We start from the raw sequence: 57,671 nt of genomic DNA, 5'->3' as shown, positions 1-57,671 counted from the left end.
TGCATGATGCTAGAGAGTGAAAATAGTTCTATGCCAGAAGTTGTTTTAGTTAATGCTACGCCAACAACTGATTCAGTTATAAATTCTTCTCTTGCTGATGCACAAGATACTGATATTCATGCTGAGGAATCAGATGATACGGTAAATCTTCTTAAAGATGTAACAAATGCTGATTCAAATACTGACATAATTGAGACACCTCCTGCTCCTACTGCTTTAAATCGATTGCTTGATTTTGCAAAACACAAAAACGATCATTATTCTCACCTTGTGAGTCAAGGTGGTGTTATTAGCGATGTAGCACGAGGGACATTAGTTGCACGTGGTTTATCACAGTCTGTCTTATTAGGTGATACAGTATCCGTTGAGTGTGAGTCACAGTTTCTACGAGGTGAAATTATTCGTGTTAATGAAGAAAGCGTTTTAATTAAACCTTATGATGAAACTGTTGTTCCTATGCTTTCTGCTTCTGTTTTTCCAAAAGGTCCTCTTTTTGTTGCTCCAGATCGTTCTTGGTGTGGACGGATTGTTAATGCTTTTGGAGAGGCTATTGATGGCAAGGGAGGATTATCTTCTGGGCCACGAAATATGGCAATTGAGACCTATGCACCTCCAGCACTGAAACGTGCGCGTGTGGGTGCAGGATTACGCACGGGCATTAAGGTTATTGATATTTTCACGCCCCTTTGCTTTGGGCAGCGCATTGGGGTTTTTTCTGGTTCTGGGGTAGGGAAATCGACTCTTTTGTCTATGATGATGCAAGCTGATCATTTTGATACGGTTGTTTTAGCGCTTACAGGAGAGCGTGGCCGTGAAGTGCGTGATATGCTTGATGATGTATTACACGATAAATTACACAAATTGATTGGAGTGATCGCAACGGGTGATGAAAGTCCGATGATGCGCCGTTTAGCCCCAATTATGGCGACAACAATTGCTGAATATTTTTCTTCTTTAGGAGATAATGTTTTGCTTGTTGTCGATTCTGTTACGCGCTATGCGTTAGCAACTCGAGAAATTGCTATTACTGCTCATGAGCCACCTGTTTCACGTGGATTTCCTCCACGCGTTTTTAGTGAATTGCCCCGTTTATTGGAACGTGCAGGTCCCGGCAGGGAAGGAAAAGGATCTATTACGGGTGTTTATGCAGTATTGGTTGATGGTGATGACCATAATGATCCCATTGCTGATACTATTCGTGGGATTTTGGATGGTCATATTGTTCTTGATCGTGCCATTGCTGCACAGGGAAGATTTCCTGCTGTTGATATTCTTTCTTCTATTTCACGTTTGGCATCTCATAACTGGACACCTGAACAATGTACATTGGTTAAAAATTTGAAAGAGATGATTTTTCGCTACGAAGAAACACGTGATTTACGCGCTATGGGTGCTTATCGTCCTGGGACAGACCATGTTCTTGATCAAGCAGTTTTTTTAGTTCCATCTATTTATGCTGCAATGAAGCAAAGTCCCGATATGGGACTTATCAGTGATCCCTATGAAGAATTAGCTAAGTTATTAAAAAGTCAGTAATGGCTGCTAGCGGTAAAAGGTAGAATTATTTTTCAAGAGATTACATTTTGTTGTGTACAGGCTTGTGTTTGGTTAGTATTTTTTCTTTTCATGGTTTATGATGTATTTAGAGAAGTTTGAAAGAGGCAACATAGGGTGTTTAGAAAGCTTGATCAGTTTTCTATAAATCTAATAAATTAAGAGTATGTTTGCAAAGTTCTATGTGAATCTATTGATAGAAAAAGGAATACTGTTTGAAAAGATTTCTCTCCCATGATTATAAACCGTATAAATTAATTTTGAGTTAAGCCTTAACAAACAAGATAAGTTTTTTCTTGGTTAAGTTGTGAAAATTTCTTCTTCTCAAATAAATGAAGGGTAGCATCGCGATGGTTAAGTGTGATGCGTATATTGTTTATCAAGTCAGGAAGTTAATTCACTCATGGCAGTTAATGTTTTGTTATTATGACTAATAAAAGTAAGGTGTTGTAAAGACATCTATAGTGCGGGGGCAGGGTATGATTTCATTTTCTTGTAGATTTTAAAATGCGAAAGCAAGTCTCGCACAAGTTTTCTTTATTATGATGGTTTGAAGTAAAAAGGGTAAGAATTATGGATTCGGTTAATTTTTTTGAGATGGCAAATAAACAAGCAAATTGGTTATCTGTTCGCCAAAAGGCAATTGCGAGTAATGTCGCGAATGCAAATACACCAGGGTATAAAGCTCGTGATGTAGAGGACTTTACAGCTGTTTTACAAAATAAAATGATTTCTATGGCTGTGACGAATATCCATCATATGGATATAACCGAAAATGGTATGGAAACGCATATTATCCGCCCTGAAAATGTTATGGAAGTTACGCATTCAGGTAATGATGTCAATTTAGAAGAAGAAATGCGTAAAGGAGGAGACGTTAGTCGCGAAATATCTCTTAACACTGCTATTGTAAAAGCTTTTCATCGAATGACAATGGCAACAGTTAGAGGAGGAGCTTAAGGATGTCTGATCGTCTTATTGCAGCAGAACAGATTGCTACAACCGGTTTGAGTGCTCAGTCAACACGTTTGCGTGTTATTGCTGAAAATTTAGCCAATGCGAATTCAACGGGAAAATCTCCAGGTGCTCGACCTTATCAGCGCAAAACAGTGAGCTTTGAAGCGACGCTTAATCCTTACATTGATGCACAAGGTGTACATGTAACACGGATTAGCACTGATAAAGCGCCTTTTATTATGCGTTATGAACCAGGTCATTTGGCTGCTGATAGTAATGGTTATGTGAAATATCCTAATGTGAATTCGATTATAGAAATGGCAGATATGCGTGAAGCAAATCGCTCATATGAAGCAAATTTACAAGTAATTCGCCAAGCGCGCGATTTAATCTCACAAACGATTGATTTATTAAAAGGATAAGCTGTTTATCACCTTAATTAATAGGTTTTATTTTGAATTTTGTAGGAGCATATAAAATGATTGAAGCATTTACTTCTGTTGTGTCACACAATACCCTTGATTCTTTGGGGCAAGCCAGCAAACAAATGAGTAGTCTTAATGGGCAGCAAATCTTGCCTAGTGTAGTAGGAAACAATGTCAGTTTTGATCAGGTTTTATCTGAGGTTGTAGAAGTTGTTGGTACAAAATTACAAACAGCAGAAAGTCTTTCCATAGATAGAATCTCTGGAAGTGATGTTGGTGTGCGCGAAGTTGTAAATTCGGTAATGGAAGCTGAACGGTCTTTAAGTACAGCTATTGCTCTCCGTGACAAGCTTGTACAAGCATATCTTGAAGTAAGTCGGATGCAAATTTAGCATGAGCACGATAGTGTTTAGAAAAGTATAGGAAAAAATTATGGTCATGAAATCACTGTCAATTGCGGCAACAGGTATGGCTGCCCAGCAAACTAATCTTGATGTTATTGCTAATAATATGGCGAATATTAATACGACGGGTTTCAAGCGTGGGCGTGCAGAATTTGCAGATTTGATGTATGTTGCAGATCGTGCAGTTGGTGTTCCTAATATGCTTAATCAAGCTGTTATACCTGAAGGAGCAATGATTGGGATGGGTGTGCGTACTGCTGCTGTTCGTACGATTAATACCCAAGGGGCTTTTGTGCAAACTGGTAATGCCTTAGATCTCGCTATTAATGGAAATGGTTGGTTTGAAATACAAGATCCCAATGGCAATGTTTTTTATACTCGTTCAGGTGCTTTTAATTTAAGTGAAACAGGGCAGATAGTAACATTGGAGGGCAATTTAGTGCAGCCTGTTATTACTATTCCTATAGGGAGCAAAAATGTCACAGTCAGCCCTGATGGGACAGTTTATTATCAAACGGATACAGATCCTAATGCTGTGGAAGCGGGACGGTTTCGTTTAGTTAATTTTGTCAATGAGGTTGGTCTAGAGCCGATAGGGGATAATCTGTTTCGCGAGACACAAGCTTCTGGTGCACCGGTTCCAGGAGATCCAAAAGAGGATGGATATGGCAGCATTATGCAAGCAATGCTTGAAGCTTCTAATGTTGATCCAGTCAAAGAAATGACAGAACTTATTGCAGCGCAGCGTTCTTATGAAATGAATTCTAAAGTTATTCAAGCGTCAGATGAAATGGCAGCAGTTGTTTCTAAAAATCTGAGGTAAATGGTATGAAAAATCTTTCGCTTTTGCTTATAAGTTTTTTTCTTTCGTTTTTTTTATTCACAGCAGCTTATGCTGATCGGATTGGTTTTCTTGTGCCTGATAAGTCTATTTATGCTGGTCAACGTATCAGTGATATAGGTTTAAGCGAAAAGCATTTTTTTATTAAATCTGATGCAGTTTCCTTGTATGTGACGGATATGAAACAAATTCTTCACAAAGTGGCAAAACGTACTTTAACAGCAGGCCGACCTATTTCTCTTTCTTCTTTAGGAGATCCAGTTTTGGTCGAGCGTGGTCAGGCAACAAAGTTGATTTTCCAAACACATAATTTGCAGATTACAGCTCTAGGAGTTGTTTTACAGTCGGGATCTTCTGGTGATGTTATTCGTGTTCGCAATTCCGATTCAGGGCGTGTGGTTACAGGAACTGTTTTGCAAAATGGTGATGTAAGAGTAGGTTTTTAATGATTATGCGTTTTTTTGCTTGTTTCTTATCTTTTTGGGTTTTCTTTATTCCTGCATTTGCAGATGAAGGCGGGAAAAATGTTGAAGAATATAACTCTACAGTGGAAGCTGATGCTGCTTGGTTAGGGGCGGGGGGGAATCCTGCACAAATGCATTATTCAGATTTAGCACGTTCAAGTGCAGTAGCTCGTTTAAAAGATATTGCGATTGTTCAAGGTGTTCGTTCTAATCAATTAGTAGGTTATGGTTTGGTGATTGGTTTAAATGGTACGGGTGATTCTTTACGAAATGCACCTTTTACAGAGCAATCTATGCGAGCTATGCTGGATAATTTAGGCATCAATCCTCCTGCTGGTGCATCGCGTGTTAATAATATCGCTGCTGTTATTGTAACTGCTGAAATGATGCCCTTTGCAACTCCAGGATCACGGATTGATGTAACGGTTTCTTCTTTGGGGGATGCAACATCTTTGCAAGGGGGAACATTAGTCATGACACCGCTTCTTGGAGCAGATGGTAAAACTTATGCGGTGGCACAAGGCAATATGGTTATTTCCGGTTTTGGTGCTAAGGGAACTGCAGAAAGTGTAACTCAAGGTGTGCCTACATCGGGTCGTATTCCAAATGGTGCACTTGTAGAACGCAAAGTTGATGGAAATTTCAACCATAGTAACGAGATTATTATAGAATTACGGAATTCGGATTTTTCGACAGCAGTGCGTATGTCTGATCTCATTAATATTTTTGCTAATAAGCGTTATAAACAAAGTGTTGCTAGAGAGCGTGATGCGAAAACTATTGTTTTAAACAAACCGCGCAATATTTCAGTCTCACGCTTTATTGCTGACATTGAAGGATTACCTATTCCTACCGATGAGGTGGCGCGTGTAGTTGTTGATGAACGTACGGGAACTGTTGTTATTGGTGAAAAAGTACGTGTTTCACGTGTCGCTATTTCACATGGTAGCTTAACAGTACGTGTGACGGAAGAACCAAGTGTTTCACAGCCTAATCCTTTTAGTGAAACAGGTGATACAATTGTGGTTCCGAGAACATCAATTGATGTTGATCAGTCACTCTCTAATATTGGTATTTTGAGTGGCGTTGATTTAGATAGTCTTGTTAAAGGGTTAAATCAAATTGGTGTCAAACCAACAGCAATTATAGCAGTTCTGCAGGCAATTAAAACCTCAGGCGCTCTTCATGCGGAGCTTGTTGTCCAATGATAAAATTACGTTTTTATGTTTTTTCTTTATTTATAGCAATATTTATGGCTTTTCCGATTGGGAGAGGATATGTGAAAAATGCATCTGTGCCAATTCCTGCACCAAATAAGATTGCTTCATCTATAGAAAATGTAGAACAGTCACCAGTTTCTACTGAAGTGCTTGAACAAAAAATTGAAACTGTATCCCATCAGTCAGTTCAGCCGAAGGAGTCAACAGAGACTAAGGTAGATACTAAAGCTCCTATTGTTTCATTGATACAAGAGAAGTCTGGAGGAAGATCTGAGGAGATATCTGGAGTAAGTAAAGAAGAAATAGAGCGTTTTTGTAGCAATATTGGGAGTCAGGCTGCAGATGCGCGTTTTCAACTACAACGCCAACAATTACAAGAATTACGTGATCAAATTAGTGAACGTGTGAAAATTTTAGAAGAAAAGCAAAACGAATATCAAGTTTGGCTTAATAAACGCAATGAGTTTTTATCAATGGCAGAGAGTTCTTTAGTTGAAATTATTACGAAAATGCGTCCTGACGCTGCAGCTGCTCAATTGGCTTTGATGAATGATCTTGTTGCAGCTTCGCTTGTACTTAAGCTAAGCCCTAAAGTGTCAAGTGCTATTATGAATGAGTTACCGCCTGAAAAATCAGCGGAATTAACTCAAATATTAGTGAGCGCACAACAAGTATCAACAAAAAAGAAATAAACGCTATATGCGATAGAAGTAAAGATAATATGATTATGCAAGTGAAACAGATAAAAAGTACAAATAAATACTCGTCTTTCTTGTGTGTAGCAATTGGGTTGACTACCATGTCTATAATATTAGCCAGTTGTTCTTATAATGTAAAAGATTTTAATTCGGCACCAAATTTTTCACCGGTTCGTGCTGATTTAGGATATGCTTCTTCGCATGCAGCAAGTATTTATCCACCAGCACCAAGTGAAAGCCGATATTCGCTTTATCGTTCAAGCGCTAGTAGCTTTTATCGGGATCCGCGTGCAATGAAGCCAGGTGATGTATTAACCGTGCAAATTTTCATTAATGATCGTGCTAGTTTAAACAATAAAAGTGATTTAAAGCGTGATTCTAATTCCAAATATACAATTGGAGCGGGATATTCATTTATGGATAAGTTGGCTGGTAGTATTGAAGGTGGCTCATCGAGTCAGTCTAAAGGGGATACTAAGGTAGAACGACAAGAAAATATTCGTTTGTCTATTGCAGCTATTGTAACAGATGTTTTGCCAAATGGTAATTTGGTCATTAATGGTTCGCAGGAAGTTCGGGTTAATAATGAATTGCGTATTCTCAATATTGCAGGATTGGTTCGTCCACGTGATATTTCAGGCAATAATATGATTGATTATGACAAAATTGCTGAAGCGCGCATTTCATATGGAGGCCGTGGACGTATGAGTGAAATACAACAACCTCCTTATGGTCAGCAATTGCTCAATCAGATTGCGCCTTTTTAGAGAATGAATATATAATTTAATTTTATTGTTCATTATCAAAAAATAGAAACCTATCAAAAGTAACTTTATAATTACATTATTTATGTGACAGGGAATTTTTATGGCAGAAGAGTCGAAAAAAGAAGAAAACATTGTGCAACGGGAAAGTAGCATAAAAGTTTTTCTGATTGTTGGATTTGTTTTGACATTGGTTGCTGCTGTTTCTGGGTGGTTTTTAGGAGCATGGGTGAGTCGGGAGATGGCGCCAACTTCTAGTAATTTAAAAGAGTTACCAATGACCAAAACTCCAGAGAATCTTATTGCTGCTGATTCTCATATTGTTACTTTGCCTCCTATTTTAACTAATATTGCAGTACCAGAAAATGCTTGGATTCGAATGGAAGTCTCTTTAGTTATTAAGCCTGATGAGAATATTGAATCTACACTGACAGCTGATATATCAAATGATTTTTTAGCATTTTTGCGACAAGTTACAATCGATCAGGTTAAAGGGCCGTCAGGGTTAATGAATTTGCGTGCTGATCTTTTAGATCGTGCTAGAGTTCGTTCCGATAATAAAGTAAGTAATATTTTGATTTCAAGTTTGGTAGTAGAATCATGAAGCGGTTTGGTGGTTTTGTATTGATGATATTTTTGTTAGCAACAACAGTTGCTTTTGCACAAAAAACAGGTGCTGAGAATGCTAGTGGTCTTGCTGGATTATTTTCTTATCCTCAAGGTTCAATTAGTGGACGGATCGTCCAACTTTTCGGCCTATTGACTATTTTATCAGTGGCTCCTGGTTTATTGATCATGGTCACCAGTTTTACTCGTTTTGCCATTGCTTTTTCATTGTTGCGGACAGGTTTAGGATTACAAACAACGCCTTCTAATCTTGTGATGATCTCATTAGCTTTGTTTATGTCCTTTTATGTAATGGCTCCGACATTTAACACAGCATGGGAGGATGGGGTCCACCCTTTAGTAAATAATAAAATCAGTGAACAACAAGCGATAGAAAAAATTAGTCAGCCTTTTCGAGAATTTATGATCTCGCAGGTTCGTGAGAAAGATCTTGACTTGTTTGTTAATCTTTCTGATTCTTCTCTTCAAGTTAAAACAGGTTCTGATGTTGATTTTCGAGTTTTAGTTCCTGCTTTTATGATTTCTGAATTACGTCGTGGGTTTGAAATAGGTTTCCTTATTGTTCTTCCTTTTTTAGTGATAGATCTTGTCGTGGCTACGTTGACAATGTCAATGGGAATGATGATGTTGCCACCAACGGTTATCTCTCTACCATTTAAAATTCTTTTTTTTGTATTAGTTGATGGATGGAATTTATTAGTTGGAAGCTTAATAAGATCTTTTTAAAGTTATATTTAAGCTTATAAATTAGTTTTATTTTATTAATTATTTTAAACAAAATTACAATTTATTCCTACTAAGTATGATATTATTTTATGAGATACTGTATATATTTTAATAGGATATATTTGGAAAAAATATTATAATTTATAAATTCTTATTGAACATTTAGCGTTTGAAATTATAAGAATAGTTAGGAATACATTGTAAGATACTAAACAGGTCGTACTCGTTATTATTTAACTTTATAATATATCGTTAACAGTATAAACTTTGTTTAAGTTTTCCATTTATTATAATAATTATAAATAGAGACTATATTCATCTTATAATAATTTTGCTTGTAAATATTATATTCAAATAAAATAGTTGGGATAGAATCAAGCGCACCTGATATTATTTTCAGTGGAAGATTAACAGCATTGTTCTCTGTGAATTCAGGCCCAGAAAAAATCTGATGTAAATGAACAACAGTTCTGGTTAATTAAAATTCATTGTGATGCTAACAATCAAAATAAATCAATAGTCAATAATGATGTAAATACTTGAATTTATTTTGATTTACTAAGAATATTATCAATTTAATGAAAATGATAACCAAAATTGATAACTTTACATATAACATTTTTTGTTACATATAAAAATATAAAATCCATTTTAAATTTTATAAGTTGTTAATAGGGTCTATTATGCAAAGAGCATTGTATACAGTTTTTACATCATTGAGTTTACTTTTGTCGAATCTATTGTATGTCTTAGCTGAGGTTAATAACAGTTCCAGTGTAGCAAATAAATATCCAGGGGTGCCTAGTATTGCAATCGAAAAAAGTGGTGAACCTGTTGTTATTAATGGTGGGACGTTTAAAGCAGTTTCTGTGGGGATTTTGGCTAATGGTACTAGAGCATTTAGTGCTACAGGAATTGATGTACAAGCAGGTCTTGCAGGTATAATGCCTGCAGGTGCAACTAGAATGTATTTAAAAGATTCAGTTATAAGGATTAAGAGTCCTGATGGTCAAATAAGTAATGGTTATGGTGTTGTTTTTGGATATGATAACTTTAAGAATTCTAAATCCACTAGCACAGATGCTAGTAGCAGAGCTAATATAAGTGTTGTTGCTCCAAGTTTTGTAGAGCTTACCAATACAAAAATTTTATCTAGCAACTTAGGTATTGTAGCATTTGAATCAGGTATTGTGTCACTTAAGAATTCAGAAATTCATTCTAATATTTTATTAGGAAGTTACGGTGTTGAGAGCGTAAGAAGTTTGCCTGTAGTTAATATGTTGAGAGTTTCTGCAAGTCATTCTATTCTAGAAGGTTCAGCACAAGCTACAGGAATGCAATATTCATTTTTAACTCTTAAAGATGATTCAAAATGGATCATACCAGTTAATCTTGGTGTTGGGGAAGAACAACTACGTGCAAAGCAGCGACAAGAATCTGTTCTGCATATGCTTACACTTAATAATAGTGCTGTTGTATTTGATCAAAAAGATAGTGGTATTTACCAAACTTTACGCGTAAGACCTCTCAAATCAAGTGATACGGGACATTATTTAGCAGTTGGTAATGCTAATATTCATTTTAATATGGGTGTGAATGGTTCTGATAAACTTATAATCGAAACTGATGTAGGCGGTATTACTAAAGTTCATATTAATTACGTTGAAGATCACAATGTAGAGGAAAGCCGTAATGCAACGCGTGTTACTAGAAATGCAGTTGTTTTGCCACGGGGAGGAGTTACGGTTATTGAGGTTCATAATAGATCTGTAAGTGAAAAGTCCTTCCAATTAGCTCATGGTTATACTGTATTTAATAGCTTGCCTTATAGGTATGTTCTTAATAGTAAAAGAGAAACTTCTGGTATTTGGAAATTCAATTTGTCAAATGGATATGTTGATGCCCAATCACAAGTGAAAGCCCTTGTACCACAAATGGCTAGTTATGTGGTTATGCCGAATGCTTTATTTTCTGCTGGTTTCTCTGATATCAGTAATCAGAATGGTATATTAGCTGATGTGCAGGAAACGTTAAATGTTGCAGGTAAAAAGACGAGTTCTGTCTTTTTATCTTCTTATGGTAATGCAAAAACTTTTTCATCTATTCGTAATCCGTTGCAATATGGTTATGGTGCGGATATACGTTATGCGGCTCTACAAACTGGTGCTGTGTTAGGTTCTTTTGAAAATGCAAATACAGTTACACGTGTCGGTATGTTAGGAACTTATGGTCAATTATCTTTTACGCCAAAAGATATGGAAGATTCTGCTAAAAGTACTCTTGATAAGTGGTCCATTTCAGTTTTCGGTAATATGCAGCATGATAACAATTCGTATATGAATGCGCTCTTTTCTTATGGTATCTTGAAAGGGCATATTAAGACTGCTGTTGTCGATAATGTAGCAAAACTTGATGATAAAAAGATGTTAAGTGTATCTGCAACTGTCGGTCACAAATTAGCAACTGGTAATAAAAGTGTATCTTTTGAACCGCAGGCGCAAATTGTTTATCAACGTTTGATGTTTGATACTATTTTAGATAGCGATAATCTTGAAGTTAATATGAAGGATCCTCATCAATGGTTAATGCGTGTAGGTGGTCGTTTAACCAAAATGCTTCCTGTTGTTGAAAAGAATAGTTTCATTGCTTTCTATGGAAAAATGAATGTTATAAAGACTCTTAGTTTTAGCGATACCATAGAAGTTGGTGATACTTTTTATCTTGATTCTATGGGTTCTGCTATTGAGGGTGGCTTAGGTGTTAATGTGCAGTTAACTAACAATATTTTTGTGCATGGTGACGCTAGTTATCAGCAAAGGTTATCAAAAACTGGTATGTCTGGAGCATCTTTTTCCGGAAAGCTGCAGTATCGTTTTTGATAGGTTAATACGACTTTAGTAAAGAGGTAATGTACTTTATTTTCTTCTTTATGCGTAAATCTTTATTCTTCTTAGAGCTTTGTGGTCTTCAAAAGCATTTCAAAAAGTGTCCTTTGATAATAAAGATCATTTGTGATTTCATACTCTTTCTTTTCGCATTCATTTAATAGTGCTTTTATCTCTTGATAAAAAAGCGGATAGAAAGAGAGCTTTGGAGGGGAAGGGAATATAGGTTTCGTGAATAGAATTATTATAAAAAAAGGGCAGTATTTATACTGCCCTTTTTGTTGAAGTTAATATCAGTATTGTTTTAGAAACGGTAACGTATTCCACCTGAGAAAGAGGTTGCTGATAGACCTGCTTTTTGAAGTTTGTGTTGGTGGCTGACATCACCATGTAATCCCAATTTTTTATTTAATTGCGCATTAATTCCTACACCACCTTCAACAGAAGCTCCCATAGGATCAAGGTGGAAATTATCGGTAACCTGTATTGTATCACCATCACCAAAAGTGTTAATCATGTTCAGTTTTCCATAAAGGGAAATGATATGACCGTTTTCTGCTGCAGTGACAGTTTTGGTTAAACGTCCACCAATACGAACTAACCATTGGTTAGGATTATTCATATCGATTTCAAGATCATTAGCATCTGAAATATTATCAAACATCAAGCGCTGATAAGCAAGTTGTGCTTGTGGTTCAAAGACCAACCCTTCAACACCAGTTGCAAATTGTTGGCCAATGGTTGCAGAAGCACTCAATGTGTTGACGTCATCCAATTTTGCAATGTTACCAATATCAGCAACTTTAATATTTCCTTTCACAAGGCCATAGGAAAAGAGTGTATCAAGGTACAAGCCATTCCGATGATGTATACTACCGAAAGCTGAAATTGACCACTTATCAAGTGTGCTCTTGGCAGCACCTTCCATATCTTTTGGAGTGAAAGATACTTGTCCATAAGAGCCTAACAAGCCGAAATTTGTTGTGGTATTTTGATTTTCCAGAACACCTAATGAGACTCCTAATTGTAGAGCACTGTAGCGAAGATCCGCTCCGTAACCATATTCGAGAGCAGTATGATTGGATGATAAAGTTGCTGTATTGCCATAAGAAGATAAGAAGAAAGCATTTTTCTTATTGTTATCATTTTCCAATGACATTATCCGCAGATTGGATAAGGATGCATTTTGCTGATTGATATCAGAGAAACCAGCAGAGAATAAAGCATTTGGCATCACCAAATAACTTGCCATTTGTGGGACCAGAGCTTTCACCTTTGATTGAGGGTCAAGATAGGCATTTTGCAAACGGAAATCCCAATATGATTGGCCATCACCAAACAAACTTTGATTTTCATTTTTACTAGAATCCTCAGGACCGTACGCATTAAGAGTGTATTTATAAGGAGAATTATTTATTGTAGTATAGCCATTTGCCAATTTAAAGGAGTCTTTGTTTGCTTCTCCAGAAACTTGGACGAGTGAGAGACCACTTTCATTTGCAGGAGCAGAAGCATTTTCTTCTGGTTTCTTCTTTCCCTTGATACTGTTAACGTAGATTGTTGTTGTGCCTGAAGCATCACCATTAATTACAAGTCGATCTGTTTTTTGATCTTTTGTTTTAAGCCCACTACTCCATTCAGTGTTGAAGTAAACTTTTGCATCGCCTTTTGCATTATAGACTTTTGATGCATCGTTCGGGACTGCTGGGTCGTTTCCATTATATAGAGCAGGTTGTCCTGGATTAACTTCTGGTATTGCTGGTCCTACATGTAATATCTGATATTGACCATCTGTTGGTTTGTCAAAAACAATGGTACTGTTATCGAGATTAAGCGTAGAAACAGTAGAGTGTGATCTCTTAGAAATATCAAGCAGTGCTCCATCTTCATTTGCACCTGCTTCTTTTTCTTCTTTACTGATTTTAAGCGTCCATACTGTACCATTGGTCAGATTAAAGGCTGTTTTAGCCTTGTCTTCAGTTCTAACACCACCTTCTAAGATTGAATGGTCTGCATTGAGTGTAAGAGCTGCTTCTTTGTCATCTTTAGAAGTGTACTTTAATAAAAGATCAGCACGTATTTCTGAATTTTTGAGGCTGATAGCATCTTTTCCAGATTTGTCTCCAAGAATACCTACACCTTTTTCAACGGTAAGTTTTGTATTCGTGAATTTAACATTATTTTGTTGATCATCTTGATCATTTTTAAGCTCTAGGCCATTTTCAGCAGCTGTTGCAGAAACATTGGAAATATCAATTGTTGCACCGTTTTCTACAACGAATGCAGCCTTGTGGGCATCAATTGTACCACCTGTCATTTTAACAACTGTTTCCTTCTCAGAAACAGAAAGACCAGTGCCTTCTTTAGATTGAATGGAAACATTTTCTAAAGAAACTGTGCTGCTTCTGGCGTTAAATCCATCCCCGTTGACAACAGTAATTTTTGTATCTTTTAGTTTGTTTTTATTACTTTTACTGTCTGCAAAAGTAACACCGTCTTGTTCTGCTTTAATAGAACCGCCGGTCATATTTAATATTGTTTCTGGCCCTATTTCAATACCAATTTTATCTGAAGAAATTTCTACATCATTTAATGTAATGCTAGTATCTTTTCCAGAAGCAACAACTGCTTTCCCAGTAGCATTCTCACCAGCACCGTCACTTTTTACTGTAATAGAACCACCATTTGCTACAATTGTGGCGCCGTCTTCTATTTTAAGGCCTTCTTTTTCTGAAGTAATGTCCACATCGCTTAATGTAATGGTTGTGCCTATATTCTTAGCCTGTACAGCAGTTTCTTTGGTCTTAATAGAGCCACCTTCCATCTTGAATTTAGCACCATCTGATAAATTAATACCTGTCTTTTCTGAAGTAATGTCGACAGCGCCTAGTGTAATAGTTGTATTTTTATCCTTAGCTTGTACAGCAGTATCAGTGACATCAATCGTACCACTTTCCATTGTGATATTACCACCCTCAACCCCACTAAGACCAAATCGGAGATCTTTAATAATTGTTTTGCCTTTTAGAATAATTTTGCTATTCGACCCAGACGCTGCTGCACCATTTCCTTGTTTATCCTTAGTGCCAATTAGTGTTAAATTTTCACCTATGATTGTACCACCTGTGCCTTTGTTTTCTCTAGCTTTATTGTCAGCCCCACCTTCAGGATTCCCACCTTCAGGATTCCCACCTTCAGGATTCCCACCTTCAGGATTCCCGCCTTCAGGATTCCCACCTTCAGGATTCCCGCCTTCAGGATTACCTTCTTTTTTATCGCCTACATAAAGGGCACTTGTTCTATCAGATGCAGCTTGAAAAGTTTTGTCTTTGACATTTTTAATTTCGCCATTCGTTATAGAGAGGTCTTCAGCAGCAGCAACATTAAAATGAGCACCAAACAAAATTATAGCAGCCGCAGCTGTACACGATAGAAGATAATTTTTACACATAAAGATTGTCCTAACTTATAAAACCCTAAATATCCCCCCCGCTTATAAGAAGGATATTGAATCGATAATTTCCATTGGTTGAAGTAAATTATTTTTCTTTATATGTAAAGATAAAAATTATTTTATATAAAGATAAATAATATTTATTACTTATATACATAATGTATTATATATTATTATTAACAATACATAATGTATTAAATTATTCTTTTAATAAAGAGCTAATTTTTCATATTTATATTTAAAATAAAGGCTAAAATAATAGCATAATATTATCTTTTATATAGGCTTATTATAAGATCAATTTAAAATACTGATAAATTTTCTATTTTTATAAAAATGATGGATATAGTTAAGAATAACTAATCAAAGAAATAAAATATAATGGAGACTTAATATTTTGGTCTCTTTTAAAAAGAGGAAAGCGAAATAAAACAAAAAGGGCAGTATTTTATACTGCCCTTTTTGTTGAAGTTAATATCAGTATTGTTTTAAAAACGGTAACGTATGCCACCTGAGAAAGAGGTTGCTGATATACCTGCTTTTTGAAGTTTGTGTTGGTGGCTGACATCACCATACAGTCCAATTTTTTTACTCAATTGCGCATTAATTCCTACACCACCTTCAACAGAAGCTCCCATAGGATCAAGATGGAAATTATCGATAACTTGTATTGTATTTCTATCAGCAAAAGTTTTGATCACATTTAGTTTTCCATAAAGAGAAATAATACGAGCATTTTCTTCTGCGGTGACAGTTTTATTTAAACGTCCACCAATACGAACTAACCATCGATTAGGATTATTCATATCGATTTCAAGATCATTACCATCTAAAATATTATCAAACATCAAGCGCTGATAAACAAGTTGTGTTTGTGATTCAAAGACCAACCCTTCAACACCAGTTGCAAATTGTTGACCAATAGTTGCAGAGGCGTTTAATATGTTGACGTCATCCAATTTTGCAATGTTACCAATATCAACAACTTTAATATTTCCTTTCACACGGCCATAGGAAAAAAGTGTATCAAGGTACAAGCTGTTCTGATGATGTGTACTACTAAAAGCTGAAATTGACCACTTATCAAGTGTGCTCTTGGCAGCACCTTCCATATCTTTTGGAGTGAAAGATACTTGTCCATAAGAGCCTAACAAGCCGAAATTTGTTGTGGTATTTTGATTTTCCAGAACACCTAATGAGACTCCTAATTGTAGAGCACTGTAGCGAAGATCCGCTCCGTAACCATATTCGAGAGCAGTATGCTTGGGTGATAAAGTTGCTGTATTGCCATAAGAAGATAAGAAGAAAGCATTTTTCTTATTGTTATTATTTTCCAATGACATAGTCCGTAGATTGGATAAGGATGCATTTTGCTGATTGATATCAGAGAAACCAGCAGAGAATAAAGCATTTGGCATCACCAAATAACTTGCCATTTGTGGGACCAGAGCTTTCACCTTTGATTGAGGGTCAAGATAGGCATTTTGCAAACGGAAATCCCAATATGGCGGATATAGAGCAAACATATTTTGATTATGATTATGACGAGAATGCTCAGGAGCATAGGCAATAAGAATATATTTATAAGGAGAATTATTTATTGTAGTATAGCCATTTGCCAATTTAAAGGAGTCTTTATTTGCTTCTCCAGAAACTTGGATGAGTGAGATACCACTTTTATTATAGATAAGTGGGGTGCCACTTCTATCAGGAATAGGAGCATTGGGGGGGGATTCTTTCCCTTGATACTGTTAACGTAGATTGTCGTTGTTCCTGAAACATTACCATTAATTACAAGTTGGTCTGTTTTTTGATCTCTTATCGCAAGCGCACTACTATATTCAGTATTGAAGTAAACTTTTGCATTGCCTGTTGCATTATAGACTTTTGATAAGGTGAGCCTATTTTGTTGAGGTACATTTTGGGTGTTGGGCTCTGCACTTTGCTCTGTAGCTGGTAAAGGCCCTACATATAATATCTGATATTGATCATCTGTTGGTTTGTCAAAAGTAATGGTACTGTTATTGAGATTAATGGTAGAAAAAGTAGAGCGTAATTCAGTAGTAACAGGCAAATTTTGATTCTCTTCTTCCTCTGCGTTCCTTTTACTAGCTTTGAGTGTCCATACTACACCATTACTCAGATTAAGAGCTGTGTTCTTATCTTCTATAAGTATGGTACCATTATTAGAAGCGGCGTATAAAGAATTACTATGAAAAAAACAGAATACAGTGCTTATAAGTGCGTACTGCAATAGGTGATTTTTATACATTAATGAAGAACCTCATGATTCACAAGATTTGTACTTGTTAGCGATTACTATGGTCAAAATATGTCTACATGATGGCACAATGCATTATGCACAATCTATTATTGTGTGTAATTTAAAATAAATAAAATAAATAAAGATGGCATGATAGCTAAATATTATCTTTAAATAAGTTTATGATATAGGCATATCATGGTCTTTTCTAGCAAAACTAGGCATCATTTTCACACAAGTTTTATTTTTTATGATTTAAGCAGTAAGAGTGGGAAAACAGTTGTTTAACAGCTGTTTTCTTTGTTTTACGCGAGATTGTCTTTTCAATAATAATGGTGCAAATCTATGCTTGATAAATTTTGGGTTTTTCTTTCTTCTTCTGGAAATGCGCTTCATAAACTAGGAGTAAAGCGCCTTATTGCGCTTGGTATGGTTGGATTAACTTTGTTTGGAACAATTTTGTTTTCTAGCTTTTATTTAACGCGTCCTATTTATGAAACACTTTATGTTGGTCTTTCACGTGATGATGTGAATCGAATGGGAATGGCGTTAAGTGAAGCAGGGATTGCTTTTGATGTTTCTTCTGATGGTGGTACTGTTCAGGTTCCTGTGGGACAAGCAGAGCAAGCACGAATGTTCCTTGCCGAAAAAGGACTGCCAACATCAAACAATGCCGGATATGAATTGTTTGATAATATGGGGTCTTTAGGGCTTACATCTTTTATGCAAGAAATTACACGCCAACGTGCTTTAGAAGGTGAAATCGCAAGGACGATTCAAGTTGTACAAGGCGTAAAGGCAGCACGTGTCCATATTGTTTTACCAGATAAAGGATCATTTCGTAAGGCTAATCAGAAGCCTACTGCTTCTGTTGTAATTCGCACTAATAGTAGTTTTTCAGTCGAATTTGCTCAGTCTATTCGTCAATTAGTAGCGGCAGCTGTTCCTTCACTTGAAGCAAGCTCAGTGACAGTGATGGACACACGTGGACAGTTGCTTGCCTCTGGAGTAGATGCAATGAATGGAGCTTCGATGATGATGGCATCTCTTGAGCAACAGGTTGCTTCGCAAATTGACGCGAATATTCGTAAACAATTGGTTCCGTATCTTGGTCTTGATCATTTTCAAACTAGTGTGCAAGTTGTATTAGATACAGATCGTCGTCAAACAAATGAGACCGTTTTCGATCCAGAATCACAGGTTGTGCGTTCTGTGCGTTCTGTGCGTGATCAAGCTGATAGCCAAAATAATCGTAATAGTGATGCTGTCGGTGTAGAACAAAATATTCCACAGGAAGAAATTGCTAATGGTGGTGGGGAAAGATCAACGGATAAAAAAGATCGCCGAGAAGAGATTACTAATTATGAAATTAACTCTAAGACTATCTCTACAGTTAGTGATGGTTATAGTGTGAAGAAATTAGCTGTTGCTATTGTGGTAGATCGTGCGCGTTTGGTTCTTCCAGATGGTACAAAACCAACCTCTGAAAATGCTCTTAATGATGAAGTAAACCGTATCCAGCAGATGGTGGCAACCGCAGCAGGGCTTGATCCAAAACGCGGGGATATCATTAATGTTACAGCCGTCGATTTCGTTGGTAATTCTGAGGCTGATATGGCACCTATTCAAGAGCCTCTTTGGAAATCATTATCACGTTATACATCTGGTTTGATCAATGGAGTTGCTTTAGTAATTGCCGTTTTCTTGATTTTATTCTTAGGGGTGCGTCCTTTGATGCGGGAAATGCGGGAAGGAAAAAAGGCGCTTGAAAATAGTGCAAATGCTGTAGCTGGTCTTGGAAATATACCTGCTTTAGAACACCAATATCAAGATAATGCAGAATTTGGTGGCGTTACAGGCACAAATAATGATACACTTAGCAATTTACGCAATCGTATGCGTGTTCCACCACAGAATCGTCTTGAGCAAATGATCGCAATGGATGAAGAACGTTTTGCTGGGGTTTTGCGTGAATGGGTCCATGATACTGACACAACTGTGGCTGTATAGATTTGTAAAGTGAAACGTTAAATGGAAGTGATAAATAGAATGGAACAAACAGGTGGAAAATTTGAAAAACAGGTAAGTCTTCCCTTATCTTCTTTTCTGAGTGATTTTTCATCCCGCTATATTTCTGCTGAAGACATAGAGGTTTTGCCTTCTGATGATGAAAGCGAACTCATATATGATAACGAGAAGCAGAAAGACTGTTCATTATCTGATACTAAACCTTCAGAAGAATATATGGAAGAAATATTATCTTTCCCTTCTGAAGGGGTTGTTGATGTTGAAGTAGCTCGAAAGGAAGCTTTTGATCAAGCTGTGCAAGAGGTAACAGAAAAATTGCAAAAACAGTTTGAAGCAGAAAAGAAATGTTTGGAAGAAGAGCATGCAAAAGCTATTGAAGCGGCTAAACAAAGTATGGTTGAATCGCTAGGAGCCAATGTACAGAGTCAATTAACAAAAGAATTTGCTGATTTGCGCCAAGAAATTTCTCGAGAGATCGCACAGGTTCTTTCCATATTTATTGGTGAAAAAATTACAGAAGAAGCACTTCAGGAATTTGCTACAAAAATATTAGATCAGGCTCTTGCTGCAGGGAAACCTTTAGTTCTTGAGGGGAATGAAAAATTATTTGAACAGCTCAAAAAACAGCGTGATTTTGATTCATCTCAATTTGAATTTCAACCGACCAAAAGTACAGAGTTACGTTTACATCGTGGTGAAATGGTTATTGCTACACAGCTTACTCCATTGCTGACGACATTGCAGGAGTTGATACAATGAAATCTGAAGACCAACAATCTTCTTCTGAAATTATTATTGTTCGTCGTGGGCAACATGGAGATCATGATGATCATCATGGTGGTGTTTGGAAAATTGCTTATGCTGATTTTATGACAGCAATGATGGCACTTTTTCTGGTCTTGTGGCTTGTTAACGTCCAAGATGATGAGGCAAAGGAAGCTATCGCAAACTATTTTAATCCAATCAAACTTGTAGATCCCCAAACAAGTAATCGTGGTATTCAACACAAAGATATTGAACAAGATAAAAAAAGTTCTCTTGATCAAGAGCGTAGAGATGATGATCAGTCAGAAAAGTCAAATCCTATGGAGGAAGCAGAGTTAATGCATAATCCTTATCTTGGATTGGAAAAAATTGTTCAGTCAGAACACCACGCAAAAAATCCTTCCGAGCAGCAGTTTGAAAAAGGGGATCTTTTAGGGCAGGGAGTTGGTGATTCTCAAGAAAATTTACAACTAGGAATAGAGTATCATGATCCTTTTTCGCCAGATTATTGGAGAGAAAATATTGATTCTTTTCAAAAAAGAAAAGATCAAAAGCAAAAAACGTTGGTAAAAGAATCTATACAAGAAAATAATTCTTCTGAGAATTCTCGTGTTCTTGCAAAAGAATTAACGGATTTAATAGAGGCGAAAAACAGCGATATATTGGCTCATGTGAAGCCGATTAAAGAAGGAGTTATGATTGAATTAATGGATCAGCCAAAATATGAAATGTTTAAAGTTGGCCTATCTGTTCCAACGGCGCGAACTGTTGATTTAATTAGTAGCATGGCAGGAATTATTGCAAAGTATCAAGGAGATGTTGTGATTAGTGGGCATACTGATGCACGTCCTTATCGTAGTACTGTTTATGATAATTGGCAACTTTCAACAGCACGTGCACAGATGGCTTATTATATGTTGGTGCGTGGTGGTTTTGATGAGAAACGAATTTTGCGTGTTGAAGGTTATGCAGATCGGGATTTGAAAAATAAAAAGAATCCATATGCTGCTGAAAATCGGCGTATATCTATTTTTATACGAGATCCAAAAGCTGAAGAAGCAAAGGAAAAATCGACAGTAGGGAAGCCTTCTTCGCAGAAAATTATACAAGACAAATCAGTTCTTGAAAAGGGAAAAACACCATGATTGTGAAAAAGGCATACTCTGTCTATTTTTTATCTTTTGTGGTCTTTATTCAAGGAATTTTTATACAAGAGGGTAGGGCTTTTTTACAAAAGATAGAAAGAGATTCTCAGGAAGTTTTTGTTGCACAGGTAGAGCACGAAATTAAAGAGCCCTCTATGTTATCAAAAACTGTTGTCTCTGAGCCAGTACATCTTGTGCGTTCTTTACAAAATTTACAAGATAAAATTATATCAGGACAAGAGGAAGAACTGCAAAAACAACTGCAGCTTTTGGGCGAAATTGGCGATAAATTTTTAACTTTTGATGCTAGTGTATGGAAAGATAAGAATAATCTTTATGCTTTATTGATTTATCTTTTTAATGGTGGAAATCCTCGAGTAGTGCAAAGCATTTTAGAGAAATATGGAAAGGGAGTGATTTCAGAGAATGTAATGGATGGTGCTCTAGCTTATGCATCTCATAAAAAAACTACTTTTTTAAAGACATATACACAATTAACTGAAGAAGATATTCGATCTATTCCTCCTGCTTTATTTGCGTCTGTTGTACTTTCTACGGTTGTTAATATCATAGAAAAAGATCCTGCTTTAGCTTTGAAACAATTAGATCAAGTAAGGCTTTTTGCTCCGGGAACTTTATTTGAAGAGGGTGCTATTCGTCGAGAGTTAAAAGTTGCATCAATGCTTGGTGAGATAGATCTTTTGGCTTTATTAATTCGTCATTATGTGCATCGTTTTTGGAAATCACCTTATGCTTATGACTTTTGGCATGAGTTTATTCCTGCTGTATTGCGGCTTGATGAAAAATTAAGTATTGATCAATTGGAAGCATTGCTTGCTTATGCACCGACAAAGGTGCAGTTTATGGCATATATGGCAGTGAGTCGTGCTGCGTTAATTGATGCACGTATGGAAAAAGCGAAACTAAGTGCTCAGAAAGCTTTGACATTAGCACATGAAATCGGTGTAGATGATACATCTGTACGTTTGTATTACGCTATGAGTCTTGCTGGTTCAATCGCTGCACAAGAGGCTCTTCAGATGATACAAAATATCATCTACAAAGATTTATCAGAGAAAGATCGTTTTTTATTTATTGCTGCACAAGCTGTTGCGCAAAGAGTCATTTCTTTTCCGTTGGATGTTCTGAAAAAGAAAAATACACAAATTGTATCACAACCGCAAAGTCATGAAGAATTAAAGTTAACCTTAGAAAAAGATGATAAACAAAACAATACAACATCTCTTATAGAAGCAGAAATGAAGCAATTTATTCAACATACACAAGAAAAGATAAATGAAATCGACCAATTATTAGGATACAAAAATGATGATAAGCACTGATGGATTGTGCGGTTTCCTTTCTGCACAAATGGCTACAATAAATAAAACTACAGCAGATAAAGTTGCAGTTCAATCAGAAGATTGTGCGGATAATCAATTACCTAAAACGTTTGATACGTTACTTAAACAAAGTAAATTTGAGCAAGATAAAAATTTTCATGAAGATTCTTCGCTTATACATAGGGTGAAAGAAGCTTTAGAAGAATCCGTAAAACAGACAATTCTAGATGAGGGTGCAGAGTATTTAAATAAAGGACAGGATCCTTTAGCTAAAGTTATAGAGTCGAAAATATCAGAAGAAATTGTGGAACAAAATGTAATTAAAGCTTTTGAGAAAAAATTGCAAAAAGCCAAGCATGATTATATTGGTAATAAAGAAAATATGTCTTTTCAAAATTTTTTGAATCCACTTTATTTGGTACAGAGGTTTGTAAAGCAAGAAAAAATTGGAGAAAAAATTAGTGAACGTGTAAAAAATGGGAGCATTCCAGATTCTATAAATGGTAATGTACAAAATCAGTGGGTTGTAGATATTCAAAAAGAATGTGCTGTTGAAGACAAGATTCAAGTTAAAGCAGTCGATAAACATTTTCTCACACAACAAAAAATACCACAGTATAGTATACAAAATTTTGCACATGAAAGTGAATCCTTGACACTAGGTGTGGGAATGGAGATAGAAAGAGCTGAATCTCTTAAGAATTTAGAAATAGGCAACAGGCTTATTCTTCAAGAAGAAAAACCTGATTTTATGATGCAGCTAAGTGGTGTTGATATTACGTGTAATAAAAAAGTTGGGGATGTAAGGATTTTGCATTTAAAGCTCACACCTGTGGAGCTTGGAACAGTTGATGCTAAAGTGAGAATGACTGCGCAAGGGCTTCATATTGAATTATGTACTCAACATCGGGAAACTGCGCGTCTTTTAATCAGCAATCAGCAGATGTTATCATATGTTTTAGAAAAGGCTCATGTTCATGATGGTGGACATTTATTAATTAGTGTTGTGGATAAAAGTGCTCAAATTATTCAACAAAATCAATCTTTGCAAATGGAGCAAAGATTAGAGCAAGATAATAGTGGACAACATTTTAATGGTCAACGTCAAGCGTTTGGTGATAATGAACAGAATGAAAAAAATGAATCAAAGCAATTTTTCCAACAATTTTCGTTATCAGATGCATCATTTTTGGATCTTCCTTTTGAAGATATTTCTTCACGCATTTCTTATCGGTTGGTCGTCTAGCATTATAGTATTGAATTACGCGGTAGCCGAGAATATTTGTGAAGCAGAAATGATTACGGCTTCTAAGCGCTATGATGTACCGTTAGGTATCTTATATGCAGTTGGGCTAACAGAAACAGGCCATAAAGAATCGCTTCAACCTTATGCATTAAATATTGATGGCAAGGCTGTTTTCGCAAAAAACCAAGCGGAAGCTTTACATATCTTTAAAAATGCTAAACGCTCTGGAGCTAAATTCATTGATGTAGGTTGTATGCAAATTAATCATTATTACCACGGTAAGAATTTTTTTTCTGTTGTAGAAATGTTAAAACCTCGTCTTAATGTTGATTATGCTGCGCGTTTTTTAAAAAAATTATACCAAAAAGAAGGCAGCTGGACTATGGCAGTTGCACGTTACCATGCAGGGCCTAATAATGATCCAGCTCAGAAGGGCTATGTATGTCGTGTTATGCGCAACATGATTGCTAGCGGTTTTGGTCGATGGACTCCCAATTCTCAAGCTTTTTGTAAAGGAGCTATATGAATCATTATGACAAAAATAGTAAATTATTTTGATAAAAAAATGAAAATTTGTTCCATTTTGAGATAATATTAAGTTTTATAACAACCTACAGTTGCTTTCATGCCACAAAAACACAACCGAAAATAGCAATCATGTCTTTATAGATAATAAATCGTAAAAATAACTTGTGTTTTTAAAAATTAAAGTTGTATAAATTTAGCAATATGTAGATTTTCTACATATACATTTTATTTTAGTTCTAAATTGCTGAGTGAGTGCTTATGATTGTTGTAGTAGATGACCGTAAATTGGTAACAGATGGCTATGCTACCTTATTTTCTCGCGAAGGAGTTGCTGCAACAGGCTTAGCCCCTTCAGATTTTAGTCAATGGATTTCAACAGCTTCACATAATGAAATATCTTCACTTGAAGCCGTCCTTTTAGGAAAATGTGAAAACCAAATCGAATTACCAAAAAAAATTCGAAATTACAGTTCGACTCCAATTTTAGCTCTAACAGAAACAAACATTCTGGATCACACAATAGAACTTTTTCAATCAGGTATCGATGATGTAATCCGAAAACCAATCCACGTTCGCGAAATTCTAGCACGAATCGCCGCAATCCGCAGACGAATTGGAAATAATATACGAGGAGCAAATACCGCAGTTGAAGTCGGACCTATTAGCGTCTTCAATGACGGACGTGATCCACAAATCAACGGAATAGATCTACCTCTTCCACGCAGAGAACGCCGTATTCTCGAATACCTAGCAGCAAATGCAGGAAAACGTGTCAATAAAACACAAATATTCAACGCAGTATATGGTATCTTTGATGAAACAATAGAAGAGAACGTTGTAGAAAGCCACATTAGTAAACTTCGCAAAAAACTAAAAGCAAAACTCAACTACGACATCATAGATTCAAAAAGATTTCTTGGCTACAGCTTACAAATTAAAAATCACTCAGATTAAATTCGTATATAAACATCCTCCAATTTTAAAATATAATTGATATTAACACTCTAATCTAAAACCAACACTGATCTAATAAAAATAAATTATGTTTTTTTTATGATCATATATTTATTTTTGTAAAAATGTTTAAGCAAAAGTTTCACACAAGGAAGTTTATTTATAGTAGTGTTATAAGCTAAAGATCATAGGAGATGATATGGGTATTTACGGAATGATGCGTACGGGTGTTTCTGGTATGAACGCTCAGGGAACGCGGCTTTCTGGTGTGGCTGACAATGTCGCTAATGCTGGTACAATTGGATATAAACGTACGGATGTCCAGTTTTCTAATTATGTAACGCCTTCAGGAAAATACGCTTACGTTCCTGGTGGAGTAAAAAGTCATATTGGTCATGATGTTTCTATTGGTGGTCCAGCACGTGCTACAGGTCGTTCTGGTGATACAATGATTCATGGAAATGGCTTTTTTCGTGTTGCAGATGAAAATGGAAAAGAATTTTTAACGCGTGCAGGGTCTTTTATACGCGATAAGGATGGGTATCTTCGCAATACTGCAGGATATTATCTTTTAAATGAAGATGGAGAAAAAATTCAGATTAAAGGCGGTCCAACCGATTTATTCGGTCCTGAAGCGACGACGAAAATTGATTTTAAAGCAAACTTTAATCCGAGTGCAAAGGTTGTTGAGCCAAAGGATGGTACAATTAATCCTGAGAATCCTGAAACTTATAGTCAGAAAAAATCGATGACGACTTATGACAGTCAAGGTAAAAAGGTTCAGGTTGATTTCTATATGAGAAAAACTGATGAAAATAAGTGGGTTGTTGATGCTTATTCTGACGGAAAAAAGGTTGGTTCTACAGAGTTTAACTTTGATAAAGAAGGGAATCTTATAGAGCCTACAAAAGAATTTAAGTTAACATTGCCAGATAGTGAGGGGAATACTTTTGAGGTCAATGTTAATTTTGGCGGGGTGGGGGCAGATTCACTGGTGACCCAAAAGGGCAATTTATTTGCTTTTGAAGGGGAAGCAGATGGTATGGAGTCGGGTGCCTTTGATGGTTTCACCTTTGGTAAAAATGGTGAAATTGAGGTTATGTATTCCAATCAAAAAACGCGGACTATTGGGTATATAGGCGTTACGACTGTGGCTTCAACAGACAGTTTGACTTTTTTAGGTGGGACTGTTTTTGAAACTAATAGTCAGACGGGGCCTCAAATGATGGGGCGTCCTGGTGATGGTGTCTTTGGAACTCTATCTTCTGGTTATTTGGAGGATTCAAACGTTGATATGGGCGATGAACTGACAGATATGATTGAGGCGCAACGGAATTATACAGCGAATTCCAAAGTATTTCAGACGGGTTCGGAGTTGATGGATGTTATTGTTAATTTGAAACGATAATGTAAACACAATCAAAAAGGGGATAAGATTATGTCGCTTAACTTAGCACTTAATTCAGCCCGGAACTCGTTAAAAGCGACGACAGGTCGACTTGATACTGTTTCGCGTAATGTTGTAAAAGCAGGAGATCCGAATTATACGCGTCGCACTTCATATTTAGAAGCGGGGCCGGGGGGAGCGGTTCATGTTGTTGTACGTCGTGATAGTGATATCCATTTATTGAATAATTATTTGGTCAAAGCAAGCGAGGCTGCTGCTGCTGGCAGTCTTTCTAATGGGCTGAATCGTTTATCTGATATTTATGGATCGGATCGATTTTCAAATTCACCTTCTAAATTGCTTGGTGAATTTCAAAAAGCACTTCAATTGTATGCGAATGATCCACAACAGCGTTCTAATGGAGATGCAGCAGTTGATCGTGCCCGTGATTTAGCCAAAGGGCTGAATGCAGGAAGTCGTGAAATTGAAAAATTATATAATGATGTGAATAGTGATATTCAAGATTCTGTTGATTACATTAATGATTTATTGCAAAAATTTCATGAGCTTGATCAGTTGGTGGTGCGGGAGAGAAATGCAAGGCGGGATGATAGTGTTTATATGGATCAAAGAGATGCTGTTTTAAAAGAGTTATCTCAAGAAATTGGTATCAATACAGTTAATCATTCTGATGGAACAATGTCCATTTATGGTATGGATGGCAGTACTTTATATGATAAAATGCCACGGACAGTATCATTTCAATTCAGTACTTCTTTGCCATCTGGTATTTCTGGAAAACAGATTTTTATTGATGGTGTCCCTTTAGGTCATTCATCCTTTATTGATCCTAATGGAGGGGGTAATCTTGGCGGCTTATTGAAGCTACGTGATGATATTATACCGCAATATCAAAGGCAATTAGACGAAATGGCAAATGCTTTGATGCAGATGTTTCTTGGTCCTCCTTCTTTATTTTTAGATGGGAATCAGCCGAGTGGTCAGATCGGTGCTCTTGAGGGTTTAGCAGGAAGAATACAACTTAATCCTATATTTGACAGCAAAACAGAAGGTGGTGGTCCAGAACATTTCGGTGATAAACTTCAAGAATTAGTAGATTCTTTTAATGAGAAACAAAAATTTGGAACGGGTACAGGCTTGGATCCAGAGCAGTCAATTATGGATTTTGGTAAAAACTCAGTAGGTTGGCTTCAAGGTTTGCGATCAAATGCAGATAAAGAAGCTAGATATAAGGGTACAATGTTTTTGCATGCTGCTGAGGCGTTATCCAATGCAACGGGTGTCAATACCGATGATGAATTAGCTTTGATGTTACAATTAGAGCAGACATATGGAGCAACCTCTCGTATTATTAGTACGGTTGGTAAAATGCTAGATGATCTTCTAGCAGCAGTTAGGTAGGTGTAAAGTGAGAGTTCCTTCAATTTCGACATATGTTTTAAACAATGCGCAGCGTAATATAATTTCTGAAGGGAAGTTTGATTTGATGAAGGCTGGCTATGAAATGGCTACTGGACAGGTGTATGATCCAGGTCTTACATTGGGGCGTAAAACAGGACGCTTAATGGATATTGAGAATCAGATGAGTTATCTTGAAGGTTATAGTACAAGCAATAAACTTCTTTCATTAAGATTATCTTCTGTGCAGGCTGCGATTCAAAGCTTGATTGCGTCAGGTGATAAAGAATCAACGCCAGGGGCATTGGTGGTTTTTAATAATATGCTTGTGGGTGATGCAGGAAATGCAACACCATCTGCAACACAAGCTGTTGCCCAAAATGCTTTGAGTGCATTTATTTCGGCTTTAAATACCAATTTTAATGGTGAATATATATTTGGTGGGACAAATACGAGTGAACCACCATTAAAGTTTTATAAAGTAGGTGGAGAGACGGGTCCTAGTAAAATTGTGCACGAAGCGTTTGAGAGTTTTCTAAATGGCAGAAAACCAGAAGATCTGACCAGTGAAGAGATGGAAGAATTTATTGATGGGCCCTTTAGTGATTTATTTAATGAAGAGAATTTTAAGGAATTTTTTTCAAATGCTAAGGATGGTTCTACTGAGAAGCATATTGCACCCAATGGTGATAAGGTGGATGTTGCAGTAAGTGCTAGTGATAAAGGTTTTCGTGATGCTATGAAAAATCTGATTTTAGTAGCAGAATTTGGTGATGTCGGTTTATCAAAAGAAGCACAAGAAAGTCTTTTTTCAAGAGCGAGAGTGTCTGCCGACAATACATCTACAAGTAGTGTTGTGGATGAAATTATTGCAACAGCTTCTAGAGTGGGAAGTGCAGAAACAAGGGTGAAAGCAGCTACGCACCAAATTGAAACTCAAGTAGGCCTTCTCAAAGGAGCACAAATTGATATGATTGGTGTCGATGCGGCAGATGTTGCTCAAAAAGTCAAAGCTTTGGAGGCTATGTTAGAAGCTTCTTATACTTTGACAGATATGATAAGGCGATTAAGTCTTGTTAATTATTTAAAATAAAGAGGTTTAGCTGTTTAATGTATCAAATGCGATATGAAGATGTCATGGAAGATGATGCAATGAGCGCACGTGAGCGCGAACGGTTTTTATTTGATCGTTGTATTAAGCTGCTTTTAGCTGCAAAAGCCAAAGGTCCTGGTACTTGTGAAGCTAAGGATGCAGTTCAGTTTGCCCGAAAGCTTTGGGTTATTCTTATTGAAGATCTTGGGCAGGCAGCAAATGCTTTGCCACAGGCATTGAAAGCTTCTCTTATTTCTATTGGTTTTTTTATTTTAAAAGAAATTCAGAAATTAGATGAAGGAGAGATTACTGATTTTGATGTTCTTGTTGAGATCTCTGAATCTATTCGTGATGGTTTGGCAGAAAATGCGGAGATATATGAATGAGCAAGAAAACAATCCGTTTGACACTCAAACCAAATGAAAGAATCTTTCTTAATGGTGCTGTATTACGGGTGGATCGTAAAGTAACTTTTGAATTATTAAATGATGCAACTTTTCTTTTAGAAGGGCATGTTTTACAAGTTGAAGATACTGATACTCCTCTTAAACAGCTTTATTTTTCTGCTCAGCTTGTGTTGATTAATCCGAGCGAAGCGGAGAAAGCATTAACTGTGTTTGTTAATCTGTTAAAAAAATTACTTCAAACCTTTACTGATTGTGACCTTTTGAAAGGTTTAAAGGAGTGTATTTATTTAACTGAGCAAAATAAAATTTTTGAGGTATTAAAAGTTCTCCGTAGTTTGTTTCAGAAAGAAGCACAGATTATGGGTAAAATATCCTCACCAAATACGACAAGTATAAGGGTAAGACAAGTTGGAATGTAACGTTAACGAGGTGTGATATGGCATTGGACGCGGTTAGTGCTCCTAGAAGTTATTCTCAAGATGATGGTGGTGGAAAGCCGGAGATGGCTGGAGCAAAGAAGAATGCAGATTATGATATGTTTATAAAGTTGTTGGTAGCACAGATGAAAAATCAAGATCCAACAAAGCCTATGGATTCAACAGAATTTGTGTCACAATTAGCAAGTTTTTCATCTGTTGAACAAGCTATAAAAATGAATGAAACACTTTCCCAGATGCTTTCTAATGGATTAATCAACGGGGCAGAGGGATATGTTGGTAAATATATACAATTTACAGATGAAAAAGATAAAGTTATTGAAGGATATGTGGTTTCTATTGATATTTATAGTGATGGGATAGTTGCAACATTGGACAATGGTGAAAAAGTTGTTATCGGTCCGGGTGTTAAAGTTATGACTGAAAAACCTGATGTAGAAGTTGAAAAACCTAGTGAAGATGGCGATAAACCTGAAGCTGATGGTTATAAATCTTATGTTGGTAGGTTTTAGAGTATGAATGAAGCTGATGCTATTGATATGGTAACAGCAGCTATATGGACTATTTTAACTGCTAGTGGTCCAGCAGTTTTTGCCGCAATGTCTGTGGGTATTATTATTGCTTTATTTCAAGCTTTAACACAAATTCAGGAAATGACTCTGACATTTATTCCAAAAATTATTATTATTTTTTTAGTGTTAGCATTTACAGCTCCGTTTGTTGGAGGGCAGATTTATGCTTTCACACAATTAGTTTATAATCGAATAGAAACCGGATTTTAGAGGTTTTTGTTAACAGTGTATCAAAAGATACTAGAATATTTTTTATATTTTCATATGTAAAACTATTAATTGCTAAGCTTTCTTATATAAGCTAAATTATTACATTTAATGCATAAATCAATGTAATATCATTGAAATTCTTGGGAAAATTTCTTGTAAAATGCACATTAAATTTTTAGAAAAACCCTTTTTGCTTTTATAAATAATAATTATTTACTTTACACTGATTATTTTAGTTTAATTATTATTCTGCAAATTTCATATCTACTTTATGCGGCACTTTCTTTTTCTATCGCAATTAATTTTCCATCTGCGTTTTGTGCTGTAGGCAGCTCTTCTTTCTTTATCATTTCACGTTGTTGCATCGGTTGATACTTATATTCTTCTTCAGCATTTAAAAAGAAAAAGTTATCATTGTCTGTGACTGGTTTCATTATTTCCTGACGGATAAGCTCATTAATATGTGCAAGCATATCAGAAATATTTGCTGAAAGAGGATAATGAGGCATAGGTTCAACAACAGGGGCCATTTTTGTAAGCTCCTGAGCTGATTGCACTCCATTTTTAGAAAAGTTTATTTGTGGCATTAATGTTACAAAGTGCACCGTTGAAGTAACTCCCCCTAGTTTCATAATTACTACCCCTCATTACATTAACTACTCAATGACTCGCAAAAGTAATCGACTTTTTTCATAAAATCAAGCTGTAATAGGTATTCCTTATATTTAATTAAACAGTTTAATTTGTGGACAGTTTTTTAGAAGATTGAGTGTTTATAATTGATCGTATTATATATAGGAAAAAGATACTTAGATTAAGAATAGTTAAGAGAAAATTAACATTTCATTTTATATAATTTTTTTCTGAATATTTCTAATTTATAGAATAGGATTATTCAAATTTGTTCTACAAACTTATCAAAATTATTTTGAAAGATATTCTTTGTAAAACACTAAAATAAATAAAATTTTTCTTTGTTAAAATCCAGTGTTTTTTAAATAATCATGAGCAGACTATTTGAAATTGTGTTTCTATTTTCTTGTCATTAGAATTAATATTTTAATGATTAGCAATCAGGATTGAGGCAAAATTAGTTAGATCAAGAAAAAAGGATCGAGTTTTGAATGTAGAATATAAATCACTAAATTTTATTAATTTTCTTAGAACTTAGATCGTACCAAGATTGATGGTATCAGAGTCCACTATTATTCAATATTTAAATCTTACTTTTTGTGGAAAATTTTGAAGAGTATGCAAGTTCTAAAGAAAAGTTTTTATTGGTAATAAAGAGCAATAGGTATATCATTTATGGTCGTTACTTGAATATCCATATCATAAATATCTTTAAGAATTTTAGGCTGGATAATTTCTTTTGGACTCCCACAATAAATAGCTTTACCATTTTTGATGGCTACAATCACATCTGAATAATATGAAGCAAAATTAATATCATGCATAACAAGAAGAATGGTTTTTTTTAATTCATTGGCTGTGCGGCGTAGTTGCTTCATCATGGAAACGGAATGTTTCATATCGAGGTTGTTCAATGGTTCATCTAATAAAAAATAGTCAGTATTTTGACAAATGACCATCGCAATAAAAGCACGTTGACGTTGTCCTCCAGAAAGTTCATCTAAAAAGCGCATTTCTAAGTTTTCTAAACCAAGATATTTAATAGCACTGTCGATAAATTGTTTATCTTCATTGTTATATCGGCCTTTAGAATAAGGATAGCGCCCAAAGCTTACTAAATCACGAACTGTTAGGCGAACAGATAAAGGATTATCTTGACGTAAAAGTGAAAGTTTTTTAGCTAAAATATCGTGTGGTGTCGTTTGAATATCAAAACCATCAACATTAATTGTACCTTTAGTAATTGGCAGAAGGCGTCTAATCATCATCAAAAGAGTTGATTTTCCTGAACCATTAGGGCCAATAAGAGAAATAATTCCTCCCTTTGGTAAATGAAGGCATAAATTATCAATAACCTTCCTAGCTCCATAGGTTTTGGAAAGATGATTGATTTCAATCATTTTAATTGTCCCTTCATCAATAGAGTTAAGAAGACGATACCACCGAAAAATTCAATAATAAAACTTAGTCGTCCTCCCATATTCAAGATTTGTTCTAAAATAAATTGTCCGCTTACTAAAGAAATTATAGCTAGTAATATTGCAATAGGGACAACAACATGGTGTTTTTTTTGAGGCGAGAGTTCATAAGAAAGATTAGCAACTAATAGTCCAAAAAAAGTGACTGGCCCAACAAGTGCTGTAGAAATCGATACAAGAATAGAGATGAAAATAAGGATAGCTGTAGCACTTTTGTGATAATCAACACCAAGATTAACAGCAGTTTCGCGTCCAAGAGAAAGGACATCAAGTAAGTGCCGTAAACGCCACCCAATCAAGCTTACGATGAAAACAATGATTGTAGCAAAGCCAATTAATGATGTATTGAATTTATTAAAATTTGCAAACATAATATCTGTTAAATTCATCATTTGATCTGGATTCAGTTGTAATTGCATAAACATGCGTAAGCTGAAAAAAAATCCACCAAAAACAACACCGATCAATAAAGTAAGATGAAGACCTTGAATGTTTCCTGAGAATAGCCAGCGAAAGAGGCTTGTTGAAAAAATAATAAGAATAAGAGCTTCAAGAATTAATTGCCCTTCCTCACTGAGGAATGGTAAAGAAAGAGAGTCGAGAAAATAAAGAATAACGGTTTTGATTAAAATATAAAGCTGATCAAATCCCATGATTGAAGGTGTCAAAAGACGATTATTAACGACTGTTTGAAATAAAACAGTAGAGACAGCAATCGTATAAGCAATGAGAAGAAGAGAAACAAGTTTTGCGAAACGAAATTTCCAAGTAAAAATAGTTATATTCCATAGCATATAAAGACTAATCATAATACACGCTATTATGGTCAGCGTTGTCAATATCATTATAGTTGCTTTTTTTCTACCCAAGACGCTGTCTCCAGTGTAAAAGCAGTATGATAAAAATAAAGCTACCAATAACACCCATTACAGTACTGATAGGAATTTCAAAATCGTGATGAAGGACCCGTCCTAAAAGATCGCAGATTAATACTAATCCAGCTCCACTAATCATCACCCAAGGAGCACTATGACGCATATTGTCCCCCATGAAATTTGAGATGAGATTTGGAATAATCAATCCGATAAAAGGAATACGACCAACTGTACAAGTAGTCAAAGCGGTAATTGATGCAACGATAAAGAGCCCAAAAAACATAACAGTACGGTAATTAAGGCCAAGATTATTGGTTAAATCTTCTCCAAGGCCAGCTACGGTAAAGCGATGAGCAGCAAAATAAGCAAGAACGCATAAGGGAAAAGACAGCCATAAAAGTTCATATTTCCCATCAATAATCATTGAAAAACTACCAAATAAATGAGCTTGGAGGGATGGAAGAAGCATTTCATGATCAGCAATAGCATTTGTTAGGGAATTAATAACATATCCCAGCATAATTCCTATGAGTGGTACAATGAGAATAGATTTTAAAGGAATCTTGTATAATAAAAACATAAAAATCAATGTGCCAATCATTGCAAAAGCTGTGGAAATGGCCATTTTTCCAAGCACAGATACGTCAGGAATAAAAATCATGACGAAAAGAATGCCAAGTGATGCGGATTCAACTGTCCCAGCGGTTGAAGGTTCGACAAAGCGGTTGCGTGTTAACAATTGCATAATCATTCCTGAGAGAGCAAGTGACATACCCGTCAAGAGTACTGCAATTGTTCGGGGAAGACGCGTTTGCCAAAAAAGAAGCCACGCTTTTAAGTTGCCTGATAATAAATCAGCAGGTGTCATATCAGAATAGCCAACAAAAATACTACAAGCAGAAAGTACTACAATGATCGCTATGGCTATCCAATAATTTGTCACATCAAATTCTTTTTTTTTAATAACAGAAGCTCTTTGTATAACAGCTTCTGTTATTAAATCTTATTTTTATAACGAGCAAGCTATTTTAACTGTTTTTATTTACTTTCTGCGAAAGCTTTGCTGATTTGCTTTGTTGCTTCGTTAAGTCCAGTTAAACCACCACTTGCACGATACCAGCTCCAAGAATCTAGGTAAATAATCTGATTTTTTTTCCCAGCAGTTGTGCGGTGAACAAGTTCATTGTTTAACAACTCTGCTGCAGATTTTCCTTCCCGTCCAATTGCTGCATCGCGATCAATAACGAGTAACCAATCAGGATTGGTTTCAAGAATGAACTCAGGAGAAATAGGGTGTCCATGTTTGTGCACAACTATCTTATCAGTTGCAGCAGCAATTCCAAAGTTAGTATGAATAATATCTATACGTGACTTTGGACCCAAAGCATTTATTTTTCCACCTGAAGTCATCAGAACGAGTCCTGTCCCTTTTCCTTGCGTACTTTTACTAACCATTGCTAAATTTTCTTTGAGGGTTGCAATTTCTCGTTCTGCTTCTTTTTCTTTACCAAAAATTTTTCCAAGAATGGTAACATTCCGTTCAATATTTTGGAGAGCATTTTCATACCCTACTGTCATATCAATTGTTGGAGCGATTTTGGATAAGTCTTGATATTTAGATTTTGTTCTTGAAGAAATAATAATAAGATCAGGCTGGAAAGCAGCGATTTTCTCATAATTAGGTTCAAAGAAAGTACCGATTTTCTCATATTTTTCATCATCGAAATGTTGCAAATATATAGGTTTTTTTCCTTCAGGAACACCAACAACAGCATTAATGCCTAAACGATTTACATTATCGAGTGATGCAAGATCAAAAAATACAACCTTTTTGGGATTGTTAGGAACAGAAGTTGTGCCTGAGGCGTGCTCAACCGTTAGATTTGCACATGCGGTAGTTATAAAGCTCATTATTACAGTTAAAATAGAAACTGCCCGTATTAGACGTTTAACAATCATTATTTTGTCCTTTTCTTTTAAAAACACTTTTAAGATCAAGATCCTTATATTGAATTTTCTACATAATAAATATACAGTAAGAATACACTATGTTATCAAAATGATTTAAGATACGTACTGTTTAGTGTATAATTCAGTGCCAATCAAGAATTAAATTTATTTTGTGCTTTTCGTAATTATACACACTTTTTGGGGTAGTTTGCAAAAAATTATTAAGTGAGCTGATAAAGCATAATTTATAATTTTTTATTTTTTCGCAAAAATTGTTCTTTTCCTTTTATCTCATATAATTTTGAGTGTGTTACGCAAAGCGAATTTGAAGCTTATTTGAAAAAAGAATGAAGGTTTATAAGATTATTTATAATTTTATTTCTTTTGTTGATTAAAGCTTATTAATATTTTCGTTTTTTTAATGAGCGATTAAAAGAGTTTGCGATTATTAAATGCTTTGACTTAAAAAAATGAGCGCTGTTTTTCTTTTTTAACCTAAGAGATGATTTCGTTTCTTTTTCTATTTATCTAAGGTGTTTTATGCAGTTTAGTGCAAAGTATGGTTATGCGAGGAGGATATTCAACGCAGTAAGAGGTCTTGTTTATTGCGTAGACGTGCAATCCATTGATTTTCGCGAATAGTTGTATTGTGTATTGTAATGAGTTCATTCTTTTTAATTGTGGCTGTAATAGTTGCTTTTTCTAATAGTCCGCAAGGAATAGCTTGATGAGCACGTGCTTCTTCAACACTCATTATCCAAGCACGGTAGCTATAAAGACCTATAAAATCTAATTTTTCACCAGGATATAAATCTTTTTTAGCAACGGCACAAACCTCTGCTACTGGGTAATGAAGTGGTGCCATATCTGTTTTTCCATACAACATAATGCGCGCACAAGTAAGAGGAATTTCCATTGCAGTTAAGTGATAGGGACGGTGAAAGGTAAAGTAAGGTCCTTGACCGATTTTTAAATCTTCCATACGTTCACGTAAACGTGGATGTGCTATTTCTGCAATGACGAAAACACCAGGGGCAACTCCTTCACCTATTGAATAATCTACAACACCGCATCTGTTTAAAATACCACCATCTTGTTTTGGAATAAGTATTTTATTTAAATCTTTGAGTGCAGCTTTAGGACCGTGCATTCCTGGACAATCAGGAAGGAGTCCTGTTGCATTAGCAATTGCTGCCATTTCAACCATTGTTTTGGACCCATCGATAAATTCAACCAACATTCGAACATTCATATTGCGCCGCTTGGCTTCTTCTTCGTAATCATCAGGGGTAGCATCTAAAATGAGTGGATTATTTTTTCCTTTACCTACTGCAACAATTTTATGACCGAGTGCTGAAACAAATTCAATGAGTTCCATACAAGATGTTGGTTCATCACCAGCACCAAGTGTATAAATAAGACCTTTTTTATCCGCTTCATATTTGAGATAAGCACCAATCGTAACGTCCGCTTCCACATTCATCATGACAAGATGTTTATTGTTACTAAGTGCTTTGTAACCAATTTCTGCTCCTGCTTCAGGATGTCCTGTCGCATCAACAATAATGTCAATTTGTTCATGGCGTAAAACAAGGTCTAAATCATTTGTAGCAGCAATCAGGCCTTTTTCAATAGTTTTGGTTAAAGCAGTAGTGTTTTCAACTTCACATACATGCCCTTCTTCTCCATAGGCTAATGCAGCAGCATCAAAAATACGCGATGGTGTGCGGGTTGCAACAGCTGCGATTGTTATGCCATCTATCTGTGTAATACTCGATAATAAATCTGTTCCCATTTCACCACAACCAATTAATCCAATACGAATGGGGTTATGGGTCTCTGCATGCTGTTTTAAATCACGCGCTAAACCTGTTAGGTTTATATTGCTGGTCATTGTTGTTTCCTATTTGAATTTTTCTTTAAGAAAACATTTTATTATTAATAAATGCGCTTATCGATGAGACATTTAAGATTTATATTGTTGATGCTCTAAACAATAGCTTTTATAAAAGCAAGAGGGAAGGCATTTAGTTTTTTATCCAGCAAAATAAGGATAGTGTTATGCAACGAAAAATAGCAGTGCAAGATATAGCCAATTTCATTGGAAAAGAAATTGGCTTATCGCAGTGGCGTCTTGTTACTCAAGATATGATTAATCAATTTGCATATGCAACCGATGACCATCAATGGATTCATGTAGATGAAGAAAAAGCGAAAAAAACGCCTTTCGGAGGCACTATTGCTCATGGTTTTTTAACATTGTCACTTTTGTCTGTGTTAGCTTATGAGGCATTGCCAGAGTTGGAAGGTGCAACAATGGGGATTAATTATGGTTTTGATAAAGTTCGTTTTATGAATCCTGTAAAAACAGGAGCACGAGTTCGTGCTCGTTTTATTTTAAATAATGCTAAAGTTCGTCCTTCTGGTCGTGTTGTTTTTCATTATCAAGTAACGATGGAGATTGAACGATTAAAAAATCCAGCTCTTATTGCAGATTGGCTTATTATTGCTATGATTGGGGAAAATAAGTTTATTTCTGAAAATATTTAATTTTGTTTTGTCCAGTTTCTGTGCAATTTGATCACCAATTCATTAGACAATTATATTGAGAATAATAAAAAAATAATCACTGTTGTCATTAGTGTGGTATTTTAGTATTGGTAGCCATAGCGAATTGTTAGAACACCTAGACTGCTGCCATCAAGATATCCAGCGAGCGAAGTAGCATTGATTAAAAAAATGACTATGATTGTAAAACCAGTAATGATGCTAGGGAGTGCTGCAGAGGGATAAGGATAGATCTGATGATCTGAAAGTGGTTGGCTTCCATAAACGGATGGCTTCAACTAAATTATGCTCGATTGTTTTAAAAGATAATTCTGCTATGCACGCATAAAAAGGAATAGCTGTAAGAGAAGAACAAAAATCACTGAAGAAATTCCTATGTTGCTTCCTTTTACAACACGGGGAATAGGTAAAAGATAAAAGGCAGCTATAATAAAGCGAATAGCACGAATACTATCGATAATAGATAATCAAAAGGCAATGAATAAGGGATGATGGAAAAAGTCTTTCCGTGCAGTTGTATTAAGCAACAAACCAAGCTGCAGTCTTAAAATAATGGCCATAAATAAGCACTGATTGTCATGAATAATGTAAAATAGCAGTGAGAAGCTCGACATAAAGAATGTTAAATATAGCCAAAACCTCATAATATTGACTCTTTTCAGTCAACTATTGAATAGCTTTTTAGAGCTATTTTATTGTGTTCAGGAAGACCTAAAAAATGTCCGATAGTTTCTCTTTGGACTTTATCAAGGTTATCCATGAAGAATATACGTTCTTAAGCTTGTTTTATCTTTAAGGATATTAAGAAAAGGTCGTTGAATAATGTCACCGGCAATGTTGATTTAGATAACGGCTTCTTGACCTGTTGATTTAAGATTTTTTGCAAATTCCATAAGAAGCTGTGGTGTTACAGTTTTGGCATAGCAATAGTTGTATCTCTTTGAAGTGAGGCGAAATTGTTTTGATACGTCTTTCTTCTGCAATTTATCCTTGGTTAAGAACAACAGCGTAGGAAGTGTGAAAGATAAAAGGAGAGAGAGAAAGGAATAATCCAATGATTGTGCATTGGAGCAGTTATTCAATTTCATACGTTTTTATCTTTGAAAAAACATATCCTATTAATGGAAGAGGCTTCCTCTGACTTAGGTTAATATATTTTACGTTGTGATCTTTTTTGTGGAACCAATAGTATTTTCAAAGCTTTTTTAAGAACTGATGATCAGGTGATCAAATGATATTTTTGCATGCAATGATCGATAAGATCAGCATTGTTTGCAAGAGAAGAGCTTGTGTCTATAGGGTGGTGGGAGACACGTAAGAGAGCTTTTTCAATTTTCTTAAGATGTAGCAGTCTTTTGAGAAGTTAAAAAATTTACCACCATTTTATTGAAACGAGACAAATTTTTGCACAGGCAAATTTGAGTCTCTAAATGCTATGGAATAGGAAAAAGAGAGAATGTTTAAAAAGAGTTTTTTATCAGCAACAATAATGTTGACGTCTTTAATGGGAGCGGGGTTTATGTTGGTTACTTCTGATGCAGCTGCTGGAACAGTTGCTAAAATAGAAAAAGGTAAAGCAATTTTACGCGCAGGACCAGCTGCAACTTATAAAGTTACGGCGGTAGTTCCTACTGGAGCGAAGGTGCAGATTAATGGCTGTCTCGCTGATAAAGTATGGTGTTTACTTCAACATAATGAAACAGTTGGTTGGGCATCTGCAAATTATTTTAATGTTGACAATATTCCCATAATTTCTTTTATGCAGATTAAAAGAAAGCCACAACCTGTCATTCAAAAGCAAATAGTACAAGAAAAACAGGTTATCTCTCATCCAAACAATACGCCTACTGCTACAGTAGCAGAGAAAAAGGCGCAAAAAAAAGATGAAACAAGTGCGACGATTAATAAGAAGCCTGTAGATATTAAGGATATTGTACCCACGGGTGTGAAAAAAACTGATGATCGAATAATTTTAAAACCTTCTGAAAATACACGTGAAATATCTATAAAACGAGTAACAGCTTATAATCCTTTATTTCCAGATAATGTCAATTTTGAAAATGCTGAACGCAATGAAACACGCTATCGCGTTATAACATATCCTACTTTATAAAAATAAAGAAAACTTTCTTGTATTTTTCTGAAGAAGAATAAATAAAAATAGCAGCATAAAGAGAATTTTTATGCTGCTATTTCCGTTTAGATAGCTGACTTAGGTGTGATTAAATTACGAGAGATGAGAAGTTCAGCAATTTGAACTGCATTCAATGCTGCTCCTTTCCTTAAATTATCAGCAACAACCCAAAAAGCTAAGCCATTTTCAACGGTGGCATCTTCGCGAATACGGCTAATAAAAATATCATCCTCTCCTGTGCATTCATAGGGAGAAATGTAACCACCATCTTCTTGTTTATCTATGATTTGGCAACTAGGTGTATTGCGTAGGAGTGCACGTGCTTCATGGGCACTTAATGGCTTTGCAAATTCAACATTAACAGATTCAGCATGGCCAATAAAGACAGGGACTCGAACAGCAGTAGCCGTTAATTTGATCTTGGGATCAAGAATTTTTTTTGTTTCGGCCATTATTTTCCATTCTTCTTTAGTATAGCCGTCTTCCATAAAAACATCGATATGAGGAATGATATTAAAGGCAATGCGTTTAGTAAACTTTTTTAATAAGATTGGATCAGCAACGAAAACAGCTCGTGATTGTTCAAATAGTTCATCCATTCCTTCTTTACCAGCTCCAGATACTGATTGATAAGTGGATACAACAACGCGCTTGATGATTGCTGCATCATGGAGAGGTTTTAAAGCAACAACAAGTTGAATGGTTGAACAATTAGGATTGGCAATAATGTTACGTTTAGAAAATGCTTTAATGCTTTCTGCATTTACTTCTGGCACAATTAAGGGAACATTGATATCATAACGCCATGTGGAGGAGTTATCGATGACTACACAACCAGCAGCGCTAATCTTAGGAGCGTATTCTTTGGAAATAGTTCCTCCAGCAGACATGAGACACAAATCAGTGTCAGAAAAGTTATATGTATCAAGCGCTTTGACTTTTAAAGTTTTGTTGCCATAAGAAACACTCTGTCCTATTGAGCGTCGTGAAGCCAAAGGAACTATTTCGCTAGCTGGAAAGCAACGCTCTTCTAGAATTGTTAATATTTCACGTCCAACATTTCCCGTAGCACCAACAACTGCAACTTTAAAATTCATATTTTCACTTCTTTCTCTATTTTATAAAAATAGATATGATGCTAACTTTTCTTAGGTTAAATCTAACAAAGAGAGTAAATTAGCTGAGAAACTTGCATATTTTAATTATTATCTCCTTAGGCCTAATTGTATGCACACAATTAGCACGATAAGGGTACTATAGATCACCTTACTTGACAATACACTGCTTCTTTGGTTTTTTAGAACTGGAGAGAGTTTCAATTTTTTCTGTCAAATTATATAAATATTATTTTTCATGAGGTTTTGATTGAGAAGACTGCTAATCTTTTTCAGGCCTTTTTGCTGCATAAGGGGCAGAATTTAAGGCAATAGATCTATTTTTGTTAGCAGGTTGATAAGTAAGATTATTTTATGCATTTATCAATTGATATTCAAAGAAATAATATGAGTTTTTATGGAAGCAGAGAATGAGTTTCTTTGTTGAGGAAAATTAAAACTTTAATGTTATTAGTTAGTGGAATAGTTTTCTTGAGATTCTCTTTGGATATGTACTTAAAAAAGCTGATCGAGAGAAAATATGTTTTGATATAAAATTTAGTTTTATGAAAAGGAAAATAAAAACTATTTTTTTTCATTATATTTTAAAGGACGCGCTTCTGAAGTAAGCATAATAGGAACACCGCTACGAATAGGATAGGCTAGTTTTGCTTTTAATGAAATTAATTCTTGTGTTTTTTTATTTAAAGAGAGCGGCTCTTTTGTGAGTGGGCAGACCAGTAATTCAAGCATCTTAGGATCAGTTGTCATTTTTTTCATGTTTGAAAATCCGTTAATGTAAGCGATGATATGCTCCTGTTTGTTTCATAAGTGAACGTTCAGTTAAAGCAAGGAGAGTTTGGGCCCGACTTGCAATATCTGGTGCTTCCAGTAAAGCTTGTTTTTCTTCTGGAGTAAAAGGAATAAGAGTTGAAAGAGCATTAACGAGTACAGGTGTAGGCGTTTGTACAATATTATTCCAATTATGTTCAATTTCATGAAGTACAAGATAATTTTCGATCGTATTGAGTAAGTTTTCTCGATTAATATTTTCTGAGTTTTCATATTCTTGTAAATCTTTTATATTAAATTCAATGATGGCAATTCGATAAGGCTTTTTGCTCACTAATTCTTTTTTTAAGGTGAAACGACAAACACCTTGTAATACGATAAGAAGTCGTCCGTTTCCTGTTTCATTATAATTTGTAATACGACCAACACAGCCCATTTCATAGAGTTCTGATGGAAAATCGTCTGTACCTGATGATAAAGGCTGAATGATTCCTAATAGACGATTAGATGTCATAGCGTCTTCAATCATTTCAAGAGCACTTGGTTCAAAAATGTTAAGCGATAAAAAACCTCCAGGAAGCAATAATGCGCCTTCTAAAGGAAAAATGGCAATTTGTTTTGGTAAGTCATGTTCACAATTATAGTGGATATTACCAGCTTTCATGAGTGTTCTATAACCTTTATCCAATACAGTTTCATACGTGGAATTATTATAGTTTTTTATTATAAAGAAAATTATATTATTATGAGCGAGACTAGATCAAATAATATAAATTATTATAATGAAGAAAACTATAATCTTTTCTTATAGAGAAAAGTAAGAGAAACAACAATATCTTGGGTTGTCTTCAGTAAGAATTTAAAGAATACGAGTTCCCTTTAAGTAAAGATTTATAAGGGTAGTTTGAAAAAACAAGATTATTATAAAAAACTTTGAAATTTAGAGGACTATAGTCAGTTTTTTAATGACAGTGTAGAGAAGATAAGTTATAGCAAAAATATGTTGGAAAGAATGTCATTGCTTCTTTCATTCTTTGCGGGAGAGTGCAAAATGCAAACTTTCACATCTGCCGCTAAAGAGCAAAATAATCCGCAATCTTGCAGGTTTGAGACAAAGGGTAAGAAAGACGACCACAATATAGAGTGGTAAACGTGGCTTTGGAGAAATTATGGGCACCGATTTGCAGACATTTGAGACATTGCCTTTAAAAAAACTTCCTTTACATGATTTACATGAAAAAGCACAAGCGAAATTTGGCGCTTTTGCTGGTTGGATGATGCCTTTAATTTATCCTCTAGGTGTTTTGAAAGAGCATTTGCATACACGTGCTCAGGCTGGTCTTTTTGATATCTCTCATATGAAGTTAATAGCTATTGAAGGGCAAGAAGCAGCTGAATTTTTATCTTATGCACTTCCTATTGATGCGTTCCTTTTACAAAAAGGCCAATCACGCTATAATTATTTGCTGAGTGAGCAAGCTGGTATTCTTGATGATCTTATTCTTACGCGTTTAGATAAATATCGTTTTATGCTGGTTGTTAATGCAGGGAATGCACAGGCTGATTTTGCCGAACTTCAAAAACGTGCAGTTGATTTTGACTGTCAAATAGTTGCGCTTGAGAGAGTTTTTCTTGCTCTTCAAGGTCCGCAGGCTGCCTCTGTTTTTGCTGATGCAGGTTTGCTTGGTAATGAGCTTTTGTTTATGCAAGGGTTTGAGCCATACCAAGGTTGGTTTGTAACACGTTCTGGTTATACAGGAGAGGACGGTTTTGAAATTGCACTTCCAGAAAGTCAGGCACGTTCATTAGTTGAAAAATTACTCGATGATTATCGTGTTGAATGGATCGGTCTTGCTGCGCGTGATAGTCTTCGACTGGAGGCGGGATTGTGTTTACATGGTAATGATATTACACCTGATACCACTCCTATTGAGGCTGCACTGACATGGGCTGTGTCCAAGAGTGTTCGGGAAAAAGCTAAGTTTTATGGGGCAGAAGCTTTTCTTAGAGCATATCAGAGAGGGCCTTCTCGTTGTCGTGTTGGTTTAAAACCACAGGGACGTCAGCCTGTACGTGCAGGTGCAGTTCTTCTAGATGATAAGGGGAAACAGATTGGAATAGTGACATCGGGTGGTTTTGGTCCTTCTTTTAATGGTCCTGTAGCAATGGGCTATGTTCCTATTGATTGGAAAATCGAAGGAACAGAAGTTTTTACTGAAGTGCGTGGCAAAAAAATCATGTTGTCTGTTCATTCGCTTCCTTTTGTTGAACAACGTTATTTGAAGGGATAATTGTTTATGTCTGAAGTTTATTTTACGCAAGATCACGAATGGATAAGTGTTGAGGGACAGATCGCTACGGTTGGAATTACCAATCATGCTCAAGAGCAGTTAGGTGATTTGGTGTTTGTTGATTTGCCACAGAGCGGAATACATATTTCTAAGGGAGATGCAGCTGCTGTTGTTGAGTCTGTTAAAGCAGCATCGGATGTTTATGCACCTATTGATGGAGAAGTGATTGAAGTTAATGAAGCTTTAGCAGGTGATCCTGCGTTGGTAAATCAGCAAGCCGAAAAGGAAGGTTGGTTATGGAAAATGAGGATACAGGATAAGACACAGCTTGATGAGTTATTAGATGAATCTTCTTATCGTGCATTGATTGGGTAAAATTATGCAAGAACATCGTTTTGTTTCGCAGCACATAGGGCTTCGATCTGATGAAATACAAAAAATGCTTAGGGTGTTAGCGCTTGATTCAATAGAAGCTTTAGTTTCTCAAGCTGTTCCTGAATCTGTTCATTTGAAACGGTTGCTTAATTTACCAGAAGCAGCAAGTGAAGAAAAAGCTTTGGAAGAATTATCGAAGATTATGGAACGCAATAATGTCCGGAAGAGTTTTATTGGACAAGGCTATTATGGAACATTTGTACCACCTGTTATTTTGCGTAATTTTTTTGAAAATCCGGCTTGGTATACCGCTTATACACCCTATCAGGCAGAGATTAGCCAAGGACGTTTAGAGCTTTTGTTTTATTTTCAGACATTAATAAGTGAATTGACTGGATTACCTGTTGCGGCTGCTTCACTTCTTGATGAGGCAACAGCTTTAGCTGAAGCTAACGCGGTGGCTGTCCGTTTTGCACGTGAGAAAAGAACAAAAATTTTGATTCAAGGCTTTTTGCATCCTCAAATATTGAGTGTTGCGCAGACACGTGCTGAAACACAGGGCATTCACATGAGCGAAAAAGGTCAAGTTTGTTCTGATACGGCTGCTGTTGTTTTGCCATGGCCAGATACAAGGGGATGCTTTAATGATTATAATGAAGTTATTAAAGAGGCAAAGGAGAAGGGGGCTCTAGTTATTGTTGTTGCAGATCCTTTAGCTCTTACTCTTATGGAAGCGCCAGCCAAATGGGGTGCTGATATTGTTGTTGGTTCTATGCAGCGTTATGGAGTTCCAATGGGTTTTGGTGGTCCTCATGCAGGTTATCTTGCCGTGAGTGATGCTTTAATGCGTTTAATTCCAGGGCGTATTGTTGGGCAATCGGCAGATACGAAAGGGCGTACTAGTTTTCGATTAGCATTGCAAACGCGTGAACAACATATTCGACGTGATAAAGCAACGTCGAATATATGTACTGCGCAGGCTTTGTTGGCTAATATGGCAGTGGCTTATGCTATTTGGCATGGTCCAAAAGGTCTACAGGAAATTGCCAAACGTATTCACAGTTTAACATGTCGTTTTGTTGCTGGTTTAGAAGAGGTAGGTATCCATTGTGAGGGCAAATATTTTTTTGATTGTACTAGTGTTTTTGTCGAGAAGAGAGCTCAAGATATTGCAAATCAAGCAAAAATGGGTGGGCGGCTTGTGCGTGTTCTTGATGATGATTGGGTTGCAATTAATTTTGATGAATTATCAACAGAAGAAGATGCTATTGCTTTAGCACAGCTTTTTAACGCACAATTAGCTGATGAAACTGCTACAAGGCTTTTTGGCAAAGAGCGTGATTCTGCTTTTCTTTCGCAATCATTTTTTCATGCAGTGCATTCAGAAACGGACATGATGCGCTTTTTACGTCGCTTATCAGATAAGGATTTAGCACTGGATCGGGCGATGATTCCACTTGGTTCTTGTACAATGAAACTGAATGCTGCGGCTGAGTTAATACCTGTGAGTTGGCCTACAGTGGCTAATATACATCCTTTTGCACCTAAAGATGATGCGTTGGGATATCAGGAAATGATAAACCAGTTAAATACATGGTTATGTGAAATTACAGGGTTTGCTCAAGTTTCTTTTCAGCCTAATTCTGGTGCTCAAGGTGAATATGCTGGACTTTTGGCTATTCGGCGATATCATCAATCTCGTGGCGATAATCAGCGTAATATTTGTCTTATTCCTGCATCAGCACATGGAACTAATCCAGCTTCAGCACATATGGCAGGGATGGAAGTTATAGTAGTGAAATGCTTAAGTGATGGTGATGTTGATATTGATGATCTTAAAGCGAAAGCACAATTGCATAAAGCTCATTTGGCAGCTTTAATGATTACCTATCCTTCAACACATGGTGTTTATGAGGAAAACATTAAAGACATTTGTGCCATTATTCATGAAAATGGTGGGCAAGTCTATTTCGATGGAGCTAATTTAAATGCACTTGTAGGTCTTGCACGTCCTGCGGATATGGGGGCAGATGTTTGTCACATGAACCTTCATAAAACATTTGCAATTCCTCATGGTGGTGGAGGTCCTGGTGTTGGCCCGATTGGCGTTGGAATGCATTTAAAACCGTTTTTACCTGGCCACGAACAAGATAAGACGACTCATGCCGTTTCAGCAGCTCCTTACGGAAGTGCTTCTATTTTAGTGATTACATGGATGTATATTCGGATGATGGGAGCTGATGGATTAAAATGCGCAACACAGATAGCAATATTAAATGCTAATTATGTTGCTGAGCGCCTCTCAAAGGCTTATTCTATTCTTTATCGGGGTAAATATGGGCGTGTTGCACATGAATGTATTGTGGATACACGGTCGCTGAAAGAGCAATATGGAATCAGTGTTGATGATATTGCAAAACGTCTTATTGATTATGGATTTCATGCTCCAACAATGTCATTTCCAGTTCCTGGAACTTTGATGATTGAACCAACTGAATCAGAACCGAAGGCAGAAATTGATCGTCTTTGTGATGCTTTGTTATCTATTGCTGAAGAATCTAAGAAAATTGGTGAAGGCATTTGGCCGAAAGATGATAATCCATTGGTGAATGCGCCGCATACATTAGCAGACACTTTAGATGATAATTGGAAACGGGCTTATTCGAGAAAAGAGGCTGCTTTTCCTGACCCTCGCTTTGATCCAGCAAATAAATATTGGCCGCCTGTTTCACGTATTGACAATGTTTCTGGTGATAGAACTTTGATTTGTTCTTGTCCACCATTGGTGAACACGATTTAAATTTATTTTCTTATGTTCAATTAAGAAAGCCTATATCAAGCTTATAGAGTTGGATATAATTTATTTCGATTTTTGTTTAAGACTGATCATAGTTATCTTAGATTCATTTTATGAGAATTCGAAGATTTAAATGTAAATACGTTTATAACGAGAACCAAGAGAAGTAAGAATTTCGTAAGGAATGGTTCCTGCATCTGCAGCAACATTTTCGATAGTTTGATGTTTTCCAATAAGTTCTACCCAATCACCTCGTTTTGGTTTTTCATGTTGAAGATTAGTTGCATCAACAATAATAGAGTCCATAGAAATTTGTCCAATGATGGGTAGTTTGTGTTGATTGAAATAAACGAAACCTTTGTTAGAAAGGTTCCGTAGCCAGCCATCAGCATAACCAATAGAAATGGTGGTAAGAATGCTGGGCTTTTGAGTGATGAAACTTCCACCATAACCCACAGGAGACCCTGCTTCAGTGCAACGGCTTTGAATAACTTGAGCCTTAAGTTTTAAAACAGGTTTAAGAGATGTGGGATGTTGTTGATGGGGATCAATTCCATAAAGTCCAATACCTGGGCGAACAAGATCAAAATAAAAGTCTGGGCCAAGAAAGATTCCTCCAGAATTAGCAAGTGAAGCTTTACAGGTAGGAAGTTGTGCAAGTGCTGTTTTCATAGCGTTTTTTTGTTCGCAATTGGATGCGTGTGTTGCATTATCTCCATTAGCAAGATGGCTGATAATATATTTTATGTCTGCTATTTCGAAGAGAGAAGGATTTTGGATCAACCATTGTAGCTCTTCTTGATCAAGCCCTAGTCGATTCATATTAGTATCAATTTGAATGATTGCTGGAAATTTTTTACCATTTTTTTGACAATGCATTTGCCAGTTTTCAATTTCATTCCGAGAATTAAGAACAGGAACAATACCAGTTTGAGTCACGAATTCTTCTGCAGTAGGGGGAATACCATTCAGAAGGATAAGGGTAACATTATTGGGTAAAATAGCTTTTAATTGGAGTGCTTCTTTAAGATGGGCAATAAAAAAAGTGCGGCAACCAGCTTGATAAAGTGCAGGGGCAATTTTTTCAGCTCCTAGCCCATAGGCATCAGCTTTTACAACAGCGGAACATTCTATAGGAGCAACACGTTGGACTAAGGTTTTATAATTAGCAACAATTGCACCAATATCAATAGTTGCTACGGCAGTATAGGGTAGTATTGCATTTTCTTCATAACCAACAAACTTGTCCATTTTGTAATCCTATCTCTATATAATAAGATACAAATTCCCTTTTAAATTATTATTATAACTGTGCTTATGATACACAAAAACGCGAATATTATTTTTACTTTAAAATATATAAGTGGTGAAAGCAATTAGTGAAGTGAGAGATGCAATTTTGATACAATGAATGGAGTGTTATTTTCTTTGAATGATAGCTCCTACTGGAAGAATGTTTTTTCATTTTAATTTCTCTTTTTGAAGCAAACAAAACCATTTATCTAAACATCATAAGAAAAAAGAATGGATGATAAATTATTTGAGAGGGAATTTTATAATACCTTTTAGGAGATATCTACATAAGAAAGAAGTTGTAATATTAGTGAGTAAATAAAAATATAGAAGTAATGATGGTATTGGTTTTTTGCTTCATAAATATAAAGGTAAAGATGGTGGTAATTCGGTTGAGCTTGTATTATATTTTCAGTGGATGATGATAAGAAATGAGTTGGGGAGAAAGTATAAATATCTTTTAAAACGGATTCGTAAATTAATTGTAGACTATTTTTTCGTAAGGAATATGATCCTATTAAAGGATGAAAAAAGTATGAAGTTATTGTTAATATTCATTATTTTAAATGTCTTGCTTTAGATAATTTTGAAAGACGTAAAGTTGATTTAAACAAGTAATAAAGCTAGACATTGGTGTTACTTTAATTATGCTCTTTTCAAATTGTTATCTCTTTAATTGTAGAGATAAGCTAAGTTGGTGTATTTAACGTTTTCATTTCAGTCTATTATATATAAAACTGGGATAGCAGTGAAAATTTGAAACTGTCTCAATGTGTCATTGTATGAGAGGGAGATACTTAATTTACAGGTAAAAGCTAAAGTATGCTTTTCAAATTAGGCTAATAATGTAATAAAAGATATCACCATTATGAACTAAAGGGATATTCCGATTTTTATTAAATGCTTCAAAAGCAATAACATATATGGTTTTACATCTGCTTATTTTAAAGGCATTTACATAACTTCATTATACCGTATCCTACAATAAAAGATAAGAAGAGGATCTATTTTGAAATAGACGAGAGTCTATGACTTTCTGTAACCGGCAATGAGATCAGATTTGATATCTGTGGTTCCAATGAGACGCGCTTTGTAAACTTCATAATTTTCTATAACACGCATCACATAGTTGCGCGTTTCTGTATAGGGGATACGTTCGATCCAGTCGACAACGTTATCAAGAGATTGTCCTCTAGGATCACCGTAACGTTCTATCCATTCATTTGCGCGACGGAAGCCTGCATTATAGCTGATAAAAGCCAATATATAAGATCCGTTAAAACGCTCTAATTGTTCACTTAAAAAATGAGCACCTAATATAGTATTATAATTGACATCACTGCTAAATTTTTTGTGAGACCACGCAATTGAATGTTTGTTAGCTAATGCTTTTGCTGTGGTAGGTAACAATTGTAACATACCTTGGGCTCCAGCTTTTGATATAGCGACAGGATTAAATTCGCTTTCTTGGCGTGCAATGGCATAGATAAGTGCTTTTTTTGTTGCAGAAAAGTTGATGGATGTTGGAATAGCCCCGATAGGATGGGAAAGAGCGCTGACGGCCTTACCTTGAACAACAGCAGTTTTACCGATTTTGAGGCTAGTATAATAGTCGCCACTTTTTTCTGACATAACAGCTAAAAGAGCTAATTCACCAGGATTGTCTATTGTTGTGCTGAGTTCTTTATAAAAAATTTTAGCGAGATTAGCATAGCCAGCAGCTTCAAGCCTTTGGATAACTTGAACACCTTTTCGTGCACTAAAACTTTGCCGTTCATTCATTGTTGGCCTAGGAAAATGAATTTCAAGTTTTTTTTCGTTAAGTCGAGAGGCTGCTAATTGACCATAATAAGTTGTACCAAAATGAGCAGCGCGCTGAAAATAATGCTGAGCATTTTTATATTCACCTAAGGCTTCTGCTGTTCGCCCCATCCAATAATAGCCACGGGATATTGAGAGAGGAGAAGAGGAGAGTTGAGTGATATGCGTAAAGTGATGCATTGCCGTCTTGGGGCTATGAAGAAATCGAAGTGCATACCATCCGGCGTGAAACGCAGCATCAATTTTAAATGAAGATGTTCCGCCAATATGAGCTGAAACAAGTTGATAAGCAATTTTAGGCTTGTTTAAATCAAGCATTTCGCGAGAAAGAACACGTCGTTCTATCCACCATGCATCAGGGTTAATAAGATTTATCGGATCTCGTGGTGCTTGCATCATGAGTTGTGCAGCAGTTTCATATTGTCCAGTTCGTCGAAAATAACGAATTTTAGCAAATTGTAAAAGAGGATCTTTCTTCCATGACTGATCAACAGCTTTTAGTTTTTGTGCGGCTTGAGGTTCATTTTTTTCAACAGCAGCAAAAGCATTAAAGAGAGATTGGGCATGGGCTAATTTTGCAATCCGCTGAGCTGAATCAATACGATTTGCATAAAGCATAATCTTCATACGTTTCAGATGATCAGAGGGTTTTAATGCAGTGCTTGCATTTTTAAGAATAAGATCTTCTTCTTGAGCATTGAGCTGTACTGTATGCCACCACGGTGCAATAATTTGTCGTGCACGGGTGGTTTGTCCAGTTACGATAAGGGCTTTGGCAAGTGCAGCCATTCCTTGTACAGTGAGGGGAGAATGGTGAATAAATTTTTGAATAATCGCTTGTGTAGAATTGTTTTCATTAATGAAAGCACGTTCAGCATTGCGTTTCATTATATTCATACCTGGCCAACCTTTTAATTCATTGATGGCCCTTAATATTTCAGAGCTTGGTATATTCGTTTGATATGATGTATTTATTGCCCATGTTAAGATATGGCGATCAAGACTGTTTTGAGGCATTGTATTGCGAAGCGCTATTGTTTTCATAATATCTTTGCTTGAAAGAGTATCTAAGCCGAATTTAAGCTGGTTAGTTTTAGTAATCTTAATTTTTGTTGGGATATTATTATTTATAGGATGATTAGCCTCAAAAGATTTTTTAAGTTTTTCTATGGTGATAAAAGAGTGAGGATGAACCAAGGGAATTGGTCCGTTTTGTGGTAGAAAAACTGCTTGTGCTGAGGCATTTGAGAGTAAAATGATAGCTGCCAATTTGAGTATAATAAAGATTGATACAAAAAAGTGAACAGAGACTATATACATTGATGAAAGACCTTTAGATCTTGCTTTTTAGGCAATATTTTATAAATTTTAAAAGAGAAGCATGAATGACATGTTAACAACTTAGTTGTGTTTTTAGGAAATATTCAGCATACAGAAATTATAAATTAATATTGTAAGATCTTTATGAAATTCAACTTGCTTCAGCCAGAGAGCAAGACTATGTTATTATAATAAGATGGTTATTAAAAATAAAATTTAATATTATCAGGAGTTTATTATGCTCAAGGGAGCACTAACTGCATTGATTACACCATTTAATGAAGATGGTGTTATTGATGAAAAGTCATTTTGCAATTTTATTGAATGGCAAATCGGACAAGGTATTCATGGTGTGAGTCCCGTTGGGACAACAGGCGAGTCAGCAACTTTAAGTCATGAAGAACATAAGCGAGTTGTAGAATTATGCGTTAAACAAGTTTCTAAGCGTGTTCCTGTTGTTGCAGGGGCGGGGTCAAATAGCACGGATGAGGCTGTCGAGCTTGCACAGCATGCAGAGAAAGTAGGTGCAGATGCAGTTTTAGTGGTAACCCCTTATTATAATAAGCCTAATCAAAAGGGATTATATGCTCACTTTTCTGCTATTGCAAAAGCTGTTTCTATTCCTATTGTGATTTATAATATTCCCGGGCGATCTGTTATTGATCTCACTGTAGAAACTATGAAAAATCTTTGTCAGGATTTTAAAAATATCGTTGGTGTTAAGGATGCAACAGGTAAAATTGAGCGGGTAAGTGAACAACGAGAAAAATGTGGTAAGAATTTTATACAGCTTTCTGGTGATGATAGAACAGCATTAGGCTTTAATGCACATGGAGGTGTAGGGTGTATTTCAGTTGTATCTAATGTTGCTCCAAAGCTTTGTTCAGAGCTTTATACTGCTTGCCATCGTGGTGATTATAATACAGCATTAGAATTAAATGATCGTTTAATGCCCCTTAATTGTGCAATATTTATTGAACCAAATCCAGCGGGTATTAAATATGCTGCTGCAAAATTGGGAATTTGTAGGGATACTGTTCGTTTACCGATTGTTCCATTAGACAATACTACAAAGAGGATTATTGATGCTGCTTTGCAACATGCAGGTCTTCTTAAAGAATAAAATTATGTTGAAATAGCTATGAACAACAAAAAAAAGACAGCATCAATACGAAAAGTTATTGCGGATAATCGTAAAGCACGTTTCAATTTTGAAATTCTTGATACTCTTGAGGTCGGTATTGTTCTTCAAGGAACAGAGGTTAAGTCTTTACGTTCCAATCATGCCAATATTTCTGAAAGTTATGCTAGCTTTGAAAAGGGAGAATTATGGTTGATTAATTCTCATATTCCTGAATATACGCAAGCGAATCGTTTTAATCATGATGCACGTCGTTTGCGTAAATTATTACTTTCAAAGCGTGAAATGGCGCGTTTTTTTAATGCAATTTCTCGTGAGGGTATGACGATTACTCCACTTAAACTTTATTTTAATGAACGAGGGCGTGTTAAATTGGAAATTGCTTTAGCACGTGGTAAAAAACTTCACGATAAACGTGAAACAGAAAAAAAACGAGATTGGGAGCGTGAAAAGGCACGACTTTTTAGAAAGTATGGATAATGGAAAAGAAATTTCCATATCTTCGTTAGAAAGATTTCAACATTGATTTAAATAGATTTTTGCAGCTTCGAAGATTTGATAGAACATAGTATCTGTTAAACGGCCGGTATTAGTATTATAGCGTGAACAGTGATAGCTTGAAAAAATACGTAATCTACCAATATCACTAATTTTTCCATGACCAAAAGGGTGTGCTGAGGTTTTTGCGTTTAAAGCTCGTATAGTGGAGTTATGCGCAATGCTGCCAAGAGTAATGATGGCTTTTAGTTGAGGAAGATTTGTTAAAAGAGGTGAAAAAAAATGTCGACAAGTGTTGATTTCAGTGCCAGTGGGTTTATTCTCTGGTGGAACACAACGTACTGAATTAACAATTGCAGTATCGATGAGTTCTAGGGAATCATCTGATCTTTCTGCAAAAGTACCTTGAGCAAAACCAAACTTTTTTAACGTTGAATAAAGAAGGTGTCCAGCATAATCACCTGTGAAAGGACGTCCAGTTCGGTTTGCTCCGCGTAATCCAGGAGCAAGTCCAACAATTAGAAGGCGTGTTGTTGCAGCCCCTTTATGAGGGAAAAATGGACTAACAGGTGCATTATGCCAATGAGGTTCTTTAATACGCCAGTCAGCGATAAAGTTATTTAGGCGAGGACACAAATTACAATTTGGAGGTGGCTCTGGGCACAATGATGTTAATTTACTGTTCATGGATTGCAGGTACCAATTATATTTTATCAAAAATCTTTTAAGCTATTTTATTTGATATTCAGTCGAGTATATTTTTGTAAACAGTTTTATAATATGCATACAGAGATTTTTCACAATACGATTAGATGAATTTGTTGCTGATTGTGTTATAGAGAGAATATGTATTGCTATGATTAGTTGTAATGTATTGACCATACATTACCAAAAGAGTTTAAAGTTTTTTCTATAAAGTCCGTGATGTTGATGATTTAGTCTAGAGCTAGAGATTCATAGATAGTGTATTATTGTCGATGCGCTTCATTGAGTTTTTTCTTTTTGAAGGGGGATATGTTATTTTCTTAATTATAGAGACTTAATTTTTTGCATAGTGATGGATTAAAAAACTATATCTTTTAAAGATGCTTGTGGATTAGGTATATTTAATTTGCCGGTGGAGGAAAGCTCGGATATTTATGGCAAATAGCCTTATAATATAGTGCTTTATGATTAATAAGTTGGTTAAAGCTTTGTTCTCTGCACTTAGTTTTTCAGCTGTAATATACTATCAGTTTTCGTTTATATCTGAATACATCTTTATGGTTATAGAGAGAAGAAATATAGCAATGCCGTTTATATTGTAATTTTTTTGATGAATGCGCTTACTTTTTTGTGCGATCCATTTTCTTTAACTATGAATAATTATTGTGTTATTAGAATGCGATAGTTTGAGATTGTTTTATTTTCAAAAACTTATAGATCTTAGTATTTTTATAGACCTAAATTTTTTTCAAGAGTTTTGCTATAGTGCTATAGTTGGAAAAAAATAATAAGGTGTATATTGTTTTCCTTGTTTTTTGTTTTGATTATTGTATATACTCTAAAACAGTTGTTAATTTTTGAACCTTGAAGAAAGGGACATAAATGGCCCGTGTAACAGTGGAAGATTGTATTGATAAGGTTGATAATCGCTTTGAGTTGGTGCTTTTAGCTGGGCATCGGGCTCGTCAGATTTCACAAGGTGCACAGATTACAATTGATCGTGATAATGATAAAAATCCAGTTGTTGCTTTACGTGAAATAGCAGATGAAACTTTATCTCCTGCTGATTTAAAAGAAGATCTTATTCACTCTTTACAAAAGCATGTGGAAGTTGATGAGCCAGAAGGAACAATGGAGTTTATTTCTCACGCAAGCGAATCCAGAGATATTTTGAGCTCTTCATCAGAAGAAAGCAGTGGTTCATTTGATTACATGTCAGAAGAAGAGCTTTTAGCAGGTATTGAAAGCTTAGTTGTCCCAGAGAAAAATGATGATTATTAATAATCATATTTTATTGAAAAAGTAATACATAGATTATCATTTAGTAGATTTGTTTTTTCTTTATTGGTAGGGTGTTTAATAATAATTTAATTACAAAATTTCTGAGGATATCTATATGATGCGTCAGTGTGAGCTGGTTGAGCGTGTGCAGCGTTACAAGCCTGACGTAAATGTCGATTTATTAAATAAAGCCTATGTTTATGCAATGCAGAAGCACGGTCATCAAAAGCGTGCTTCAGGTGATCTTTATTTTTCTCATCCTTTAGAAGTTGCTGCTATCTTAACGGATATGCACTTAGATGAAGCAACAATTGCTGTCGCTCTTTTGCATGATACAATTGAAGATACAAATGCTACAAGAGAAGAAATTGATCAACTGTTTGGATCTGAAATTGGTAAATTAGTTGAAGGGCTTACAAAGCTTAATAAGCTTGATCTCGTGTCGAAGAAAGCTGTGCAAGCAGAAAATCTTCGTAAGCTTCTTATTGCTATTTCTGATGATATTCGTGTTCTTTTGGTTAAATTGGCAGATCGTCTTCATAATATGCGTACCCTTGATGTCATGCGTGATGATAAGCGTCGGTGGATTGCTGAAGAGACAATGGATATTTATGCGCCGCTTGCTGGCCGTATGGGTATGCAAGATATGCGTGAAGAGCTAGAGGATCTTTCTTTTTTTTATTTAAATCCAGAGGGTTATCGTACTATTAATGATCGGCTTTCTGAATTATTAGTGCGCAATCGCGATTTGCTTTCCACAATTGAAAAAGAATTGACAAAACTTTTTTTAAAAAACGGTATTAAAGCCAATGTTAAAAGTCGTCAGAAAAAATCTTATTCAGTTTTTCGTAAAATGGAAAGTAAGACTTTATCTTTTGAACAATTATCTGATATCTTTGGATTTCGTGTAATTGTTGAGAGCGTAGATGATTGTTATCGCGCTCTTGGTATTATACACACTACATGGCCGATGGTTCCTGGCCGTTTTAAGGACTATATTTCTATTCCTAAACAAAATGATTATCGTTCAATTCATACAACAATTGTCGGGCCTTCAGGGCAACGCATTGAATTACAAATCAGAACCAGTGCAATGGATCGGATTGCTGAATATGGCGTTGCAGCACATGCCATTTATAAAGATCACGGTTCTGATTATTCATCATCACGATTATCAAGTGAGACTAATGCTTATGCATGGTTGCGCCAAACAATTCAATCTTTGGCAGATGGCCATAATCCAGAAGAGTTTCTAGAATATACAAAGCTTGAGCTTTTTCATGATCAGGTTTTCTGTTTTACGCCGAAAGGGCAGTTAATTGCATTTCCAAAAGGCGCTACACCCATTGATTTTGCTTATGCAGTACATACCGATATTGGTAATTCTTGCGTGGGAGTAAAAATCAATGGTCGTATTATGCCCATAATGACCAAATTAAAAAATGGTGATGAAGTTAATATTATATGTTCGCAGATTCAATCTCCACCAGCGGTGTGGGAATCCCTTGTTGTAACAGGTAAGGCACGTTCTGCAATTCGTCGAGCGACACGTTCAGCAATACATAAGCAATATTCAGGTTTGGGATGCCGTATTCTTGAACGTTCTTTTGAGTGTGCGGGAAAACAATTTTCGCAAGACATGCTTAAGCAAATTTTACCGCGTTTGGCACGTAAGGACGTAAAAGATGTTTTAGCGGCTGTTGGACGTGGTGAATTGGCTGCTATAGATGTAATGAAAGCGATTTATCCAAATTATCAAGATGATTCTGTGGTGAAAAAGCCATCGTTTAAGTTTAAGGAAAGAAGCTG

General features: G+C 35.8%; 51 protein-coding genes and 1 pseudogene (1 of these 52 only partly in view). 35 read left to right on the top strand and 17 right to left on the bottom strand.

Features of this window, described 5'->3' with window-relative positions:
• Positions 1-6 precede the first annotated feature (6 nt).
• The 12 genes from B11cv2_RS04365 (at position 7) to B11cv2_RS04310 (ending at position 11,559) form a co-directional block, all read left to right on the top strand.
• On the top strand, positions 7-1,536 hold the full coding sequence (locus tag B11cv2_RS04365) for a FliI/YscN family ATPase (RefSeq protein WP_100693960.1): 1,530 nt from the start codon (positions 7-9) through the stop codon (positions 1,534-1,536).
• A 591-nt stretch (positions 1,537-2,127) separates the two neighbouring features.
• Positions 2,128-2,514: a flagellar basal body rod protein FlgB gene (flgB, locus tag B11cv2_RS04360; RefSeq protein ID WP_100693482.1), complete on the top strand. Its 387-nt coding sequence runs from the start codon at positions 2,128-2,130 to the stop codon at positions 2,512-2,514.
• 2 nt (positions 2,515-2,516) lie between these two features.
• Complete coding sequence (flgC, locus tag B11cv2_RS04355; protein WP_078673874.1) at positions 2,517-2,933, top strand: flagellar basal body rod protein FlgC; 417 nt, start codon at positions 2,517-2,519, stop codon at positions 2,931-2,933.
• A 56-nt stretch (positions 2,934-2,989) separates the two neighbouring features.
• Positions 2,990-3,328, top strand: coding sequence for a flagellar hook-basal body complex protein FliE (locus tag B11cv2_RS04350; RefSeq protein WP_100693481.1), 339 nt, complete (start codon positions 2,990-2,992; stop codon positions 3,326-3,328).
• Positions 3,329-3,374: 46 nt separating this feature from the next.
• On the top strand, positions 3,375-4,163 hold the full coding sequence (gene flgG, locus B11cv2_RS04345; RefSeq protein ID WP_035007411.1) for a flagellar basal-body rod protein FlgG: 789 nt from the start codon (positions 3,375-3,377) through the stop codon (positions 4,161-4,163).
• 5 nt (positions 4,164-4,168) lie between these two features.
• The gene (flgA, locus tag B11cv2_RS04340) at positions 4,169-4,627 is read left to right on the top strand and encodes a flagellar basal body P-ring formation chaperone FlgA (protein ID WP_100693480.1); all 459 of its coding nucleotides are present in this window, start codon (positions 4,169-4,171) and stop codon (positions 4,625-4,627) included.
• Positions 4,627-5,853 carry a flagellar basal body P-ring protein FlgI gene (locus B11cv2_RS04335; protein WP_100693479.1) on the top strand — a complete coding sequence of 409 codons (1,227 nt, stop codon included), beginning with the start codon at positions 4,627-4,629 and terminating at the stop codon, positions 5,851-5,853. Before flgA ends, B11cv2_RS04335 begins: the two co-directional genes overlap by 1 nt.
• A 44-nt stretch (positions 5,854-5,897) precedes the next feature.
• Positions 5,898-6,557, top strand: coding sequence for a MotE family protein (locus B11cv2_RS04330; RefSeq protein WP_245406962.1), 660 nt, complete (start codon positions 5,898-5,900; stop codon positions 6,555-6,557).
• Positions 6,558-6,664: 107 nt separating this feature from the next.
• Positions 6,665-7,330, top strand: a complete 666-nt coding sequence (gene flgH / locus B11cv2_RS04325; protein ID WP_100693477.1) for a flagellar basal body L-ring protein FlgH — start codon at positions 6,665-6,667, stop codon at positions 7,328-7,330.
• A 100-nt stretch (positions 7,331-7,430) separates the two neighbouring features.
• Complete coding sequence (locus B11cv2_RS04320) at positions 7,431-7,931, top strand: flagellar basal body-associated FliL family protein (protein WP_100693476.1); 501 nt, start codon at positions 7,431-7,433, stop codon at positions 7,929-7,931.
• Complete coding sequence (gene fliP / locus B11cv2_RS04315; protein WP_100693475.1) at positions 7,928-8,680, top strand: flagellar type III secretion system pore protein FliP; 753 nt, start codon at positions 7,928-7,930, stop codon at positions 8,678-8,680. Before B11cv2_RS04320 ends, fliP begins: the two co-directional genes overlap by 4 nt.
• 683 nt (positions 8,681-9,363) lie before the next feature.
• Positions 9,364-11,559, top strand: coding sequence for an autotransporter outer membrane beta-barrel domain-containing protein (locus tag B11cv2_RS04310; protein WP_100693474.1), 2,196 nt, complete (start codon positions 9,364-9,366; stop codon positions 11,557-11,559).
• Between the two features lie 310 nt (positions 11,560-11,869).
• Here the strand turns inward: B11cv2_RS04310 and B11cv2_RS04305 are convergent, their stop codons facing one another.
• The 3 genes from B11cv2_RS04305 to B11cv2_RS07550 form a co-directional block, all read right to left on the bottom strand.
• Positions 11,870-15,016, bottom strand: coding sequence for an autotransporter outer membrane beta-barrel domain-containing protein (locus B11cv2_RS04305; RefSeq protein WP_100693473.1), 3,147 nt, complete (start codon positions 15,014-15,016; stop codon positions 11,870-11,872).
• A 491-nt stretch (positions 15,017-15,507) separates the two neighbouring features.
• Positions 15,508-16,641: an autotransporter outer membrane beta-barrel domain-containing protein gene (locus B11cv2_RS07555; protein WP_256387017.1), complete on the bottom strand. Its 1,134-nt coding sequence runs from the start codon at positions 16,639-16,641 to the stop codon at positions 15,508-15,510.
• The gene (locus B11cv2_RS07550) at positions 16,617-17,291 is read right to left on the bottom strand and encodes an autotransporter outer membrane beta-barrel domain-containing protein (protein WP_256387016.1); all 675 of its coding nucleotides are present in this window, start codon (positions 17,289-17,291) and stop codon (positions 16,617-16,619) included. The genes B11cv2_RS07555 and B11cv2_RS07550 overlap by 25 nt, the downstream gene beginning before the upstream one ends.
• A gap of 336 nt (positions 17,292-17,627) precedes the next feature.
• Between B11cv2_RS07550 and fliF the strand changes: the two genes are divergently transcribed.
• The 14 genes from fliF (at position 17,628) to fliQ (ending at position 30,816) form a co-directional block, all read left to right on the top strand.
• Positions 17,628-19,292, top strand: a complete 1,665-nt coding sequence (gene fliF, locus B11cv2_RS04295) for a flagellar basal-body MS-ring/collar protein FliF (protein ID WP_100693472.1) — start codon at positions 17,628-17,630, stop codon at positions 19,290-19,292.
• Positions 19,293-19,331: 39 nt separating this feature from the next.
• Positions 19,332-20,069 (top strand): hypothetical protein, encoded by a 738-nt coding sequence (locus tag B11cv2_RS04290; RefSeq protein WP_245406961.1) that lies wholly within the window; start codon positions 19,332-19,334, stop codon positions 20,067-20,069.
• A complete protein-coding gene (locus B11cv2_RS04285) occupies positions 20,066-21,220 on the top strand; it encodes a flagellar motor protein MotB (RefSeq protein WP_100693470.1) in 1,155 nt (384 codons plus the stop codon). The genes B11cv2_RS04290 and B11cv2_RS04285 overlap by 4 nt, the downstream gene beginning before the upstream one ends.
• Positions 21,217-22,563 (top strand): chemotaxis protein, encoded by a 1,347-nt coding sequence (locus tag B11cv2_RS04280; protein ID WP_245406960.1) that lies wholly within the window; start codon positions 21,217-21,219, stop codon positions 22,561-22,563. The genes B11cv2_RS04285 and B11cv2_RS04280 overlap by 4 nt, the downstream gene beginning before the upstream one ends.
• Positions 22,547-23,809, top strand: a complete 1,263-nt coding sequence (locus B11cv2_RS04275; protein ID WP_100693469.1) for a flagellar hook-length control protein FliK — start codon at positions 22,547-22,549, stop codon at positions 23,807-23,809. The genes B11cv2_RS04280 and B11cv2_RS04275 overlap by 17 nt, the downstream gene beginning before the upstream one ends.
• 49 nt (positions 23,810-23,858) lie before the next feature.
• Entirely contained in the window at positions 23,859-24,335 is a 477-nt protein-coding gene (locus B11cv2_RS04270) for a transglycosylase SLT domain-containing protein (protein ID WP_245407001.1), read from the top strand.
• A 260-nt stretch (positions 24,336-24,595) separates the two neighbouring features.
• On the top strand, positions 24,596-25,291 hold the full coding sequence (locus B11cv2_RS04265) for a response regulator transcription factor (protein WP_100693468.1): 696 nt from the start codon (positions 24,596-24,598) through the stop codon (positions 25,289-25,291).
• Positions 25,292-25,490: 199 nt separating this feature from the next.
• On the top strand, positions 25,491-26,699 hold the full coding sequence (locus B11cv2_RS04260; RefSeq protein WP_100693467.1) for a flagellar hook protein FlgE: 1,209 nt from the start codon (positions 25,491-25,493) through the stop codon (positions 26,697-26,699).
• 30 nt (positions 26,700-26,729) lie between these two features.
• Positions 26,730-28,100: a flagellar hook-associated protein FlgK gene (flgK, locus tag B11cv2_RS04255; RefSeq protein WP_100693466.1), complete on the top strand. Its 1,371-nt coding sequence runs from the start codon at positions 26,730-26,732 to the stop codon at positions 28,098-28,100.
• A gap of 7 nt (positions 28,101-28,107) precedes the next feature.
• Complete coding sequence (locus B11cv2_RS04250; protein ID WP_100693465.1) at positions 28,108-29,190, top strand: flagellar hook-associated family protein; 1,083 nt, start codon at positions 28,108-28,110, stop codon at positions 29,188-29,190.
• Positions 29,191-29,207: 17 nt separating this feature from the next.
• Entirely contained in the window at positions 29,208-29,576 is a 369-nt protein-coding gene (gene flaF / locus B11cv2_RS04245; RefSeq protein WP_100693464.1) for a flagellar biosynthesis regulator FlaF, read from the top strand.
• Positions 29,573-30,016, top strand: a complete 444-nt coding sequence (flbT, locus tag B11cv2_RS04240; protein ID WP_199570323.1) for a flagellar biosynthesis repressor FlbT — start codon at positions 29,573-29,575, stop codon at positions 30,014-30,016. Before flaF ends, flbT begins: the two co-directional genes overlap by 4 nt.
• A 17-nt stretch (positions 30,017-30,033) precedes the next feature.
• Positions 30,034-30,546 carry a flagellar hook assembly protein FlgD gene (gene flgD, locus B11cv2_RS04235; RefSeq protein ID WP_100693463.1) on the top strand — a complete coding sequence of 171 codons (513 nt, stop codon included), beginning with the start codon at positions 30,034-30,036 and terminating at the stop codon, positions 30,544-30,546.
• Positions 30,547-30,549: 3 nt separating this feature from the next.
• Positions 30,550-30,816: a flagellar biosynthesis protein FliQ gene (fliQ, locus tag B11cv2_RS04230; protein WP_100693462.1), complete on the top strand. Its 267-nt coding sequence runs from the start codon at positions 30,550-30,552 to the stop codon at positions 30,814-30,816.
• Between the two features lie 269 nt (positions 30,817-31,085).
• On the opposite strand, the gene B11cv2_RS04225 is transcribed toward fliQ, so the two are convergent.
• The 6 genes from B11cv2_RS04225 to B11cv2_RS04200 form a co-directional block, all read right to left on the bottom strand.
• On the bottom strand, positions 31,086-31,448 hold the full coding sequence (locus tag B11cv2_RS04225) for a hypothetical protein (RefSeq protein WP_100693461.1): 363 nt from the start codon (positions 31,446-31,448) through the stop codon (positions 31,086-31,088).
• Positions 31,449-32,090: 642 nt separating this feature from the next.
• Entirely contained in the window at positions 32,091-32,849 is a 759-nt protein-coding gene (locus tag B11cv2_RS04220; protein WP_100693460.1) for an ABC transporter ATP-binding protein, read from the bottom strand.
• Positions 32,846-33,796 carry an iron chelate uptake ABC transporter family permease subunit gene (locus B11cv2_RS04215; protein ID WP_100693459.1) on the bottom strand — a complete coding sequence of 317 codons (951 nt, stop codon included), beginning with the start codon at positions 33,794-33,796 and terminating at the stop codon, positions 32,846-32,848. Before B11cv2_RS04215 ends, B11cv2_RS04220 begins: the two co-directional genes overlap by 4 nt.
• The gene (locus B11cv2_RS04210) at positions 33,789-34,745 is read right to left on the bottom strand and encodes an ABC transporter permease (RefSeq protein WP_100693458.1); all 957 of its coding nucleotides are present in this window, start codon (positions 34,743-34,745) and stop codon (positions 33,789-33,791) included. Before B11cv2_RS04210 ends, B11cv2_RS04215 begins: the two co-directional genes overlap by 8 nt.
• A gap of 95 nt (positions 34,746-34,840) precedes the next feature.
• The gene (locus tag B11cv2_RS04205; RefSeq protein WP_100693457.1) at positions 34,841-35,761 is read right to left on the bottom strand and encodes a siderophore ABC transporter substrate-binding protein; all 921 of its coding nucleotides are present in this window, start codon (positions 35,759-35,761) and stop codon (positions 34,841-34,843) included.
• A gap of 571 nt (positions 35,762-36,332) precedes the next feature.
• On the bottom strand, positions 36,333-37,646 hold the full coding sequence (locus B11cv2_RS04200; RefSeq protein ID WP_100693456.1) for an NAD(P)H-dependent oxidoreductase: 1,314 nt from the start codon (positions 37,644-37,646) through the stop codon (positions 36,333-36,335).
• A 167-nt stretch (positions 37,647-37,813) separates the two neighbouring features.
• Here B11cv2_RS04200 and B11cv2_RS04195 point away from each other — a divergent pair, with 167 nt between their 5' ends.
• A complete protein-coding gene (locus tag B11cv2_RS04195) occupies positions 37,814-38,302 on the top strand; it encodes a MaoC family dehydratase (RefSeq protein ID WP_100693455.1) in 489 nt (162 codons plus the stop codon).
• 101 nt (positions 38,303-38,403) lie between these two features.
• Here the strand turns inward: B11cv2_RS04195 and B11cv2_RS07515 are convergent, their stop codons facing one another.
• Positions 38,404-38,598, bottom strand: coding sequence for a hypothetical protein (locus B11cv2_RS07515; RefSeq protein WP_245406959.1), 195 nt, complete (start codon positions 38,596-38,598; stop codon positions 38,404-38,406).
• 298 nt (positions 38,599-38,896) lie between these two features.
• A pseudogene (locus B11cv2_RS07510) lies at positions 38,897-39,325 on the bottom strand (hypothetical protein); the annotation flags it as partial.
• Between the two features lie 451 nt (positions 39,326-39,776).
• Here B11cv2_RS07510 and B11cv2_RS04185 point away from each other — a divergent pair.
• Positions 39,777-40,433 (top strand): SH3 domain-containing protein, encoded by a 657-nt coding sequence (locus B11cv2_RS04185; RefSeq protein WP_100693454.1) that lies wholly within the window; start codon positions 39,777-39,779, stop codon positions 40,431-40,433.
• Between the two features lie 86 nt (positions 40,434-40,519).
• On the opposite strand, the gene B11cv2_RS04180 is transcribed toward B11cv2_RS04185, so the two are convergent.
• The 3 genes from B11cv2_RS04180 to B11cv2_RS04170 form a co-directional block, all read right to left on the bottom strand.
• Entirely contained in the window at positions 40,520-41,551 is a 1,032-nt protein-coding gene (locus B11cv2_RS04180; protein ID WP_100693453.1) for an aspartate-semialdehyde dehydrogenase, read from the bottom strand.
• A gap of 582 nt (positions 41,552-42,133) precedes the next feature.
• Positions 42,134-42,328 (bottom strand): Trm112 family protein, encoded by a 195-nt coding sequence (locus B11cv2_RS04175; protein ID WP_100693452.1) that lies wholly within the window; start codon positions 42,326-42,328, stop codon positions 42,134-42,136.
• 13 nt (positions 42,329-42,341) lie between these two features.
• A complete protein-coding gene (locus B11cv2_RS04170) occupies positions 42,342-43,004 on the bottom strand; it encodes an LON peptidase substrate-binding domain-containing protein (RefSeq protein ID WP_100693451.1) in 663 nt (220 codons plus the stop codon).
• Between the two features lie 505 nt (positions 43,005-43,509).
• On the opposite strand from B11cv2_RS04170, the gene gcvT reads away from it, so the two are divergent.
• Genes gcvT through gcvP form a run of 3 tightly spaced genes read left to right on the top strand, consistent with a single transcriptional unit; the run spans position 43,510 to position 47,806 of the window.
• Positions 43,510-44,631, top strand: a complete 1,122-nt coding sequence (gcvT, locus tag B11cv2_RS04165; RefSeq protein WP_100693450.1) for a glycine cleavage system aminomethyltransferase GcvT — start codon at positions 43,510-43,512, stop codon at positions 44,629-44,631.
• Positions 44,632-44,637: 6 nt separating this feature from the next.
• Complete coding sequence (gene gcvH / locus B11cv2_RS04160; RefSeq protein ID WP_100693449.1) at positions 44,638-45,006, top strand: glycine cleavage system protein GcvH; 369 nt, start codon at positions 44,638-44,640, stop codon at positions 45,004-45,006.
• Between the two features lie 4 nt (positions 45,007-45,010).
• Positions 45,011-47,806: an aminomethyl-transferring glycine dehydrogenase gene (gene gcvP / locus B11cv2_RS04155; RefSeq protein WP_100693448.1), complete on the top strand. Its 2,796-nt coding sequence runs from the start codon at positions 45,011-45,013 to the stop codon at positions 47,804-47,806.
• Between the two features lie 126 nt (positions 47,807-47,932).
• Here the strand turns inward: gcvP and alr are convergent, their stop codons facing one another.
• Entirely contained in the window at positions 47,933-49,054 is a 1,122-nt protein-coding gene (gene alr, locus B11cv2_RS04150; RefSeq protein ID WP_100693447.1) for an alanine racemase, read from the bottom strand.
• A 1,068-nt stretch (positions 49,055-50,122) separates the two neighbouring features.
• A complete protein-coding gene (locus tag B11cv2_RS04140) occupies positions 50,123-52,237 on the bottom strand; it encodes a lytic transglycosylase domain-containing protein (RefSeq protein ID WP_100693445.1) in 2,115 nt (704 codons plus the stop codon).
• A 238-nt stretch (positions 52,238-52,475) separates the two neighbouring features.
• On the opposite strand from B11cv2_RS04140, the gene dapA reads away from it, so the two are divergent.
• Both dapA and smpB read left to right on the top strand, forming a co-directional pair.
• Entirely contained in the window at positions 52,476-53,360 is an 885-nt protein-coding gene (dapA, locus tag B11cv2_RS04135) for a 4-hydroxy-tetrahydrodipicolinate synthase (RefSeq protein WP_100693444.1), read from the top strand.
• Positions 53,361-53,378: 18 nt separating this feature from the next.
• On the top strand, positions 53,379-53,858 hold the full coding sequence (gene smpB, locus B11cv2_RS04130) for an SsrA-binding protein SmpB (RefSeq protein ID WP_035007204.1): 480 nt from the start codon (positions 53,379-53,381) through the stop codon (positions 53,856-53,858).
• A 36-nt stretch (positions 53,859-53,894) separates the two neighbouring features.
• Here the strand turns inward: smpB and B11cv2_RS04125 are convergent, their stop codons facing one another.
• Positions 53,895-54,563: a uracil-DNA glycosylase gene (locus B11cv2_RS04125; protein WP_100693443.1), complete on the bottom strand. Its 669-nt coding sequence runs from the start codon at positions 54,561-54,563 to the stop codon at positions 53,895-53,897.
• Between the two features lie 900 nt (positions 54,564-55,463).
• On the opposite strand from B11cv2_RS04125, the gene rpoZ reads away from it, so the two are divergent.
• Both rpoZ and B11cv2_RS04115 read left to right on the top strand, forming a co-directional pair.
• The gene (gene rpoZ, locus B11cv2_RS04120) at positions 55,464-55,862 is read left to right on the top strand and encodes a DNA-directed RNA polymerase subunit omega (RefSeq protein ID WP_100693442.1); all 399 of its coding nucleotides are present in this window, start codon (positions 55,464-55,466) and stop codon (positions 55,860-55,862) included.
• Between the two features lie 115 nt (positions 55,863-55,977).
• Positions 55,978-57,671, top strand: the 5' portion of a protein-coding gene (locus tag B11cv2_RS04115) for a bifunctional (p)ppGpp synthetase/guanosine-3',5'-bis(diphosphate) 3'-pyrophosphohydrolase (RefSeq protein ID WP_100693441.1). Its footprint extends 535 nt past the window's final position; the window shows 1,694 of its 2,229 coding nt (coding positions 1-1,694); the start codon lies at positions 55,978-55,980; its stop codon lies beyond the right edge, outside the window.

Source organism: Bartonella sp. 1-1C (assembly GCF_002810325.1).
Lineage (GTDB): Bacteria > Pseudomonadota > Alphaproteobacteria > Rhizobiales > Rhizobiaceae > Bartonella > Bartonella rochalimae.
This window is presented reverse-complemented; position numbering and strand designations above follow the sequence as displayed.

Coding starts and splice junctions, on each gene's coding strand:
- B11cv2_RS04290 (WP_245406961.1), top strand. CDS start 19,332: ATGGAACAAACAGGTGGAAAATTTGAAAAACAGGTAAGTCTTCCCTTA.
- flgK (WP_100693466.1), top strand. CDS start 26,730: ATGTCGCTTAACTTAGCACTTAATTCAGCCCGGAACTCGTTAAAAGCG.
- gcvT (WP_100693450.1), top strand. CDS start 43,510: ATGGGCACCGATTTGCAGACATTTGAGACATTGCCTTTAAAAAAACTT.
- B11cv2_RS04180 (WP_100693453.1), bottom strand. CDS start 41,551: ATGAATTTTAAAGTTGCAGTTGTTGGTGCTACGGGAAATGTTGGACGT.
- gcvP (WP_100693448.1), top strand. CDS start 45,011: ATGCAAGAACATCGTTTTGTTTCGCAGCACATAGGGCTTCGATCTGAT.
- B11cv2_RS04175 (WP_100693452.1), bottom strand. CDS start 42,328: ATGAAAAAAATGACAACTGATCCTAAGATGCTTGAATTACTGGTCTGC.
- B11cv2_RS04310 (WP_100693474.1), top strand. CDS start 9,364: ATGCAAAGAGCATTGTATACAGTTTTTACATCATTGAGTTTACTTTTG.
- B11cv2_RS04260 (WP_100693467.1), top strand. CDS start 25,491: ATGGGTATTTACGGAATGATGCGTACGGGTGTTTCTGGTATGAACGCT.
- fliP (WP_100693475.1), top strand. CDS start 7,928: ATGAAGCGGTTTGGTGGTTTTGTATTGATGATATTTTTGTTAGCAACA.
- B11cv2_RS04200 (WP_100693456.1), bottom strand. CDS start 37,646: ATGACCAGCAATATAAACCTAACAGGTTTAGCGCGTGATTTAAAACAG.
- B11cv2_RS04125 (WP_100693443.1), bottom strand. CDS start 54,563: ATGAACAGTAAATTAACATCATTGTGCCCAGAGCCACCTCCAAATTGT.
- B11cv2_RS04140 (WP_100693445.1), bottom strand. CDS start 52,237: ATGTATATAGTCTCTGTTCACTTTTTTGTATCAATCTTTATTATACTC.
- B11cv2_RS04270 (WP_245407001.1), top strand. CDS start 23,859: ATGATTACGGCTTCTAAGCGCTATGATGTACCGTTAGGTATCTTATAT.
- B11cv2_RS04335 (WP_100693479.1), top strand. CDS start 4,627: ATGATTATGCGTTTTTTTGCTTGTTTCTTATCTTTTTGGGTTTTCTTT.
- rpoZ (WP_100693442.1), top strand. CDS start 55,464: ATGGCCCGTGTAACAGTGGAAGATTGTATTGATAAGGTTGATAATCGC.
- B11cv2_RS04220 (WP_100693460.1), bottom strand. CDS start 32,849: ATGATTGAAATCAATCATCTTTCCAAAACCTATGGAGCTAGGAAGGTT.
- B11cv2_RS04185 (WP_100693454.1), top strand. CDS start 39,777: ATGTTTAAAAAGAGTTTTTTATCAGCAACAATAATGTTGACGTCTTTA.
- B11cv2_RS04365 (WP_100693960.1), top strand. CDS start 7: ATGCTAGAGAGTGAAAATAGTTCTATGCCAGAAGTTGTTTTAGTTAAT.
- flgB (WP_100693482.1), top strand. CDS start 2,128: ATGGATTCGGTTAATTTTTTTGAGATGGCAAATAAACAAGCAAATTGG.
- fliQ (WP_100693462.1), top strand. CDS start 30,550: ATGAATGAAGCTGATGCTATTGATATGGTAACAGCAGCTATATGGACT.
- B11cv2_RS04225 (WP_100693461.1), bottom strand. CDS start 31,448: ATGAAACTAGGGGGAGTTACTTCAACGGTGCACTTTGTAACATTAATG.
- flgA (WP_100693480.1), top strand. CDS start 4,169: ATGAAAAATCTTTCGCTTTTGCTTATAAGTTTTTTTCTTTCGTTTTTT.
- B11cv2_RS04350 (WP_100693481.1), top strand. CDS start 2,990: ATGATTGAAGCATTTACTTCTGTTGTGTCACACAATACCCTTGATTCT.
- gcvH (WP_100693449.1), top strand. CDS start 44,638: ATGTCTGAAGTTTATTTTACGCAAGATCACGAATGGATAAGTGTTGAG.
- flgH (WP_100693477.1), top strand. CDS start 6,665: ATGTCTATAATATTAGCCAGTTGTTCTTATAATGTAAAAGATTTTAAT.
- B11cv2_RS04275 (WP_100693469.1), top strand. CDS start 22,547: ATGATGATAAGCACTGATGGATTGTGCGGTTTCCTTTCTGCACAAATG.
- flaF (WP_100693464.1), top strand. CDS start 29,208: ATGTATCAAATGCGATATGAAGATGTCATGGAAGATGATGCAATGAGC.
- B11cv2_RS07550 (WP_256387016.1), bottom strand. CDS start 17,291: ATGTATAAAAATCACCTATTGCAGTACGCACTTATAAGCACTGTATTC.
- B11cv2_RS04280 (WP_245406960.1), top strand. CDS start 21,217: ATGATTGTGAAAAAGGCATACTCTGTCTATTTTTTATCTTTTGTGGTC.
- flgD (WP_100693463.1), top strand. CDS start 30,034: ATGGCATTGGACGCGGTTAGTGCTCCTAGAAGTTATTCTCAAGATGAT.
- B11cv2_RS04285 (WP_100693470.1), top strand. CDS start 20,066: ATGAAATCTGAAGACCAACAATCTTCTTCTGAAATTATTATTGTTCGT.
- B11cv2_RS04205 (WP_100693457.1), bottom strand. CDS start 35,761: ATGATTGTTAAACGTCTAATACGGGCAGTTTCTATTTTAACTGTAATA.
- B11cv2_RS04305 (WP_100693473.1), bottom strand. CDS start 15,016: ATGTGTAAAAATTATCTTCTATCGTGTACAGCTGCGGCTGCTATAATT.
- B11cv2_RS04320 (WP_100693476.1), top strand. CDS start 7,431: ATGGCAGAAGAGTCGAAAAAAGAAGAAAACATTGTGCAACGGGAAAGT.
- flgC (WP_078673874.1), top strand. CDS start 2,517: ATGTCTGATCGTCTTATTGCAGCAGAACAGATTGCTACAACCGGTTTG.
- flbT (WP_199570323.1), top strand. CDS start 29,573: ATGAGCAAGAAAACAATCCGTTTGACACTCAAACCAAATGAAAGAATC.
- flgG (WP_035007411.1), top strand. CDS start 3,375: ATGAAATCACTGTCAATTGCGGCAACAGGTATGGCTGCCCAGCAAACT.
- B11cv2_RS04265 (WP_100693468.1), top strand. CDS start 24,596: ATGATTGTTGTAGTAGATGACCGTAAATTGGTAACAGATGGCTATGCT.
- B11cv2_RS04330 (WP_245406962.1), top strand. CDS start 5,898: ATGGCTTTTCCGATTGGGAGAGGATATGTGAAAAATGCATCTGTGCCA.
- B11cv2_RS04170 (WP_100693451.1), bottom strand. CDS start 43,004: ATGAAAGCTGGTAATATCCACTATAATTGTGAACATGACTTACCAAAA.
- fliF (WP_100693472.1), top strand. CDS start 17,628: ATGCTTGATAAATTTTGGGTTTTTCTTTCTTCTTCTGGAAATGCGCTT.
- alr (WP_100693447.1), bottom strand. CDS start 49,054: ATGGACAAGTTTGTTGGTTATGAAGAAAATGCAATACTACCCTATACT.
- dapA (WP_100693444.1), top strand. CDS start 52,476: ATGCTCAAGGGAGCACTAACTGCATTGATTACACCATTTAATGAAGAT.
- B11cv2_RS04195 (WP_100693455.1), top strand. CDS start 37,814: ATGCAACGAAAAATAGCAGTGCAAGATATAGCCAATTTCATTGGAAAA.
- smpB (WP_035007204.1), top strand. CDS start 53,379: ATGAACAACAAAAAAAAGACAGCATCAATACGAAAAGTTATTGCGGAT.